Origin of the sequence: Nocardia sp. NPDC050697, from assembly GCF_040654395.1 — a bacterium.
Classification (GTDB): Bacteria; Actinomycetota; Actinomycetes; order Mycobacteriales; family Mycobacteriaceae; genus Nocardia.
Genome location: NZ_JBFAHY010000001.1, coordinates 670,372 through 724,117, shown reverse-complemented (window position 1 = coordinate 724,117; position 53,746 = coordinate 670,372). Strand labels below are relative to the sequence as shown.

Annotated in this window: 58 protein-coding genes (1 of these 58 cut by a window edge); 30 read left to right on the top strand and 28 right to left on the bottom strand. The window is 73.2% G+C overall.

The features are described from left to right. A protein-coding gene (locus AB0H71_RS03630; RefSeq protein WP_357014484.1) for a PfkB family carbohydrate kinase crosses the window boundary here: on the bottom strand, positions 1-1,499 show its 5' portion. The gene continues 1 nt to the left of window position 1, outside the view; only the first 1,499 of its 1,500 coding nucleotides appear in the window; it begins with the start codon at positions 1,497-1,499; its stop codon straddles the left edge of the window (only 2 of its three bases are visible, at positions 1-2). 282 nt (positions 1,500-1,781) lie between these two features. Between AB0H71_RS03630 and AB0H71_RS03625 the strand changes: the two genes are divergently transcribed. Further along, the gene (locus AB0H71_RS03625) at positions 1,782-2,234 is read left to right on the top strand and encodes a hypothetical protein (RefSeq protein WP_357014482.1); all 453 of its coding nucleotides are present in this window, start codon (positions 1,782-1,784) and stop codon (positions 2,232-2,234) included. Here the strand turns inward: AB0H71_RS03625 and AB0H71_RS03620 are convergent, their stop codons facing one another. The 3 genes from AB0H71_RS03620 to AB0H71_RS03610 are packed head-to-tail and all read right to left on the bottom strand — an operon-like array spanning position 2,235 to position 4,578. Further along, positions 2,235-3,314: a quinone-dependent dihydroorotate dehydrogenase gene (locus tag AB0H71_RS03620; RefSeq protein WP_357014481.1), complete on the bottom strand. Its 1,080-nt coding sequence runs from the start codon at positions 3,312-3,314 to the stop codon at positions 2,235-2,237. Then, positions 3,314-3,568: a DUF5703 family protein gene (locus AB0H71_RS03615; RefSeq protein ID WP_357014480.1), complete on the bottom strand. Its 255-nt coding sequence runs from the start codon at positions 3,566-3,568 to the stop codon at positions 3,314-3,316. The genes AB0H71_RS03620 and AB0H71_RS03615 overlap by 1 nt, the downstream gene beginning before the upstream one ends. Continuing rightward, positions 3,568-4,578 carry a hypothetical protein gene (locus AB0H71_RS03610; protein WP_357014478.1) on the bottom strand — a complete coding sequence of 337 codons (1,011 nt, stop codon included), beginning with the start codon at positions 4,576-4,578 and terminating at the stop codon, positions 3,568-3,570. Before AB0H71_RS03610 ends, AB0H71_RS03615 begins: the two co-directional genes overlap by 1 nt. A 218-nt stretch (positions 4,579-4,796) precedes the next feature. Between AB0H71_RS03610 and AB0H71_RS03605 the strand changes: the two genes are divergently transcribed. Genes AB0H71_RS03605 through AB0H71_RS03595 form a run of 3 tightly spaced genes read left to right on the top strand, consistent with a single transcriptional unit; the run spans position 4,797 to position 7,827 of the window. Further along, the gene (locus tag AB0H71_RS03605) at positions 4,797-5,153 is read left to right on the top strand and encodes a hypothetical protein (protein ID WP_357014476.1); all 357 of its coding nucleotides are present in this window, start codon (positions 4,797-4,799) and stop codon (positions 5,151-5,153) included. Positions 5,154-5,177: 24 nt separating this feature from the next. After that, a complete protein-coding gene (locus AB0H71_RS03600; RefSeq protein ID WP_357014475.1) occupies positions 5,178-5,723 on the top strand; it encodes a hypothetical protein in 546 nt (181 codons plus the stop codon). Between the two features lie 7 nt (positions 5,724-5,730). Further along, positions 5,731-7,827, top strand: coding sequence for an MMPL family transporter (locus tag AB0H71_RS03595; RefSeq protein ID WP_357014474.1), 2,097 nt, complete (start codon positions 5,731-5,733; stop codon positions 7,825-7,827). On the opposite strand, the gene AB0H71_RS03590 is transcribed toward AB0H71_RS03595, so the two are convergent. From AB0H71_RS03590 to AB0H71_RS03575, 4 genes are all read right to left on the bottom strand, one after another. After that, positions 7,790-8,803 carry a heme ABC transporter ATP-binding protein gene (locus tag AB0H71_RS03590; RefSeq protein WP_357014472.1) on the bottom strand — a complete coding sequence of 338 codons (1,014 nt, stop codon included), beginning with the start codon at positions 8,801-8,803 and terminating at the stop codon, positions 7,790-7,792. The genes AB0H71_RS03595 and AB0H71_RS03590 overlap by 38 nt on opposite strands. Beyond that, on the bottom strand, positions 8,800-9,873 hold the full coding sequence (locus tag AB0H71_RS03585; protein ID WP_357016133.1) for an iron ABC transporter permease: 1,074 nt from the start codon (positions 9,871-9,873) through the stop codon (positions 8,800-8,802). Before AB0H71_RS03585 ends, AB0H71_RS03590 begins: the two co-directional genes overlap by 4 nt. A 32-nt stretch (positions 9,874-9,905) precedes the next feature. Next, positions 9,906-10,937, bottom strand: coding sequence for an ABC transporter substrate-binding protein (locus tag AB0H71_RS03580; protein ID WP_357014470.1), 1,032 nt, complete (start codon positions 10,935-10,937; stop codon positions 9,906-9,908). A 202-nt stretch (positions 10,938-11,139) separates the two neighbouring features. Then, positions 11,140-12,117 (bottom strand): aldo/keto reductase, encoded by a 978-nt coding sequence (locus AB0H71_RS03575; protein WP_357014469.1) that lies wholly within the window; start codon positions 12,115-12,117, stop codon positions 11,140-11,142. Between the two features lie 269 nt (positions 12,118-12,386). On the opposite strand from AB0H71_RS03575, the gene AB0H71_RS03570 reads away from it, so the two are divergent. The 5 genes from AB0H71_RS03570 to AB0H71_RS03550 all read left to right on the top strand — a co-directional run bounded on the left by AB0H71_RS03570 (position 12,387) and on the right by AB0H71_RS03550 (position 16,767). Beyond that, positions 12,387-13,136, top strand: coding sequence for a histidine phosphatase family protein (locus AB0H71_RS03570; protein WP_357014468.1), 750 nt, complete (start codon positions 12,387-12,389; stop codon positions 13,134-13,136). 92 nt (positions 13,137-13,228) lie between these two features. Beyond that, on the top strand, positions 13,229-13,816 hold the full coding sequence (locus AB0H71_RS03565) for a DUF3090 domain-containing protein (RefSeq protein WP_357014467.1): 588 nt from the start codon (positions 13,229-13,231) through the stop codon (positions 13,814-13,816). Between the two features lie 3 nt (positions 13,817-13,819). Continuing rightward, the gene (locus AB0H71_RS03560; protein WP_357014466.1) at positions 13,820-14,617 is read left to right on the top strand and encodes an SCO1664 family protein; all 798 of its coding nucleotides are present in this window, start codon (positions 13,820-13,822) and stop codon (positions 14,615-14,617) included. Positions 14,618-14,792: 175 nt separating this feature from the next. Next, complete coding sequence (gene mshC, locus AB0H71_RS03555; protein WP_357014465.1) at positions 14,793-16,043, top strand: cysteine--1-D-myo-inosityl 2-amino-2-deoxy-alpha-D-glucopyranoside ligase; 1,251 nt, start codon at positions 14,793-14,795, stop codon at positions 16,041-16,043. 169 nt (positions 16,044-16,212) lie between these two features. Continuing rightward, on the top strand, positions 16,213-16,767 hold the full coding sequence (locus AB0H71_RS03550; RefSeq protein ID WP_357014464.1) for a TetR/AcrR family transcriptional regulator: 555 nt from the start codon (positions 16,213-16,215) through the stop codon (positions 16,765-16,767). On the opposite strand, the gene AB0H71_RS03545 is transcribed toward AB0H71_RS03550, so the two are convergent. The 3 genes from AB0H71_RS03545 to AB0H71_RS03535 form a co-directional block, all read right to left on the bottom strand. Then, positions 16,756-18,609, bottom strand: coding sequence for a Na+/H+ antiporter (locus tag AB0H71_RS03545; protein ID WP_357014462.1), 1,854 nt, complete (start codon positions 18,607-18,609; stop codon positions 16,756-16,758). The genes AB0H71_RS03550 and AB0H71_RS03545 overlap by 12 nt on opposite strands. A 235-nt stretch (positions 18,610-18,844) precedes the next feature. Further along, positions 18,845-21,055, bottom strand: coding sequence for a molybdopterin oxidoreductase family protein (locus tag AB0H71_RS03540; RefSeq protein WP_357014461.1), 2,211 nt, complete (start codon positions 21,053-21,055; stop codon positions 18,845-18,847). Positions 21,056-21,132: 77 nt separating this feature from the next. Then, positions 21,133-22,764 carry a serine hydrolase gene (locus AB0H71_RS03535; protein ID WP_357014460.1) on the bottom strand — a complete coding sequence of 544 codons (1,632 nt, stop codon included), beginning with the start codon at positions 22,762-22,764 and terminating at the stop codon, positions 21,133-21,135. A 359-nt stretch (positions 22,765-23,123) separates the two neighbouring features. Between AB0H71_RS03535 and AB0H71_RS03530 the strand changes: the two genes are divergently transcribed. Further along, a complete protein-coding gene (locus AB0H71_RS03530; protein WP_357014458.1) occupies positions 23,124-23,843 on the top strand; it encodes a metal-dependent hydrolase in 720 nt (239 codons plus the stop codon). Positions 23,844-23,970: 127 nt separating this feature from the next. Further along, entirely contained in the window at positions 23,971-25,194 is a 1,224-nt protein-coding gene (locus AB0H71_RS03525; protein ID WP_357014457.1) for an alpha/beta hydrolase, read from the top strand. A gap of 51 nt (positions 25,195-25,245) precedes the next feature. Here the strand turns inward: AB0H71_RS03525 and AB0H71_RS03520 are convergent, their stop codons facing one another. The 4 genes from AB0H71_RS03520 to AB0H71_RS03505 all read right to left on the bottom strand — a co-directional run bounded on the left by AB0H71_RS03520 (position 25,246) and on the right by AB0H71_RS03505 (position 27,056). Next, entirely contained in the window at positions 25,246-25,725 is a 480-nt protein-coding gene (locus AB0H71_RS03520; protein WP_357014456.1) for a DNA starvation/stationary phase protection protein, read from the bottom strand. 94 nt (positions 25,726-25,819) lie between these two features. After that, positions 25,820-26,080: a DUF4235 domain-containing protein gene (locus AB0H71_RS03515; RefSeq protein ID WP_357014455.1), complete on the bottom strand. Its 261-nt coding sequence runs from the start codon at positions 26,078-26,080 to the stop codon at positions 25,820-25,822. Further along, the gene (locus AB0H71_RS03510) at positions 26,077-26,634 is read right to left on the bottom strand and encodes a DUF3618 domain-containing protein (RefSeq protein WP_357014454.1); all 558 of its coding nucleotides are present in this window, start codon (positions 26,632-26,634) and stop codon (positions 26,077-26,079) included. The genes AB0H71_RS03515 and AB0H71_RS03510 overlap by 4 nt, the downstream gene beginning before the upstream one ends. Then, positions 26,631-27,056, bottom strand: coding sequence for a phage holin family protein (locus AB0H71_RS03505; RefSeq protein ID WP_357014452.1), 426 nt, complete (start codon positions 27,054-27,056; stop codon positions 26,631-26,633). Before AB0H71_RS03505 ends, AB0H71_RS03510 begins: the two co-directional genes overlap by 4 nt. Positions 27,057-27,214: 158 nt before the next feature. Here AB0H71_RS03505 and AB0H71_RS03500 point away from each other — a divergent pair, with 158 nt between their 5' ends. From AB0H71_RS03500 to AB0H71_RS03490, 3 genes are all read left to right on the top strand, one after another. Next, positions 27,215-28,786, top strand: coding sequence for an FAD-binding protein (locus tag AB0H71_RS03500; RefSeq protein ID WP_357014450.1), 1,572 nt, complete (start codon positions 27,215-27,217; stop codon positions 28,784-28,786). After that, complete coding sequence (locus tag AB0H71_RS03495) at positions 28,783-29,118, top strand: 4Fe-4S dicluster domain-containing protein (protein ID WP_357016130.1); 336 nt, start codon at positions 28,783-28,785, stop codon at positions 29,116-29,118. Before AB0H71_RS03500 ends, AB0H71_RS03495 begins: the two co-directional genes overlap by 4 nt. Before the next feature lie 86 nt (positions 29,119-29,204). Beyond that, positions 29,205-29,546 carry an Lsr2 family protein gene (locus AB0H71_RS03490; protein WP_357014449.1) on the top strand — a complete coding sequence of 114 codons (342 nt, stop codon included), beginning with the start codon at positions 29,205-29,207 and terminating at the stop codon, positions 29,544-29,546. Positions 29,547-29,552: 6 nt separating this feature from the next. Here the strand turns inward: AB0H71_RS03490 and AB0H71_RS03485 are convergent, their stop codons facing one another. From AB0H71_RS03485 to AB0H71_RS03475, 3 genes are all read right to left on the bottom strand, one after another. Then, positions 29,553-30,239: a PAS and ANTAR domain-containing protein gene (locus AB0H71_RS03485; RefSeq protein WP_357014448.1), complete on the bottom strand. Its 687-nt coding sequence runs from the start codon at positions 30,237-30,239 to the stop codon at positions 29,553-29,555. A gap of 39 nt (positions 30,240-30,278) precedes the next feature. Beyond that, positions 30,279-30,725 (bottom strand): response regulator, encoded by a 447-nt coding sequence (locus AB0H71_RS03480; RefSeq protein ID WP_357014447.1) that lies wholly within the window; start codon positions 30,723-30,725, stop codon positions 30,279-30,281. 184 nt (positions 30,726-30,909) lie between these two features. Continuing rightward, the gene (locus tag AB0H71_RS03475) at positions 30,910-31,722 is read right to left on the bottom strand and encodes an alpha/beta hydrolase (RefSeq protein WP_357014446.1); all 813 of its coding nucleotides are present in this window, start codon (positions 31,720-31,722) and stop codon (positions 30,910-30,912) included. A gap of 144 nt (positions 31,723-31,866) precedes the next feature. On the opposite strand from AB0H71_RS03475, the gene AB0H71_RS03470 reads away from it, so the two are divergent. Both AB0H71_RS03470 and AB0H71_RS03465 read left to right on the top strand, forming a co-directional pair. Beyond that, entirely contained in the window at positions 31,867-32,088 is a 222-nt protein-coding gene (locus AB0H71_RS03470; RefSeq protein ID WP_357014444.1) for a DUF2945 domain-containing protein, read from the top strand. After that, positions 32,081-32,410, top strand: coding sequence for a DUF3140 domain-containing protein (locus AB0H71_RS03465; RefSeq protein ID WP_357014441.1), 330 nt, complete (start codon positions 32,081-32,083; stop codon positions 32,408-32,410). Before AB0H71_RS03470 ends, AB0H71_RS03465 begins: the two co-directional genes overlap by 8 nt. On the opposite strand, the gene AB0H71_RS03460 is transcribed toward AB0H71_RS03465, so the two are convergent. After that, positions 32,407-32,823 (bottom strand): pyridoxamine 5'-phosphate oxidase family protein, encoded by a 417-nt coding sequence (locus AB0H71_RS03460; RefSeq protein WP_357014440.1) that lies wholly within the window; start codon positions 32,821-32,823, stop codon positions 32,407-32,409. The genes AB0H71_RS03465 and AB0H71_RS03460 overlap by 4 nt on opposite strands. A gap of 84 nt (positions 32,824-32,907) precedes the next feature. Between AB0H71_RS03460 and AB0H71_RS03455 the strand changes: the two genes are divergently transcribed. Continuing rightward, positions 32,908-33,843 carry an AraC family transcriptional regulator gene (locus AB0H71_RS03455; protein ID WP_357014438.1) on the top strand — a complete coding sequence of 312 codons (936 nt, stop codon included), beginning with the start codon at positions 32,908-32,910 and terminating at the stop codon, positions 33,841-33,843. Here the strand turns inward: AB0H71_RS03455 and AB0H71_RS03450 are convergent, their stop codons facing one another. After that, positions 33,844-34,584: an SDR family oxidoreductase gene (locus tag AB0H71_RS03450; RefSeq protein WP_357014436.1), complete on the bottom strand. Its 741-nt coding sequence runs from the start codon at positions 34,582-34,584 to the stop codon at positions 33,844-33,846. A gap of 23 nt (positions 34,585-34,607) precedes the next feature. Continuing rightward, positions 34,608-35,966, bottom strand: a complete 1,359-nt coding sequence (locus AB0H71_RS03445; RefSeq protein ID WP_357014435.1) for a serine/threonine-protein kinase — start codon at positions 35,964-35,966, stop codon at positions 34,608-34,610. 322 nt (positions 35,967-36,288) lie between these two features. Between AB0H71_RS03445 and AB0H71_RS03440 the strand changes: the two genes are divergently transcribed. The 6 genes from AB0H71_RS03440 to AB0H71_RS03415 all read left to right on the top strand — a co-directional run bounded on the left by AB0H71_RS03440 (position 36,289) and on the right by AB0H71_RS03415 (position 43,150). Then, on the top strand, positions 36,289-37,155 hold the full coding sequence (locus AB0H71_RS03440) for a glycosyl hydrolase (protein ID WP_357014433.1): 867 nt from the start codon (positions 36,289-36,291) through the stop codon (positions 37,153-37,155). Beyond that, positions 37,152-38,381 (top strand): GAF domain-containing SpoIIE family protein phosphatase, encoded by a 1,230-nt coding sequence (locus tag AB0H71_RS03435; RefSeq protein ID WP_357014431.1) that lies wholly within the window; start codon positions 37,152-37,154, stop codon positions 38,379-38,381. The genes AB0H71_RS03440 and AB0H71_RS03435 overlap by 4 nt, the downstream gene beginning before the upstream one ends. Further along, a complete protein-coding gene (locus AB0H71_RS03430) occupies positions 38,378-40,354 on the top strand; it encodes a glycosyltransferase (protein ID WP_357014429.1) in 1,977 nt (658 codons plus the stop codon). Before AB0H71_RS03435 ends, AB0H71_RS03430 begins: the two co-directional genes overlap by 4 nt. Before the next feature lie 2 nt (positions 40,355-40,356). After that, positions 40,357-40,698, top strand: coding sequence for an STAS domain-containing protein (locus tag AB0H71_RS03425; protein ID WP_357014428.1), 342 nt, complete (start codon positions 40,357-40,359; stop codon positions 40,696-40,698). A gap of 1 nt (position 40,699) precedes the next feature. Continuing rightward, positions 40,700-41,098, top strand: coding sequence for an ATP-binding protein (locus AB0H71_RS03420; protein WP_357014427.1), 399 nt, complete (start codon positions 40,700-40,702; stop codon positions 41,096-41,098). 153 nt (positions 41,099-41,251) lie between these two features. Then, a complete protein-coding gene (locus AB0H71_RS03415) occupies positions 41,252-43,150 on the top strand; it encodes a copper-translocating P-type ATPase (protein ID WP_357016127.1) in 1,899 nt (632 codons plus the stop codon). Here the strand turns inward: AB0H71_RS03415 and AB0H71_RS03410 are convergent. Next, positions 43,140-44,084, bottom strand: coding sequence for a zinc-binding dehydrogenase (locus AB0H71_RS03410; protein ID WP_357014426.1), 945 nt, complete (start codon positions 44,082-44,084; stop codon positions 43,140-43,142). The two genes, AB0H71_RS03415 and AB0H71_RS03410, sit on opposite strands and share 11 nt — an antisense overlap. Before the next feature lie 75 nt (positions 44,085-44,159). Here AB0H71_RS03410 and AB0H71_RS03405 point away from each other — a divergent pair, with 75 nt between their 5' ends. The 4 genes from AB0H71_RS03405 to AB0H71_RS03390 all read left to right on the top strand — a co-directional run bounded on the left by AB0H71_RS03405 (position 44,160) and on the right by AB0H71_RS03390 (position 46,290). After that, the gene (locus tag AB0H71_RS03405) at positions 44,160-44,711 is read left to right on the top strand and encodes a helix-turn-helix domain-containing protein (protein WP_357014425.1); all 552 of its coding nucleotides are present in this window, start codon (positions 44,160-44,162) and stop codon (positions 44,709-44,711) included. A 53-nt stretch (positions 44,712-44,764) separates the two neighbouring features. Further along, positions 44,765-45,082 (top strand): hypothetical protein, encoded by a 318-nt coding sequence (locus AB0H71_RS03400; RefSeq protein ID WP_357014424.1) that lies wholly within the window; start codon positions 44,765-44,767, stop codon positions 45,080-45,082. A gap of 27 nt (positions 45,083-45,109) precedes the next feature. Continuing rightward, positions 45,110-45,508, top strand: coding sequence for a hypothetical protein (locus tag AB0H71_RS03395; protein ID WP_357014423.1), 399 nt, complete (start codon positions 45,110-45,112; stop codon positions 45,506-45,508). 80 nt (positions 45,509-45,588) lie between these two features. Further along, complete coding sequence (locus tag AB0H71_RS03390) at positions 45,589-46,290, top strand: DUF2993 domain-containing protein (protein ID WP_357014421.1); 702 nt, start codon at positions 45,589-45,591, stop codon at positions 46,288-46,290. Positions 46,291-46,302: 12 nt separating this feature from the next. On the opposite strand, the gene AB0H71_RS03385 is transcribed toward AB0H71_RS03390, so the two are convergent. Continuing rightward, positions 46,303-46,743 carry a hypothetical protein gene (locus AB0H71_RS03385; RefSeq protein ID WP_357014418.1) on the bottom strand — a complete coding sequence of 147 codons (441 nt, stop codon included), beginning with the start codon at positions 46,741-46,743 and terminating at the stop codon, positions 46,303-46,305. A gap of 139 nt (positions 46,744-46,882) precedes the next feature. Continuing rightward, positions 46,883-47,626 carry a helix-turn-helix domain-containing protein gene (locus tag AB0H71_RS03380; protein WP_357014416.1) on the bottom strand — a complete coding sequence of 248 codons (744 nt, stop codon included), beginning with the start codon at positions 47,624-47,626 and terminating at the stop codon, positions 46,883-46,885. Between the two features lie 64 nt (positions 47,627-47,690). Between AB0H71_RS03380 and AB0H71_RS03375 the strand changes: the two genes are divergently transcribed. Continuing rightward, positions 47,691-48,236 carry a TIGR03086 family metal-binding protein gene (locus tag AB0H71_RS03375; protein ID WP_357014414.1) on the top strand — a complete coding sequence of 182 codons (546 nt, stop codon included), beginning with the start codon at positions 47,691-47,693 and terminating at the stop codon, positions 48,234-48,236. Between the two features lie 108 nt (positions 48,237-48,344). Next, positions 48,345-50,945: a rifamycin-inactivating phosphotransferase gene (gene rph, locus AB0H71_RS03370; RefSeq protein WP_357014412.1), complete on the top strand. Its 2,601-nt coding sequence runs from the start codon at positions 48,345-48,347 to the stop codon at positions 50,943-50,945. Here rph and AB0H71_RS03365 read toward each other — a convergent pair. Then, positions 50,918-51,334, bottom strand: a complete 417-nt coding sequence (locus AB0H71_RS03365; RefSeq protein ID WP_357014410.1) for a helix-turn-helix domain-containing protein — start codon at positions 51,332-51,334, stop codon at positions 50,918-50,920. The two genes, rph and AB0H71_RS03365, sit on opposite strands and share 28 nt — an antisense overlap. Positions 51,335-51,431: 97 nt before the next feature. Here AB0H71_RS03365 and AB0H71_RS03360 point away from each other — a divergent pair, with 97 nt between their 5' ends. Next, the gene (locus AB0H71_RS03360) at positions 51,432-52,298 is read left to right on the top strand and encodes an alpha/beta hydrolase (RefSeq protein ID WP_357014408.1); all 867 of its coding nucleotides are present in this window, start codon (positions 51,432-51,434) and stop codon (positions 52,296-52,298) included. A 35-nt stretch (positions 52,299-52,333) separates the two neighbouring features. On the opposite strand, the gene AB0H71_RS03355 is transcribed toward AB0H71_RS03360, so the two are convergent. From AB0H71_RS03355 to AB0H71_RS03345, 3 genes are read right to left on the bottom strand one after another with little or no spacing between them, the layout of a single operon-like run. Then, complete coding sequence (locus tag AB0H71_RS03355; protein WP_357014407.1) at positions 52,334-52,819, bottom strand: dethiobiotin synthetase; 486 nt, start codon at positions 52,817-52,819, stop codon at positions 52,334-52,336. After that, positions 52,816-53,265: a nuclear transport factor 2 family protein gene (locus tag AB0H71_RS03350; protein ID WP_357014405.1), complete on the bottom strand. Its 450-nt coding sequence runs from the start codon at positions 53,263-53,265 to the stop codon at positions 52,816-52,818. The genes AB0H71_RS03355 and AB0H71_RS03350 overlap by 4 nt, the downstream gene beginning before the upstream one ends. A 21-nt stretch (positions 53,266-53,286) precedes the next feature. Further along, positions 53,287-53,715 carry an ATP-binding protein gene (locus tag AB0H71_RS03345; protein WP_357014403.1) on the bottom strand — a complete coding sequence of 143 codons (429 nt, stop codon included), beginning with the start codon at positions 53,713-53,715 and terminating at the stop codon, positions 53,287-53,289. Between the last annotated feature and the right edge of the window lie 31 nt (positions 53,716-53,746).

Genomic DNA, 53,746 nt, shown 5'->3' with positions numbered 1-53,746 from the left:
CACGCGGGGCCGGGATCGGCGATCCGGTCGATGGCCTCCCGGGTCGGCATGGCGTCGGGGACGTCGCCGGCGAAGGACTGGGTGGCGGCCATCGCCGCGCAGATCCAGTGGAAGTCGGGCTCGCCGCCGGTGCGCACCCACTGGTGTGCGAGCGCGCCACAGAAGGCGGCGTGCGCGCCGGGCGCGTCCTCCATCACGGCGAGCCGGGGCGGGGGGATGTCGGCCGGGCCGTGGCTGCCGCGCAGCCGGCAGCTGAACCCCTCGATCGCGCAGACGGTGCCGACGCCGAGGGCGAGCAGCCGGGGCGCGGTCTCGTCGTCGAAGACGCGCAGCGCCTGCTCGGGGGTGTACCGGGTGGCGGAGACGAGCCGGCTGAGCTGCCAGGTGCTCCCGACGACGTACTCGATTCCGTCGAGGAACTGGTAGAGCGGGGCGGGCTGCTCGTGCGGCGGGGCGGCCTGCAGTATCCGCGCGGGGGGCCGGGGCGCCTCCCGCAGGATCGACAGCGCCCGCTCCACGACGGGCAGCGGCGATTCGAGGGTCATGATCACCACGTCGGAGCTGACGAGTGTCGCGGCCACCTCGGGGTCGAGCAGGTCCCGCGCGGTGAACTGGATCCGGTCGCCCTTTGGGCTGATCACGCTGGTGCCGCCGCCGGGGGTGACGATCAGCGCGGCCACGTCGGTGTCGGCGTCGCCGACGATCTTCATCATCGAGGTGTCGACGCCCTCGCGTTCGAGCAGCGCCAGCAGGCGGCTCCCGGCGTCGTCGCCGCCGACGGCGGCGAGCAGCCGGGTGCTCATGCCGAGCCTGGCCGCGGCGACCGCCCGGTTGAGCCCCTTGCCGCCGAGGCGTCGTTCGAAGCGCCCGCTCGCCGTGCCGCCGGCGACCGGGAGCCCGTCGACGCGGTAGAGGTGGTCGACGACGGCGTTGCCGAGGACCGTGACCGTGCCGGTGGCGCCGGATCGGCCGGCGATCTCGTCGGCCTGCCGCGACACCCACGCCGGCGAGTAGCCGCGGCCGTCGCGTGCCGGGTCGCCGACCAGGGCGGCGGCGAGGGCGGTGAAGGCCCGCCGTTCCGGGGCGGAGCGCAGGGTGCGCGCGCTCGGGGCCGGTGGCGGCGGCGCGGCGCCGAGCACGGTGTGCAGCACGGCCCAGGCCTGCGAGAGGTATTCGCGCCGCTCGCCGAGGTCGCCGGCGTAGAGCCGGCCGGTGTCGGCCTCCGCGGCGGTGATCAGCCCGAGCGCGAGCGCGGCGTCGACGACGAGGCGGTCGGTGGGCGCCAGGTGCCGCGCTACGTCGCGGACGACCGGCAGCACCGCTTCGGCGGGCTCGACTCCGGTGCGGCGCGCGTGGGCGCGGATGGCGGGCAGCTCCAGCAGCGGCGAGACGTCGATCTCCGTGGTGCGCACCCGCTCCGCGCTGAGCCCCGATCGTTTCCCGAGCCGGGTGAGAATCTGCCGGACAGCGATGACCTGCCCGTCCAGCGGCCCGCTCACCGGCCTCACCTCCCCGCTACCGCTTCCAAACTACCGCGCCATTTGCCATAATGCGTCCGCCTGCTGACATGTGCAGGTCGCGAATCGGCACACTCGCCGGATTCTGCTCCCGCACAGCGGGATTGCTGCCCGTCCACCCGCCCTGACATCAGGTTTACCGCAATGTTCACATGTCAATTCCCATGACTCGTGGGCGATTGACCGCTTTCCGCGGCAACTGTCACACTGGGATCGGCTCCTCCCGTCGGGGAAGAGGCCCGGAGGGGCCGGTGAGGAGGGATCATGCCAATCCGCGTCACCGATTCGCACATGACGAGCGAGGTCTCCCCGGAATTCGCGTTCCGGGTGATGTCCGGGGGAAAAAGGCCGTGGCGGCTGAGCTGGTGCCGGGACCGGGCGCTCACCGCGGAGCAGGCGCGGGCGGGTATGGAATTGGACGAACTGGTGTCGGACCCGGCGCTGGTCGACGATCCGATGGCGTTCGCGCTCATGCAGGAGCGCGCGCACCGGCTGGGCATGGTGCTCGCCCAGGCGGTGGTGCTGCTGGCCAAGGCGATGGCGGCGCGGGCAGGGCACGGCGTGGTGCAGGTCGCGGCGCGCGAGCCGGCGCCGGGCGCGCGAGCCGGCGATATCGGGATCCCGCGGCGCGCGCGGGGACACGGCCCGACCGGCGGGCTGGAGTACTTCACCGACCGGTACCGGCCGCACACCGAGCCGCCGGTGGTGTTCCCGTGATCACGCCCGGCCGGCGTGCTCCGCCCCGACGGCCTCGGACAGCTCCCGGTACCCGGCCGCGCGCAGCCGGGCGGCGATCCCGCGGTGGATGCGCCGGGCCCAGAACGGCCCCCCGTAGATGAACCCGGTGTAGCCCTGCAGCAGGCTCGCCCCGGCGAGGATCCGCTCCCACGCCTGGTCGACGGTTTCGATCCCGCCGACCGAGACCAGCGCGAGCCGCCCGCCGACCCGGCGGTGCAGCCGGCGCAGCACCTCGAGCGACCGGTCGGCGACCGGCGGCCCGGAGAGCCCGCCGGCCCCGCAGCTCTCGACGTCGGCGGCCGGGGTGCGCAGCCCGTCGCGCTTGATGGTGGTGTTGGTGGCGACGATCCCGGCCAGTCCGAGCTCGAGGGCGAGGTCGGCGACGGCGTCGATGTCGTCGTCGGAGAGGTCGGGTGCGATCTTGACCAGGACCGGGACGGTGACCTCGTCCAGCACGGCGCGCAGCAGCGGGCGCAGCGCCTCGACGGCCTGCAGGTCGCGCAGCCCGGGGGTGTTGGGGGAGCTGACGTTGACGACGACGAAGTCGGCGTGCGGGCCGAGCAGGGCGGCGCTGGTGGCGTAGTCGGCGGCGGCGTCGGCGGCGGGGGTGGCCTTGGTCTTGCCGATATTGGCGCCGATGGGGACGCCGCCGGGGCGGCGGGTGCGCAGCCGGTCCGCGGCCGCGGCGGCGCCGGCGTTGTTGAAGCCCATGCGGTTGATCAGGGCGCGGTCGGCGGGCAGCCGGAACAGCCGGGGGGCGGGGTTGCCGGGCTGGGCGTGCGCGGTGACGGTGCCGATCTCGGCGAAGCCGAAGCCGAGCGGGGCCCAGACGCCGACGCCGTCGGCGTTCTTGTCGAAGCCGGCGGCGAGCCCGAGCGGGGCCGGGAAGTCCACGCCGAAGACGGTGGAGCGCAGGGTCGGGCCGGGCCCGGCGAGCACCTTCGCCAGCGCCGAGCGCAGCGGCGGGATCCAGGTCGCCCAGCGCATGACGGCGAAGGCGGTGTGGTGGGCCCGCTCCGGCGGAAGCAGGAACATCAGGCGCAGCAGCAGGCCGTACATCAGATCCCCGGTTCGGATTCGGGTAGCGCGGCGTTGCGGCGCCTGCGCAGCAGCACGCGGCGGCTGCCGTCGGTGTAGGCGCGGACCCGGGACAGCTCCCAGCCGCCGTACTCGGCCTGGATGGCGAGGCGCATGGAGGCGGTCACCCGGGTGACCTCGGGTGGCAGCCGCAGTGGCACGTACTCGTAGTCGTCGCCGCTGGTCTCCCAGCCCGCGGGGAGCGCGGTTCGCGAACTCCGGTGTGTCGGCGCCATCACTGACCTCTCTTCCGATCCGTCGCGGCGATCCGCTGGACGCCGTCGCCGGCGGCCGAGGCCACGAACAGGTCGCCGGTGCGCGCGTCGACGGCGAGCGCGTCCGGCTGCCGGACCGTCGGACGACGGTCCACTTCCACCGGTATCCCGGTGCCGAGGTCGAACCCGACGACCTCGTTGCTCTGCGTGCACGACACCCAGACGGTGTCCGACATGGCGTCGTAGGCGAGTGCGTAGGGCGAGGAGCCTACCGGGAACCGCTGCCGCAGCACGAGCGGCGCGGTGGTGTAGACCAGCAGTTCCCCGTGGTCGGTGTCGGTGACGAGGACTCGGCCGAGCGGGTCGGCGATCAGGGTGGTGGCACCGTCGCCGGCGCGCAGCCCGAGCCCGAGCCGGTCGCCGCCGGTGTCCAGTTCGGCGGTCATGCTCTGGCGGCGGTCGAGCACGGTGACCTGCCCGCCGACGACGGCGAGCGCGTCGGCCGAGACCAGCCCGCCGGCGGTGGCGCGGGCGGCGCCGTCGGGGCCGATGGTGCGGACCGCGCCGTCGCCGGTGCCGACGACGAGGGTGTCGTCCGGGCCGGGCGCGACGCTGCGCACGTCGCCATCGACCCGGACCTCGGTGGCGGTCCCGGTGCCGAGCGCGACCCGCACGACGGCGCCGGGCACGGCGGCGAGCACCTCGCCGGGGCGGCCGGGCACGAGCGCGGCGGCGGCGCCGGGCAGGGTGACGGTGCGGGCGAGCGCGATCGGCTCGGCGCCGGGGTCGAGCACGTCGAGCCTGGTGCCGGTGGCGGCGGCGAGCAGCCCGCTGCCGGGGTCGGCGGCGAGCAGCCGGTAGGAGGCGCCGGGGAGCGCGGTGCGCCCGGCGGGCGGGACGGTGGGGGCGGGCGCGGCGGCGGGGGTGGCGGGTTCCCTGGTGGGGACGTCGGGGCCGGAGCCCTCCCCGGAGCAGCCGGTGAGCAAGGCCAGCGCCACCAGCCCCGCCGCCAGTGAACCAACCGGACGCATCCGCCGCACTCCCTTTCCACCGCTCACCCGCGACACCGCCCCGGCCCGATCACGGACAGGGGCGAAACGCCTGCCCCGCCGGGGCCGACATACGAGCAGACCGCATCGACCCATGATGACGCAACATCGCTGCGCGGCGTGCCCGGCCGCGACGGTGTTTCCGCCGTTCGCCCCGGGGTTACCGTGAAGGTGACCACCACCGACCCAGGGAGACCCGGTTGCAGCCCGACCGATCATCCGGCTTCGCCGTCGACGACCTCACCGTCGGCCCGTACGCCCACGGCTTCGGAACCACCGCCGACGGGCACCCCTTCGCGTTCCGGACCGTCCGGTCCACTCTCTTCGTGGAAATATACCGGCACGACCCCGACCTGGACGTTCCCGGCCCGGAGGACGTCGTCGCGCGCGCCGACACCCCGGTCACCGACATCGACCTCGACGACCCGCGCAGCGTCACCGCGCTGGTGCGCGACCTGCTGCCCACCGCGGCACCGGCACCGGGCACGACGGCGGGCGAGCCGACGATCGTGCGCGCCCTTCTGGGACGGCTGGGGGCCGTCATCGACGGCCGCTGACCGCATACGGTATCCCTGTAGGTGATGCTTCCCACACCGCACGCCCCCATCCGCCGCGCGCTCGGCACCGCGCTGGCCGCCGCCGCCGTGTTCACCCTCACCGCCTGCGGGGACGGGGTGGACGAGAACGCCGTGGCCGCCGCCCGCTCCTCGGCCAACGCCGCGGTCACCGCCTCCATCGCGGCCACCTCGTCGGCGGTGGCGAACCGGCACATCCCGACCGCGCCCGAGCTCGACGCCAGGATCAAGAGCGCCCTCGACCCCGCGCTGCCCGACGCCGAGCGCACGAACCTGATCGAGGACGGCGACGCCTTCCGCGACGCCATCCCGGACATGTACAAGGCGCTGCAGGACAACCCGCGCGCCGTCTACGGCGTCACCGACCCGGTCTTCGACAACCGCGACGGCACCCTCACCGCCACCCTGCGCCTGGACAAGGACGGCACCGGCAGCAATATCCGCACCACCGTCGTGCACTTCGTGTACCTGGACGACCAGTGGAAGATCTCGCGCACCGACCTCTGCGGGATCCTGCGCTCGGCCGACTACCGCACCCCCGCCTGCGGCTGAGGCGCGCGTGCTGCACTCCGGCTCCCTGCGGTGGGGCAGGTTCGTCTACCGGCACCGCGTCGTCGTGCTCGCGCTCTGCGTGTTCGCCGTCCTCGTCACCGGCTGGTACGGCCGCGACCTCGGCGACCACCTGACCCAGGAGGGCTGGTTCGACGAGAGCAGCGAATCGGTGGCCGGGTCGAAGATCGCCGACGACACCTTCGGCCGCGACACCGACAGCGACCTGATCCTGCTCTTCACCGCCCCCGCGGGCAGCACCGTCGACGACCCCGCGGTGCGCGGCCCGGTCACCGCCGCGCTCACCGCACTCCGCGAACAGCACGCCGACCGGGTCGCCAAGATCGACAGCTACTGGGACAGCCCGTTCGCCGCCTCCGCCACCGACGAATCACACACCGTCGCCTTCGCCGTGGTCGGGCTGCGCGAACAGGGCACCGAGGCGATCGAGAACTTCCTCGCGCTCAAACCCGCGCTCGGCGCGGACGGCGACGGCACCGGCCCCGGCGGCACCACCGTGCAGCTGGCCGGGCTGCAACCGGTGGTCGAGGGCATCAACACCGGCATGCAGGACGACATCCGCCGCGCCGAGGTGATCGCGCTGCCGCTGGTGGCGATCCTGCTGTACTTCGTCTTCGGCGGCATCGTCGGCGCACTGCTCCCGGTGCTGATCGGCGGCATGACCATCCTGGCCGGGCAGGGCGTCATGCGCGGGCTCACCGGCTACATCGACGTCAACGTCTTCGCCGGCGCCGTCGTCACCCTGGTCAGCCTCGGTCTCGCCATCGACTACGGGCTCTTCGCGGTCACCCGGTTCCGGGAGGAGCTCGCCGCGGGCCGCGACGTCGAGGACGCGGTGGCCCGCACCGTCGCCACCGCGGGGCGCACCGTGCTGTTCTCCGCGCTGATCGTCGCCATCAGCCTGGGCGCGCTGTTCATCTACCCGAACGGGGTGCTGCGCTCGGTGCCCTACGGCGGCATCTCCTCGGTGCTGATCGCGGCCGCGCTCTCGGTCACCGCGCTGCCCGCGCTGCTCGGCATCGTCGGGCACCGCATCGACCTGTGGGGCTGGAAACGATTCTCCCGCGGCAAGACCGAGGCCGAGATCGACGCCGGGTTCTTCTCCCGGCTGGCCCGCTTCGCCATGCGCCGCCCGTGGCTGGTGATCGTGCCGGTGCTGCTCGGCATCACGCTGCTCAGCGCCCCGTTCCGGCACATCGAGTTCGGCGGGCTCAGCGAACGCTACCTCGACCGCGAACACCCGGCCCGGGTCGCGCAGGAACGCTTCGACGAACTCTTCCCCGGGCTCCGGCTGGAACCGGTCAAGCTCGTCGTGGTCGGCGCCGACCCGCAGCAGCTCGCCGACATCCGCTGGGCCGCCAACCAGGTCCCCGGCCTCACCGGCCGCTTCGAACCCGCCGCCGCCACCCGCGACGGGGTCAACGTGCTCAGCGCCGGGCTGCGCGAGGACCACGACGCCGACCGCGTGGTGCGCGCCCTGCGCGAAATCCCGCAACCCGACGGCGTCCGGCTGTACGTGGCCGGGGTGCCCGCCCTGGAACGCGACAGCATCAACGGCCTGCTCGCCGGGCTGCCCTGGCTGCTGCTGATCCTCATCAGCGCATCGCTGGCGCTCATGTACTTGGCGTTCCGGTCACTGGTGCTCGCGGTCAAAGCGGTGGCGATGAGCGCGCTCAGCCTCGCCTCCACCCTCGGGCTGCTCACCTGGATGTTCGTCCAGGGGCACGGGTCGGAGCTGCTGCGCTTCACCCCGGGGCCGCTCATGTTCGCGGCGCTGGTGCTGATCGTCTGCGTGATCTTCGGGCTCTCCACCGACTACGAAGTGTTCCTGCAGTCCCGGATGGCGGAGGCGCGCGCGGCAGGCGCCGACCCGCCCGAGGCCATCCGCTACGGCATCGCCCACACCGGCGGGGTGATCACCTCGGCGGCCGCGATCCTGATCGTGGTGACCGGGGCGTTCGGCTTCTCCGATCTGGTGCTCATGAAGTACATCGCCTACGGCATGATCGCCGCGCTGGTCCTGGACGCGACCGTCATCCGGATGCTGCTCACCCCGGCGGTGCTGAAGCTGGTGTGGCGGCGCTGACCGCGCGCACCGGCAGCACCAGCTGCGCGCCGGTGCGCGGATGGTCGATCACCTCGACCGGGTGCCGGTAGACGGCGCTGAGCAGCGCGGTGGTGAGCACCGCGCGCGGGGCGCCGTCGGCGGCGACCCGGCCCCGGTCGAGCACCGCGACCCGGTCGGCGTAGGCGGCGGCGATACCGAGGTCGTGCACCACGATCACCACCGCGGCGCCGGCCGCGGCGCGGGCGCGGGCCAGGCCGAGCACCGCCTCCTGGTGGCCGAGGTCGAGGGCGGCGGTCGGCTCGTCCAGCAGCAGCGTCGCGGTGTCCTGGGCGAGGACGCGGGCCAGGGCGACCCGGGCCCGTTCGCCGCCGGAGAGGGTCGGGAAGGCGCGTCCGGCGAGGTGGGTGACGTCGGCGGCGGTCAGGGCGGCGTCGATGGCGGTGTCGTCGTCGAGGTCGCGGCCGGTGCCGGTCCAGGGGGCGCGGCCCATCGCGACCACCTCGCGGGCGGTGAACGGGAACCCGACGGTGTGGCTCTGGGGCAGGACCGCGCGCCTGCGCGCCATGTCCAGGGCCGACCAGGCGGTCACCGGGCGGCCGTCGAGCTCGACCGTGCCGGTGCTGACGGGCAGCTCGCCCGCCAGCGCGGCCAGCAGCGTCGACTTCCCGGCACCGTTCGGGCCGACCAGGGCGACGACCTCGCCCGCGGTGACCTCGAAGCCGACATCGCGCAGGACTTCCCGCGGGCCGCGGGTAACGGTCACGCCGCTCGCGCGCAGGGTGACCGCGCCCCGGTCCGGGCGGTCGGGCAGGGGGGAACCGCGCCCGAATATCCGGCGCCGCCGCCCGGCACCGACGGGCGCGCCGCCGCGCTTCGCGGCGATATCCGCCGCCCCCGCGCCCTCCGTGCGGACATCGTCGGCGCTGGACCCACTTGCGTCGGCGCGCACCGCGAGATCGTCTCGGCGCGGCTCCGGCGCCTGCCCGCCGCTCATGCCCACCCGCCCGAGCGGGCGCGGGTGCGGCGCAGCAGCCAGAAGAAGAAGGGGCCGCCGACGAGGGAGGTGAGCATGCCGAGCGGGAGGTCGGCATTGGTGACCAGGGTGCGGGCGCCGACGTCGGCGGCGAGCAGCACCACCGCCCCGAAGACGGCGCTGAGCGGGATCAGCACGCGGTGCGCCGGCCCGGCCAGCATCCGCACCACGTGCGGCACCACCAGCCCGATGAACATGATGATGCCGGTGAACGCCACCCCGGCGGTGGCGAGCAGCGCGACGACCGCGATGACGATCGCCCGCAGCCGCTCCACATCGACCCCGAGGTGCCTGGCCACCGATTCCCCGAGCGCGAGCAGATCCAGTTTCCGCGCGACCAGCACCGCCGCCCCGACGCCGAGCGTGGTGAGCCCGGCGACGATGCCGACCGCGTCCCAGGTGGCGCCGTTGAGGCTGCCCAGCTGCCAGAACACGATCTGATCGCGGGCGGCGGGCTGCGCCACGAACAGCAGGAACGCGAGCAGCCCCCCGGCGAAGGCATTGATCGCGACGCCGGTGAGGACCAGCGTCACCACCTCGGTGCGCCCACCCGAGCGGGCCAGCAGATACACCAGCATGGTGGTCGCCAGCCCCGCCGCGAACGCGGCCGCCGCCACCGACCAGGCCGCCACGAACGCCCCACCCGCCACGATCACCGTGCCCGCGCCCACCGCGGCACCGGCGGAGACCCCGATCACGCCGGGTTCGGCGAGCGGGTTGGCGAACACACCCTGCAGCAGCGCGCCCGCGGTGGCGAGCGCGGCGCCGACGAACGCGGCGAGCAGGACCCGCGGGAACCGGACCTCCCACAGCGTGACCTCACCGGCGGGATGGGCCGGGAGCGGGCCCAGCTCGAGGCCGAGGCGGTGCAGGACGCTGCCCGCCACCTCGGCCGGGGTGGTCGGCACCTGGCCGAGGGTGGCCGAGAGCAGGGCGAGCGCGATCAGCGCGGCGACCGCCACGATCGAGACGATCGCGATACGGGAGACGCCGCGGCTGCGCGGGGCGACCGGGGCGGGGGAGTGCGGCATGAGCGTCGCCGGATCGGCGCCGGAGGTCCGGCTCATGCGCCGTAGACGGCGTCGCTGAGCGCCGCGACGACCCGCCCGGTGTTCGGCCCGAAGGACAGCAGCACGGCATCGGACATGTCGACCACCCGCCGGTCCCGCCCGGCCGGGGTCTGCGCGATGCCGGGCACCTTGGCGAGCCCGTCCAGCCCGCCGACCGACTGCAACCCGTCGGTCATGACCAGGATGACATCGGGCGCGGCATTGATCATGCCCTCGCTGGTGATGGCGGTGAACGGCTCGCTCACCCCGGCCGCGGTCCCGGCATCGGCCCCGCCGATCGCGGCGATCAGCGCGTCGGCGCCGGAGCCGGGCCCGGCGATCATGGTGATCGCGGTGGAGCGCAGGTACAGGAAGGCGATGCGCAGCGGCGGCTGCCGCGCGGGCACGGCGGCGGTGGCGGCGGCGATCTCGTCGCGGGTGCGCTGGGCCAGCTGCGCGCCCCGCTCCGGGACGCCGAGCGCGGCGGCGACCGCCTCGATCTGCGGCACCACGCCGTCCATGGTGCGCTGCGGGTCGAAGTAGACGACGGCGAGCCCGGCCGCGCGCAGCTGCTCGCGCACGGCGGGGGCGGCGCTGGTGGTGTCGGTGAGGAACACCGTGGGGCGCAGCGCGAGAATGGATTCCACATTCAGCGAGCCGCTGCCGCCGGTCACGTTCGGCACGTCCCGCACCGCGGGAAAGGACGCCGCGGTGCTGCGCCCGACCAGGTTGGCGCCGAGCCCGAGCGCCCACACCGTCTGTGCCAGCGTGCCGTAGCGGTCGGCGGCCACGATCCGGTCCGCGGAGCCGACGGTGACCTCGGTGCCGTCGAAGGAGCGCACCGTCACCGGCAGCGCGGGGGCGGGCGCCGGGGTGAGCGGCACCGGATCCAGGTCGGCGAGCGTGGCCGTCGCGGGGCCGCGCTCCCCGCCGGTCGCCCCGGAGCCGGAGTCCCCGCAGGCGGTGAGCCCGGCCGCCAGGATCACCGCGAGCACCGCGAGCACGGCACGGAATCTCCCGGAACGAACACGACCGCCACACCTCATGCCGCCCAGGCTAGCGGGGCGCCCGCGCGCTGCGGGCCGCACGGTCCGTGGTGCGCGACACCCGTCCTCGCCGGGCAGCGGGCACGATCAGGTCCGGGCGACGGGCGCGGCCGGTCGGCCCCACCGGTCCCCCGGCCTCGGCGCGCCGACCCCGGCCCGCAGCCGGCGAGGCGGCCGGTGCGGTACCCGGCTCGCGGGCCGGCTACTCGTGCCCGGTCTCCGGGCGCGCGCTCACATCGTCGAGCGCGGCAGCGATGGCCCGCGGCAGCTCCAGCGTCTCGGCGGCGAGCACCCCGGTGAGCTGCCCGATATCGCGCGCCCCCACGATCATGCTCGCCACCCCCGGCCGATCCCGGATCCAGGCCAGCGCCACCGCCAGCGGTGAGGTGCCGAGCCCGTCCGCGGCGGTGACCAGCGCGTCCACCACCCGGTTGGCGCGCTCGTCGAGCCGGTGCCTGATCTCCTCGGCGGTCGCCTCGTCCGCGCCGCGCGAATCCGCGGGGACCCCGTCCCGGTACTTCCCGGTGAGGATGCCGCCCGCGAGCGGGGTCGCCGCGATCAACCCGGTGCCGTGGTGCCGTGCCGCGGGCAGCAGATCCTCCTCCGCGCCGCGCGCGAGCAGCGAGTACGGGTGCTGCGCGGCCACCACCGGGGTCAGCGCCGCCAGCGAGGCCAGCTGCCAGGCGCTGAACCCGCGCACCCCCACATACCGGGCCTTCCCGGCCCGCACCGCGTGCTCGAGCGTGCCCGCGACCTCGTCCAGCGGCGTGTAGGGGTCCCACTCGCCGACGCTCCACAGATCCAGGTGGTCGGTGCCGAGCTCGCGCAGTGTCCGGTCCAGCTGCGCCAGCAGCCCCCGCCGCGAGGCGTCCACGGCCGGGCGCACCGGCTCCGGCAGCGCGGGCCCGGCCTCGCCGGTGCTCACCGGCACCACCCCGGAACAGCCGCTGAGCACCAGGTCGTCGCGGTTGACGAGATCGCCGAGCAGCTCGGCCAGCACCCGCTGCGCGCCACCGGCCGCGTAGCCGGGGGAGGTGTCGACCAGGGTGCCGCCCACGTCCAGGAACGCCGTCATCTGCACCGCCGCCTCGTCGGCGCCGGTACGGTCGCCCCAGGTGTGGGTGGCCAGGCCCATCCGGGACACCCGCAGCCCGCTGCGGCCGACCGTCCGCTGTTCCATTACCGCGTCCACGCTCTCGTCACGGCGCCAAGCCTAAGGCGTCACCACGCCGGGGGCGCCGACCCGACACCGCGCCGTCCCACACAGTCCGCACCCACCCGCGCACCGGGCCCCGCACGCGGCCTGTACTGTCGCTGCGTGATCACGGCGGGCCGGCGAGCCCAATTGTCGGTTCGGAACCGATATTTCGGACAGCGGCGGCGGCCGGTCGCGGCCGGTGCCCGCCGCGCGCGGGGCGGCGCGAACACCCCGCGCACTAGGCTGATCCCATGACGGTCATCCTGCTGCGCCACGGCGTCTCCACCTCGAACACCGCGCGCACGCTCGCCGGACGCAGCACCGGCGTCGAACTCACCGAGCGCGGCGCCGAGCAGGCCGCCGCGGTCGCCGACCGGCTCGGCGGGCTCCCCATCCGGCACATCGCGCACTCCCCGCTGCTGCGCTGCCAGCGCACCGTCGGCCCGCTCGCCGAACGGCTCGGGCTCGAACCCGAGTACGACGACCGGCTGCTCGAGGTCGACTACGGCGACTGGACCGGCCGCCCGATCAGCGAACTGCTCGAGGAGCCGCTCTGGTCGGTGGTGCAGCGCCACGCCTCCGGCGCGGTCTTCCCCAACGGCGAGGGGCTGGCCGACGTGCAGCGCCGCGCGGTCAGCGCGATCCGCGACATCGACCGCCGCCTCGCCGACGCCGACGACGGCGCCGACGTGCTCTGGGTCGCCTGCACGCACGGCGACGTCATCAAGTCGGTGCTGGCCGACGCGCTCGGCATCCACCTCGACGGCTTCCAGCGCATCGTCGTGGAACCGGCCTCGATCAGCGTCATCCGCTACTCCCCGCACGCCCCCTACGTCTGGCGGCTCAACGACACCGGCGCCGACCTCTCCGCGCTCGCCGCCGCCCCGCCGTCCGGGCCCGCCAAGGCCGGGGCGCCCGCGCCCGGCCCGGTCCCCGGCGGTGAGGTGACGCCGGACCCGGTCGCGGATAATGGGAATGCGGAGCGCCGCGATCCGTTGTAGAGACGTCACACGGGGCCCCCGGCTCGCCCCGGCGTCTGGAAAACGCCACGCCGGGGTAAGTCGATGAGGGTCAGGGTTCGAGGAGGGTGCAGATGGCACGAGCAATCCACGTATTTCGCACCCCCGATCGCTTCGTCGCCGGGACCGTCGGTGAACCGGGTGATCGCGCGTTCTATCTCCAGGCCGTGCAGGATCCGCGGGTCGTCAGCGTGCTGCTGGAGAAGCAGCAGGTCAAGGTGCTGGCCGATCGGATGGGGCTGCTGCTGGACGAGGTCGCGCGCCGCTTCGGCGCCGAGGTGCCGCCGCAGGCCGAAGCCGTCGGGGACACCGATCCGCTGGTCACCCCGGTCGACGCGGAGTTCCGGGTCGGCACCATGGGGCTCGGCTGGGACGCCGACGCCGGCGCGGTGGTGGTCGAGCTGCTCGCCATCACCGAGACCGAGGTCGACGAATCGGTCGTGCTCGACGACACCGAGGAGGGCCCCGACGCGGTGCGGGTCTTCCTCACCCCGATCCAGGCCCGCGAATTCGCGCTGCGCTCCACCAAGGTGATCGCCGCCGGCCGCCCGCCCTGCCCGCTCTGCGGGGAGCCGCTCTCCCCGGGCGGGCACATGTGCGTGCGCACCAACGGCTACAAGCGCGGCGACATCTTCGGCGCGGCCGACCTGGAAGAGGAGTGACCCGTGCCCGGCGGTGACGACCCGCTGTTCCAGGAGGGCGAGCTGGCGGTGCTCGGCCGGATCAGCACCGCCAGCAACCTCACCCTGGTCTGCGACATCGCCACCGCCGACCCGGACGCCCCGCTGCGCGTGGTCTACAAACCGATCCGCGGCGAACGCCCGCTCTGGGACTTCCCCGACGGCACCCTCGCCGGCCGCGAGGTCGCCACCTACCGGGTCGCCGAGGCGCTCGGCTGGCACACCGTCCCGGAGACCATCCTGCGCGACGGCCCCTTCGGCCCCGGCATGGTGCAGCGCTGGATCGACACCACCGACCACGCCGACACCCTCGACCTCGTCGACCTCACCCCCGCCGGCGTGGTCCCCGGCGGCTTCCGCGAAGTCCTGCGCGCCGTCGACCCCACCGGCGCCGAGGTCTCGCTGGTGCACTCCGAGGACGCCCGGCTGCGCCGCCTCGCCGTGCTCGACGTCATCGTCAACAACGCCGACCGCAAGGGCGGCCACGCCCTCGACGGCGCCGACGGCACCGTCTACGGCGTCGACCACGGCATCTGCCTGCACGCCGAGAACAAGCTCCGCACCGTCCTGTGGGGGTGGGCGGGGGAGCCGATCCCCGAGGAGTTGCTGCCCGACATCACCGGGCTCGTCAAGGAGATCGGCGGCGACCTCGCCGACGAACTCGCCGAGCACCTCACCGACACCGAGATCACCGCGCTCGCCGACCGCGCCCGCCGGTTGCTCGACGACCCCGTCATGCCGCTCCCGGACTCCGCGCGCCCCATACCCTGGCCCGCCTTCTGACCCCGCCCCGCCCACCGGCCCCGCCCGGGTGACCGGCGAATCTCCCGGACGCCAACGGTTGACTTCACCCGCGCGCCGCCCCGCCGCAGGTCGGCCCGGCCGACCCGGGTGCGGCGCGGATGCCGGGACCCGGGGCGCGGCACCGCCACCCCACCCGCACCTCTACCCTCGAACCATGCAGTCCTGGTCCGATACCCCCATCCCCACCCTCGCCGGAACAGGGCCGCCGCTGCGGCTGTTCGACACCGCCGACCGCGCCGTGCGCCCGGTGACCCCCGGCCGCACCGCCACCCTCTACGTCTGCGGCATCACCCCCTACGACGCCACCCACCTCGGCCACGCCGCCACCTACCTGACCTTCGACCTGGTCAACCGGCTCTGGCGGGACGCCGGCCACGACGTGCACTACGTGCAGAACATCACCGACGTCGACGACCCGCTCTTCGAACGCGCCGCCCGCGACGGCATCGACTGGCGCGACCTCGGCGCCCGCGAGATCGAGCTCTTCCGCGAAGACATGGCCGCGCTGCGCGTACTGCCCCCGCGCGACTACATCGGCGCCGTCGAATCCGTCGACGAAGTGATCGAACTGGTCGGCAAACTGCTCGCCGCCGGCGCCGCCTACACCGTCGAGGACGCCGAATACCCCGACATCTACTTCCGCGCCGACGCCACCGAACAGTTCGGCTACGAATCCGGCTACGACCGCGCCACCATGGAACGGCTCTTCGCCGAACGCGGCGGCGACCCCGAGCGCCCCGGCAAACACGACCCCATCGACCCGCTGCTGTGGCGCGCCGCCCGCGACGGCGAACCCTCCTGGGCCGCCCCCTTCGGCCCTGGACGGCCCGGCTGGCACATCGAGTGTACGGCGATCGCCCTGAACCGGCTCGGCCCCGAGTTCGACGTCCAGGGCGGCGGCTCCGACCTGATCTACCCGCACCACGAATACTCCGTCGCCCACGGCGAGGCCCTCGGCGCCGGCCGCCGCTTCGCCCGCCACTACGTGCACACCGGCCTCATCGGCCTCGACGGCGAGAAGATGTCGAAATCCCGCGGCAACCTCGTCTTCGTCTCCACCCTGCGCCGCGCGGGCACCGACCCCGCCGCCCTGCGCCTCGGCCTCTTCTCCGGCCACTACCGGCAGGACCGCATGTGGACCGACGAGGTCCTGCGCACCGCCGAGCAGCGCCTCGCCCGCTGGCGCGAAGCCACCGCCCTGGCCGCGGGCCCGGCCGCCGACGACACCGTCGCCCGCCTGCGCCAGCACCTCGCCGACGACCTCGACACCCCCAAGGCGCTCGCCGCCGTCGACGAATGGGCCCGCCAGGCACTCGCCTACGGCGGCGCCGACCGCACCGCCCCCGCCGCCATCCGCACCGCCGTCGACGCCCTGCTCGGCATCGCACTGCACCCCGCCCGATAGCCACCGGGCTCCGCCCGCACCGGGCTGACCCGAACCGACACGAAATCGGACAACCGCCCAGGATGTCCACGCGATTCGCCGATTCCACCCCGCTCACCTGCCGGGAAGAGCCGAGCCGATGCGGTACTGTTCGGCCTCACTCCCGTCCCTGCGAGCAGATCGGCGACCCATGTCCCGCGTGGTCACCAAGGATCAGTACTTCGACATCGCCCTCGAGGTGCTGGCCGAACTCGGCTTCAAGGGCCTCAATATCGGCGTGCTCTGCCGCCGCCTCGGCGTCACCTCCGGCTCCTTCTACCACCACTTCGGCAGCTGGCAGGGCTTCGTCGACCTGCTCCTCGAAACCTGGGAACACCGCCAGGTCCTCGTCCTGCGCGCCCGCAACTTCGGCCGCAGCACCCCCGACGACGACGTCCGCGCCCTCTCCGACCTCGCCTGCGGCCTCAACCACCGCGCCGAGGCCGCCATCCGCGCCTGGGGCGCCAACGACGAATCCGTCGCCGTCGCGCTCAAACGCGTCGACGAATCCCGCCGCCGCACCGTGCACAAGGCCATCGACGGCATTGTGCACGACCCCGACACCGCCGCCGTCCTCACCGCGCTCGGCATGGCCACCCTCATCGGCTACCAGCAGATCGCCCCCGGCGCCGAGGAACCCAGCCTCGACCGGCTGCTCACCGAATACGCCCGGCTCATCTACTCACACCGCCGCTCACCCCAGTAACTCGTCCACGAAACACCACCGCCACGCCTCACCCGGCTCCACACTCCGCATCACCGGATGCCCCTCGCCGGCATAGTGCTTCGACGCGTGATTGCCCACCGACGAATCACAGCACCCCACATTCCCGCAGGCCAGACACATCCGCAGGTGCACCCAGGTCAGCCCCTCCGCGATACACGCCGCACACCCCGCCACCGAATCCGGCACCCGCACCAGCGGCGCCGCCCGCAGATGCGCACAGCTCTCCGCCCGCTCCGGCGCCGTCAACGGCTCCGGCTCCGCCACCTCCGCCTCGTCGAACCGATCGATGATCGACTCCTCCAGATCCAGCCGCGCCATCACCGCCTGCAGGATCTCGTAATCCAGCGCGCCGTCGTCCCGCGCCCGCAACACCGTCTCCCGCTCCGCCCCCAGCATCGCCAGCCGCAACCGCCGATACTCCGCCGTCGGCGTCGCCAGCTCCGACTCCGCCCGCCCCAGCCGCTCCCACGCCGCGTTCGTCCGGAACGTCAACCGCTCCCGCAACGCCCGCACCACCTCCTCCGGCGTCTCCGGCGTCACCCGCCGATCCAGCTCCGCCGAGCCCGCCGCCGCCGCCTGCTGCAGCAGATTCGCCTTCTGCAGCGCGTCCTCCGCCCGGCTCGGCCCGCGCAACTTCAACGCCCGCACCACCCGCGCCAGCGTCGACCCCTGCACCAGCAGCGTCCCCGCCACCACCAGCAGCGCCAGCAGCTTCAACACCGCCAGCTGCGGCGTCTCCTCCGGCAGCAACAGCACCGCCGCCACCGTGACCACCCCGCGCATCCCCGCCCACGACACCACCAGCCCGTCCCGCAGCGACTCCTCACCCCGCCCGCGCACCCGATTCAGCCACGCCCACGGCAACACGAACAGCGGCCGCGCCAGCATCGCCGCCACCGGCACCGCCACCACCGCCACCAGCAACGTCCCGTCATCCAGCCCCGAGGCCAGCGCGTCCTCCACGATGTGCCGCACCTGCAACCCGATCACCAGGAACACCGAGCTCTCCAGGATGAACTGCACCGTGCGCCAATTCGTCCGCTCCGCGATCCGCGACGCCGCGCTCTGCCAGCGCGGCGCACCGTGACCGAGGATCATCCCGCACACCACCACCGCGATCACCCCCGACGCGTGCACCCCCTCCGCGGGCAGGTACGCCGCGAACGGCGCCAGGAACGACAGCGTCGTATCCAGCACCGGATCGGTGATCCGGCGCCGCAGCGTCGCCAGCACCGCCGCCACCAGCACCCCGACCAGCACCCCGCCACCCGCCGCCAGCACGAAATCCCCGCCCGCCTGCCACACCGACACCGAACCCGCCGACGCCGCGATCGCCGTCCGCAGCGCCACCAGCGCCGTCGCGTCGTTGAACAGCGACTCGTCCTCCAGGATCGTCACGATCCGCCGCGGCATCCCGATCCGCCGCGCCACCGCCGTCGCCGCCACCGCATCCGGGGGAGCCACCACCGCGCCCAGCGCCACCGCCACCGCGAACGGCACCGGAAGCAGCAGCCACACCACCGCGGCCACCGCGAACGTGGAGAACAGCACCAGCACCACCGACAGCAGCGCGATCGTCGCCGCGTTCTTCCGGAAATCCAGCAGGGAGGTGCGGATCGCCGCCGTGTACAGCAGCGGGGGGAGGACGCCGAGCAGGACGATCTCGGGGTCCAGCTCCACCTGCGGGACGAACGGCAGGTACGAGGCCGCTACTCCCGCCACCGTCAGGACAAGGGGCTCCGACAGCCCCGCCCGGCGCGCCAGCGCCGCCAGGGCGACCGCCGCTGCCACCAGGACCACCAAGCCGACCGCCACATGCATCGTGGCATTGTGTCACCCCCCGGCGAAAGGGGGATGTTCGCCGGGGCTCCGCCCCGGAACCCCGCCCTCCGGGGGAGGAGCAAACACCCCGCGCGGGGGAGGGGCGCGCTCCCACATCGGGTGTGGAGTGCCCTTCCGCAACGGGGGAGTGCCATCCCGCGACGGAGGGACTGACGTCTTCGCGCCCAGGTTGTGAGGGGGCGTCGCCATGCGCCGACCCCTCATAGCCAGGGCGTCAGCCCGGGATGGCGGCTTCCTCGGGGTGCTCGGCGACCTCGGGGGCGCCGGGGGCGGGCGCTACGGTGACCCAGGTTCCATTGACGGCGGCATTGCCGGTGAAGGGATCCGTCGCCTTGGGGTCGTGCAGCAGGTTGACGTTCGCGCCGGGGAGACCCGCCGCCACCGTCCAGCCGACACCGGGCTCCCGGTGCCCCCACCCGTGCGGGATCGCCACCGTCCCGCGCCGGATCTCGTCCGACACCTCCACCGGCACCACGATCGCCCCGATCCGCGACGACACCAGCGCCGGATCACCGTCGGCCAGCCCCCGCTCCACCGCGTCCTCCGGATGCACGAGCACCGTGCACCGCGGCTTCCCCTTCACCATCGACGGCAGATTGTGCAACCACGAGTTGTTGCTCCGCAGATGCCGCCGCCCGATCAACCGCAGATCGAACCCATCGGCCGGCGCCGTCACCGCCGCACCGCGCCCCGCCTCCGCGATCAACTCCCGCACCCCCGCCACCAGCAGCTCCGGCGCCAGATGCACCTTCCGATCCCGCGTCGCGATCAACTGCGGCAACCGCGGCCGCAGCGGCCCCAGATCGATCCCGCCCGCCGTCTTCCGCAACTTCGAGACCGTCACCCCGCCCGGCCCCTTCCGCAACACCCCGTACGGCCCCACCGCGACCCCCGCCGCCGACAACCGCAGCGGGCTCAGCCGATCCAGCACCGCCGTCACCGCCCGCCCGGTCACCTTCCGCACCGGCAGCGGCAGAATCTCCGCCACCAGCCGCGCCAGGATCTGCCAATCCTCCAGCCCGTCCGCGGCCGGCTCGAACACCCGCGGATTGAACCGCAGATTGTTCCGCACACTGAACATCGTCAACAGGATGTCCATGTCCTCACGCTCCAGCGGCGAGATCGGCGGCAGGATCAGATCCGCATGCCGCGTCGTCTCCGTGACGTACATATCCACCGCGACGTAGAAATCCAGCCCGGCCAGCGCCTCGTCCAACCGCCCGCCCTGCGGCGTCGACAACACCGGATTCCCGGCATAGGTCACCATCGCCCGGATCTGCCCCGGCCCCTCGTCCAACATCTCGTCCGCCAGCACCGCCACCGGCAACTCCGCCCGGAACGACTTGAACCGCCCCGACCGATCCGTCCACTTCCCATACCCCGCCAGCGGAATCCGGCGCACCATCCGCGCCGCGTCCACCGCCGGCGTGGTGAACATCTGCCCACCCGGCCGATCCAGATTCCCCGTCACCGCGTTGATCACATTGATCAACCAGTGCGTCAGCGTGCCCGTCACCTGGTGACACACCCCGATTCGCCCGTACATCACCGCCGACGGCGCCGCCGCGTGCTCCCGCGCCAACCGCCGGATCACCTCCGCCTCCACCCCCGCCAGGGGAGCGGCCCACTCCGGCGTCGCCGTCGCCACCAGCGCCCGCAGCTCCTCGAACCCGGTCATCCGCGACCGCACCGCCGCACCGTCGACCAACCCCTCGGTCACCAGCACATGCAACATTCCCAGCAGCAGATACGCATCACCCCCCGGCGCCACCGCCACGTGCTCGTCCGCCAGCTTCACCGTCTCCGTCCGCCGCGGATCGATCACCACCACCGTGCCGCCGCGCTTGCGCACCGCCCTGATCCGATCCCGCGCGCCCGGCATCGTCGTCACCGACCCGTTCGACACCGCCGGATTCGCGCCCAGGATCACCAGCCGATGCGTCCGATCGATATCGGCCACCGGCATCAGCACATTCGACCCGAACATCTGCCACGCCGCGAACTCCTGCGGGAACTGATCGATCGACGACGCCGTGAAGAAATTGTTCGTCCCCAGCACCGTGCGCAGCATGCCGCCGTAGATCACCGACGAACTGTGCGCCGCCGGATTCCCCAGGTACATGCCGACCGCGTGCGCGCCGTGCTCGGCCCGCACCTGCCGCAGCCTGCGCCCCGCCTCCGCGAACGCCTCGTCCCAGCCGATCGGCACGAACTCCGTGCCGACCCGCTTCATCGGCGTCCGCAGCCGATCCGGATCGTGGTGCAGCCCGCCCATGGCCGTCGCCTTCGGGCAGATATAGCCCTTGGAGAGGACATCGTCGGGATTACCCTCGATCCGGGTCACCTGCAGGTCCTCGACGGTCACCAGGATTCCGCAATGGGCCTCGCACAGGGTGCACTGCCGGGCAACGGTGGTCGCGTTCATCAAGCTTCGTCACCTTCTGCCGAACTTTTCGACCAGGTTACCCGGGTCACACCCCAGCGCCATAGAGCGGATTACGGTCAGGGCTTCACGAACATGCCGAGCCCCTCCTGCTCGTAGTACGCCAGGATCAGCCGATTTCCCTCGAACCGGGCCGTCGACAGCGACCCCGGATTCGCCCCCTCACCCTGCGGCGCGAACACGAACTTGTCGCCGTCCCAGTGCCGCATCGGCATCCGCACCGCCGCCGGACCCATCGTCAACACCAGCGCGCCATTGTCCACCGACACCACCGCCGGCCCGAAATACGCATTGTCGTAGGTACCCGCGTAATCCTGCAGCGGCCCCGCCGGCTTCGCGTTCGACGGCCGCTCCTTGCCCGCCAGATCCCCGAACGGCGCGTTGATCTGCTCGAACACCCCCGCGAACAGCTCCCGCCAGTCCTCCCGCACCTCGCCGAACTGCACCAGATCCGCGAACTCCGCGTTCAGCGTCTCCGGCACCCCGATCGGCGCCGCGTTCGTCAGCGTCACGATCCCCACATCCGCCGACGGGATCAGCGTGAACGCCGTCCCCGCGCCCCGGTTGAACGCCCCCGAATGCCCCAGCGTCACCCGCCCGGCCGGCGAGGTCCCCACATTGAAACCGAATCCGTAGAACCCGGCCCTGGAATCCGGCGACGCCGGGGGAGCGGACATCGCCTGCGGCGACACCGCGGGCAGCAGCGCGCCCGGCGGCACGATCTCCTTGCCCTCGAACGTCCCGTCCGCCAGCATCATCGTCATCCAGCGCGCCATGTCGTCCACCGAGGAGCTCACCCCGCCCGCCGGCGACTGCGGATCCGGCTGCCGCGGCGGATCGGCCGGCTGGTACGCACCGTTCACCAGCACGTGCCCGACCGCCCGATCCGGCCGGCTCACGAACTCGCTGTACCGCGAACTGGTCGAGGTCATCCCGAGCGGCTCGTAGATCTCCCGCTGCGACAGCTCCTCCCACGAGGTGCCCGCCGCCTCGGCCACCGCCACCGCGGCCGCCGTCAGCCCGTAGTTGGTGTAGGCGTAGGAATCGCGGAACGTGTCCAGCGGCAGCTGCCGCAGCCGCTCCAGCACCTGCTCGCGGTTGTACCCCAGATCCTCCAGCAGGTCACCCGCGTGATCCGGCAGCCCCGACCGGTGCGAGTACAGATCTCCGATCGTCACGTTCTCCGTCACGTACGGATCGGCCAGCGCGAACCCGGGCGAGAGCCGGCGCACCGGCGTATCCCACGCCACCCGGCCCGCCGCCACCTCGCGCGCCACCGCCGTCGCGCCCAGCGGCTTCGACACCGACGCCAGCTGGAACACCGTGTCCGAGTCCACCGGCTGCCGCGTCGTCACATCGCGCACCCCGAACCCCTTGCTGTACACGACCTTGCCGCCGTGCACCACCGCGACCGCCATCCCCGGAATCTTCGACGAGCTCATGAGTTCGTCGGCGATCCGATCCAGCTGGCCCACCGCCCTGTCGATCTGCCCGTCCGGGATGGCCACCCCGGCGACCTGCCCCGGCGACTGCTGCGCCGTGCCGCTCGGCGGCGCGGGACTCGAGGAGGCCGTGCCGCCACCTGAGTCGTCCTGCGCGCAGGACCCGACGACGAGCACCGCCGCCACCGCCAGCCCGATCACCACTCGGCTCCGATCCCGCACGGCCACCACCTCCTTGGTGTGATGCACAGCACAATGCGACGAGCCTAGCGTCAGCAATCAACCGGCAACAGATTTTGCCGGGTTCCAGCGTGGCGCGGTCAATACGTCACTGTGACGCAATTGGGGCATCACTCGGCGTCACTGTGACGCATTGGAGGAGGGCGGTTGCCGTTGCGCGAGTCGGCCACAAAGCCCGCGCGGATCAACCCGGCCGAGCAGCGCGCGGCGTGCACGATGGGCATCGCAGCGCGCGGAGCAGATGTACAGCGAATGCCGAGCCGGTGCACAAACGCCAGGTCGTAAAAGTGCCGATAATCTACATTATGTCAACCTGTACCGCTCTCCCCGGTGAACCGCACGTGAACCAAGATCGATAACGTGGGTGCGTGCTCGGACATTCTCACGCGACCAGCGGCGCGCTCGGCTGGTCGGCGGCCGCCGCGGCCCTCCCGGTCTCGATCCTGACCTACCCGGTGCTCGACGTCGCCGGCGACCACCACCTCGGAACGGTCGATCTGCTGCTCGGCGTCTTCCTCACCGCGGGCGCCGCGCTGCTGCCCGACATGGACCACCCGGACGGCACCATCGCCAATACCCTCGGCCCGGTCTCCGAGCTCTTCTGCACGGTCGTCTCCTGGCTCGCCGGCGGCCACCGCAAGGCCACACACTCCCTCCTCTTCGTCGCCCTCGCCGGCGTCGGCACCTGGGCCGGGATGACCTACCTCGGCAGGCCCTTCACCCTCGGCCTGGTCTTCGTGCTGCTCGCGCTCGCGGTGCGCGCCCTGCACCTCTGCCCGCCCGGCAAGGGCATCCGCGCCTGGGGCACGGTGCTGGCACTGGCGCTCGGCGGCACGTTCGCCATGACGCACTGGATCTCCGACGCTCCCCCGTGGCTGCCGTTCTGCGTCGCGCTCGGCTGCCTGGTGCACATCCTCGGCGACTGCCTCACCGACCGCGGGTGTCCCCTGCTCTGGCCGTACAAGAAGCGGCTCGGGATCGAGATCATCAGCCGGACCGGGAACAAGGTCGAGACGTGGGTGCTCGCCCCGCTCTTCATGGCGGGAACGCTCGTCTTGCTCTGGTACACGATCACCCAGCTGCCGTAAGCGCCCGCCTCCCGGTCTTTGCTGGTTTCTTGTATTTGGATTGAGGGGCAGTAACTGATTTGATGCGCATAGTCGCATACATGCAATAATAAATAGTTTATGCAGTGCACACCTGTACACTGAACCCATGAACGAGGACCTGCGACGCGCGGAGATACGCGCCCTCGCCCGCCTCGCCGGCGACGAACTCGGCGGCGCCGTCGCGGGAATCGCCGCCGTCCACCGCGCCATCTCCACCCGGGTCTTCACGGCGGTGCGCTGGGGCGTGGGCCCTGCGGCGCTCCCCGTCCAGGTCGCGCACGACGTCATCGCCGATGGCGTCTACACGATCGTCGGTACTGCCGCCGAGACCGCGGGAAGGGTCGCCGAGCGCACCGCCGACCTGCCCGATGCCGAGCCGCCCTCCCGCACGGTCTTCGGTGCCGGGCTGCTCGGCGTGCTGACCGGGCTGATCGGTGACCGGCTCGCCGAGCAGAACCCCATCCTGGCGGCCCCCATGTCCTTCCGGGTCGACGGCAGGCCGGTGACCCCGGAGGAGATCGGCTCGCCGCACGACACCCTCGTGGTCTTCCTGCACGGCCTGGTCGAGACCGAGTACGCCTGGCGGCGCGGCGGCCGCCCCACCTATGCCGAGCGGCTGGCCGGGGAGCTGCGCTGCGCCACGGCCGAGGTGCGGTTCAACAGCGGCCTGCACGTCTCCGAGAACGCCCGCGAACTCGCCGAGCTGCTCGACCGCACGCAGCGCGCGTGGCCGGTGCCGCTGCGCCGGATCGCGCTGGTCGGGCACTCCATGGGCGGGCTGGTGGCCCGCTCGGCCTGCCATCTCGCCGCCGCGGAGGGCGCCGAGTGGGTGACGCTGGTGCGGCAGATCGTCTGCCTCGGCTCCCCGCACCTCGGCGCGCCGCTGGAGCAGTTCGTGCACGTCGTCTCGGCTGGGCTGGTGAAGCTGCCGGAGACCAGGCCGTTCGGGCGGCTCCTGCGCCGGCGCAGCGCCGGTATCCGCGATCTGCGGCAGGGGTCGCTGGTGGACGAGGACTGGGCGGATCTCGATATCGACGCCCTCAGCCAGCGCGTCCAGCAGGAGGTGCCGCTGCTCCCCGGCGTCGAGCACTACTTCGTGACGGCCTCGATCCTGCGCAATCCGAAGAACCCGCTCGGCCGCATCGTCGGCGACGGCCTGGTCCTCACCCCGAGCGGCTCCGGCCGCGGCCGGGCCAGGCGCATCGCCTTCGAGCCGGAGAACGGCCTGCACCTGCCGGGCGCCAACCACTTCACCCTGCTCAACGACGAGGCGATCCACGAGGCGCTGCTGCGCTGGCTCGCCGGCGCCACTCCCCTCCCTCGGCCCTGAAATGCCGAACCGCCCGGGAGCCGGGGCTCGCGGGCGGTTCGACAGGCCGGGTCAGGCCTCGGCGACCTGCGCCTGCCACATCCAGTGCAGCTGCTCCAGCCGACCGGCGATCTCGATGATGAGATCCTGGGTGACCGGGTCGGCCTTCTCGGTGGCGTCGATGCGCTCCCGGAGCCCGCGGATGACCGAGGACAGGTTGGTGACGACGCCGTTGATGACGTCGGTGTCCTGCTGCCAGCCGTCCGGGAAGCCGTCGGCGGCGCTGTCGCGGGCGACGGTGGCGGCGCGCCCGTCCGGGCTGACACCGATGGCGGTGGCGCGCTCGGCGGCGGCGTCGGTGAACTCGCGGGCGGCGGTCACCAGCTCGTCGAGGGCGAGGTGCACCGAGCGGAAGTTGCGGCCGACGACGTTCCAGTGCGCCTGCTTGGCGATCAGGGACAGGTCGATGAGGTCGACGACGGTGGCGCGCAGGGCCTCACCGGCGATGCGCTGCTGCTCGGCCTCGAGGGTGCTGGTGATGGGTTGCGACATTGCTGTACCTCTCTCTCGTCGTCGGTCCCGATGTCCATTCGGTGGGCTACCCGGGATCGCCGGGCTCACGCAGCGGAGCCGCGTGAACGCCGTCTCACTCGTCCGGCCAGGTACCGGTGACCTTCTGGAAGCCCTCGGCGCCCGCGCGGTCGATGGCGGTCTTGACCAGGCCGAAGACGGCGCCCTGGACGGCGGCGGCGAGCAGCACCTCACGCCAGCCGTAATCCTCCGAGGTGGCGTGCGGTGCTTCGTCCTCGCCGCTGATGGCCTGCCAGATCTTGCCGAAGATCAGGTTGGCGAGGAGGCCGCCGAGCACGCTGACGGCGAGCCCGAGCGGTTTGTACGCGAGCTTCATCGCCTGCCCCGCTTCCGCAGCACCTGCCAGAGCACGACGCCGCTGACGACGCCGATGGCGACCGGCACCGGGTTGGCGCGGAGGAAGTCGGCGGCCTGGCGCCCGCCGCGGGCGACCGGCTCCGGAGTGGTCTCCCCGACCTTGGCGGCGGCGGCCTGCGTGCGCTCCTTGGCTACCGCGGCGGTCTCGGCCGCCTTCTGCTTGGCGACGGTCGCGGTCTCCGCGGCCTTCTCCTTCGCGACAGCGGCGGTCGCGGCGGCCTTGTCCTTGGCGGCGGTCGCGGAGTCCGCGGCGCGGTCCTTGGCGACGGCGGCGGTCTCGGCGACCCGCTCCCCCGCCTGCTGCGCGCTGCCGGTGACCTTGTCCTTGGCCCCGGCCGCGGCGGCCTTGGTGTTCTCCTTGACCTCCTGCGCCTTCTCCGAGGCGCGGGCGGGGACGTCGAGTTTGTGGGTCAGCTCCTCGACGGCCTGGCCGAGCTCCTCGCGGGCGCGGTCGCGGTCGGCGGCGACCAGTTCCTTCTCGGTCTCCGGGTCGATATCGGGGTCCGGGCTCACTGCCTGCGGCTCCTCTCCTTGATGGTGGCCACGTCCTGTTGCACGCCGTGCACGGCGTCCTCGGGAAGTGGCGGGGTGGCGCTCTGGACGTTCTTCTTGCCCGCGAGGGCGAGGATGCCGGCGACGACGAGCAGCACGACGCCGACGATGAGCGCGGCGGCCCAGGCGGGCAGCGGCTCGGCGAGGCCGATGATGGCGGCGGCGACGAGCGCGCCGACGCCGTAGAGCGCGAGCACGGTGCCCGCGCCGGCCAGCCCGGCGCCCTTGCCGATCCGTTTGCCCTTCTGCTGCATCTCCAGGGTGGCGAGCCGGATCTCGTCGCGGACGAGCCGGCTGAGCTGTTCGCTGGCGTCGCCGACGAGTTCGGAGACGGAGCGGGCGTCGGCGGGCCCGGTCCGGTCGGTGTGTGCGGCGTGCGTCATGTGTTCGCTTCCCTCCTCCGGTCGGGGTGCGGTTACCCCGGGCTCAGCGGGGCAAACGCCGGGTTCGGGGGGCCGGAATCGGGGTGAGCGCAACGGTGTTCGTGGGGGGTGGCGAGCCCTTACCGTCGGCCTATCGTGAGACCGGCGGGAGCGTTCCGATGAGTGATGTCTGGCAGACCGAGGCGGATGTGCTGGTGCTCGGCGGCGGGCCGGCCGCCGCGTGGGCGGCGTTGCACGCGCGGGCGGCGGGGGCCGAGGTGGTCCTGGTGGACAAGGGGTACTGCGGCACCAGCGGGGCGACGGCGCCGTCCGGGACGGGGGTCTGGTACGTGGCACCGGAGGCCGAGGCGCGGGCGAAGGCGAAGGCGAGCCGGGAGGCGCTGGGCGGGCATCTGGCGGATCACCGGTGGATGGATCGGGTGCTGGAGCAGACGTACGCGAATATGGAGCGGCTGGCGGTGGAGGGCCGCTACCCGTTCCCGGTGGATCCGGTGACGGGGGCGCAGCTGCGGACCGGGGTGCAGGGCCCGGAGTACATGCGGCGGATGCGGGCCTGGATCCGGCGGGCCGGGGTACGGATTCTGGATCACTCCCCCGCGCTGGAATTGCTGGTGGACGCGGACGGGGTGGTGCGCGGTGCGGCGGGATTTCAGCGGCAGCTGGGGCGGGAATATCGAATTGCGGCGGGGGCGGTGGTGCTGGCGACGGGCGGGTGCGCGTTCCTCTCCGGTGCGCTCGGCACGAATGTGAACACCGGGGACGGCGCGTTGATGGCGGCGGAGGTGGGTGCGCGGTTCTCCGGGATGGAATTCTCGAATGCGTACGCGATCGTGGCGAAGGGGTCGACGATCACGAAGACGGCCTATTACGGGTATGCCACGTTTTTCCGCCAGGACGGTTCGGTGCTCGAGGGTGCGGGGTCGCAGCGGGGGCGGTCGGTGATCGCGCGGGCGCTGCTCTCGGAGCGGGTTTTCGCGCAGCTGGATCGGGCGGACGCGGCGGTGCGGGAGCGGATGCGGCTGGGGCAGCCGAATTTCTTCCTGCAGTTCGATCGGCGCGGGATTGATCCGTTCCGGGAGCGGTTCGAGGTGGACATGCTGGCGGAGGGGACGGTGCGCGGCACCGGCGGGATCGATGTGCTGGACGACGACTGCTCGACGTCGGTGCCGGGGTTGTTCGCGGCGGGTGACGCGGCGACGCGGGAGCGGATCTGCGGGGGTTTCACCGGTGGCGGCAGCCATAATTCGGCGTGGGCGATGAGTTCTGGGTCGTGGGCGGGGGCTGGTGCGGCGCGGTTCGCGCTGCGCGGGCGCCCGGAGGCGGCGGGGTTGCGCGGGACCGGGCGGGCCGGGTTGCGGCCGTCGGGCGGGGCGGCGGTGGACGCGGAGTCGGTGCTGGAAGCGGCGCGGGCGGAGCTGATTCCGTTCGAGAAGAACTTTCTGCGGCACGGTGATCGGGTGCGGCCTGCGCTGGCGGCGCTGGACGGGGTGTGGGGTTCGGCGGTGGCCGGGCTCGATGGCGCGGCGGCGGGTGACGGCGGGGTGCGGGCGCGGCAGGCGGCGGCGATCACGGCGGTGGGGCGGTTGATGTACACCTCGACGTTGGCGCGCACCGAGACTCGCGGGATGAGCAAGCGGGCGGATCATCCGGAGCTGGATCCGGCGCAGCGGCACCATGTGCTCTGCGGCGGGGTGGATGCGGTGTGGACCGGGACGGCGGTGGCGTCGTGATCGAGCTGGTGCTGGCCGAGGCGTGCATCGGCTGTGACAAGTGTGTGGACGTGTGCCCGACGAATGTGTTCGATCGGACGGCGTCCGGTATTCCGGTGATCGCGCGGCAGCGGGATTGCCAGACCTGTTTCATGTGTGAGGCGTACTGCCCGGCGGATGCGCTGTTCGTGCACCCGGATTCGGCGCCGCGCCCGGTGGGGGCGGCGGTTCCGGCGGAAGAGATCGGGCGGTATCGGGAGCGGCTGGGCTGGGGGCGGGGACGGACGCCGGGCAGCCGGGTCGCGGTGGGGCCGGAGTTGCCGCGCGGGGCGCCGCCGCCGCGGCTGCCGTGAGTTGTTCGCCGCATTCTCGGGCGTGATCTCCTGGCGCTACAGTATTCCTGTCGCGTTTGTCGTCGCATTCGAAGAGGGAGAGCTTCATGGCACGCAAAGTCGTGGTCACGGTGGTGGACGATTACGACGGCATCTCGGCCGCGGATGAAATGGTCGCTTTCGGGGTGGACGGTGTGTCCTACGAGATCGATCTCTGCGCGGAGAATGCGCGTTCGCTGCGGAAATTCCTGGAGCAGTGGACGCCGTATGCGCGGAAGACCGGGCGGGCGGCGCGGAGCAGGAATGCCGGTGGGGGTCGTTCGTCGGCGAGCCGGGAGGATGTGGCGGCGATTCGGTCGTGGGCGAAGGAGAACGGCCACGAGATCTCCAGCCGGGGTCGTATTCCCTCGGAGATCGTCGCGGCGTATCGGGAGGCGCGGCCGGCCTGAACCGGTTCAGCCCTGGCCGGGCGGGATGCGCTCGTGGCCGGTGAGGAGCAGGTGGTCGAAGACGGTGAGGGTGTCCGGCCGGGGTGGCGGCACCTGCGGCAGGTCGGCGACGAGCTGGGCGGCGAGGGCGCGGAGTTTGGTGTTGGTCTCCTGGGAGCGCCAGGAGAGCACCTTGAAGGCCTGGTCGGCGCTGATGCCGTACATGCGCATGAGGATGCCCTTGGCCTGTTCGATGACGGCCCTGGATTCGACGATCTCCGGGACGACCTCGCTGACGGCGGCCTGGCCCGCGGCGTCGATGGTGTCGGTGAGGTCGATGTAGCAGCCGCTGGTGCCGATGGGTTCGCCGTCGGCGTCGAGGATGCGGTTGGCGACGACGAGGACGGTGTGCTCGCAGTCCCGGGTGTCGATGACGCGGTGTCGTCCGGCGAAGGGTTCGCGGTCGGTGCGGGCGCGGTCGATGAGCGCGGCGACCAGGTCGCGGTCGTCGGGGTGGTTGTGCGCGAGCACCAGCTCGGTGCTGGGTTCGACGGCGCCGGGTTCGTAGCCGTGCAGCCGGTAGACCTCGGGTGACCACTCCCAGCGGCCGTCGGCGAACCACAGCGTGAAGCCGCCCGTCACCTGGGGATCGACCGACTCGGGGAGGTCGGCGAGCGGGTCTTCCCGGCACTCGGGCACTGCGGACTCGGACACCCTGGAACAATAGCGCGACCTGCGCGGACGACACACCGGTCACGGGTGTGGCCGGGGCAACTTCACCACCCGGACGAAGAAGCCGTCGATCTGCTGGATGGCGGCCATGAAGGCGTCCAGGTCGACGGGTTTGGTGACGAAGGCGTTGGCGCGGGCGCGGTAGCTGCTCTCCACGTCCTCGGTGGCCGAGGAGGTGGTGAGCACGACGACCGGGATGGCGGCCAACTCGGGGTCGGCCTTGATCCGCTCCAGGACCTGGCGGCCGTCGTATTTGGGCAGGTTGAGGTCGAGCAGGATGAGGTCGGGGCGCACGGCGCCGGTGTGGGCGCCGCGGCGGTAGAGGAAGTCGAGCGCCTCCTGGCCGTCGCGGACGACGTGCAGGGTGTTGCCGAGGGTGTGGCTGTCGAAGGCCTCGCGGGTGATGAGTTCGTCGCCGGGGTCGTCCTCGACCAGCAGGACGTCGATCGGGTGCTCGGAGTCGGGCACGGCGGCCTCCCAGGTGTCCACCGCGCGCGGCGGAGTGCGGATGCCCCGGCCCTGATGGCGGTCGAGGTGCGGTCAGTCAACCAGATCCGGTGCGGCGCTGCGCCTCAGGGGCCGGGGAGGACCCGGGCGGGGTGGACGCCTCCGCGCGGGTTCCTGCTTCCGGTCCGCTCGCCTGCGGCGGGCTCTACTGCGCGGGGCCGACATTCCTGGTGGTGAGCCATTCCAGGACGCTCTCGGCGACCTCGGTCCAGCCGCTGTCCAGGGTGAGTGAGTGGCCGCGGTCGGGGAACTGCCTGAGGTCGGTAACGGCGGGTGAGCCGTGGTAGAGCTTGTGCGCGGCGCGGGTGACGACGTCGGGGACGGTGTGGTCCTTGCCGCCGGAGACGATGAGCAGGGGGCCGCGGGTGGGGTTGGCGGTGTCGACGGCGGCCGGGGAGTTCTTGCTGAAGTTGGCGAAGGCGGCTTCGAAGAGCGGGCGGCCGGGTGAGGGGATGGTCCAGGTGTCGAAGAGCCGGTCGGATTCGTCGGCGGGGATGGCGTTGCCGAAGCCGTAGCGGAACTGGCTCCGCGTGAGCGCGACCGAGCGGTTGCGGTTGGCGGGGTTGCCGAGGACCGGGAAGCCGGAGCGCAGCTGCGCGAAGGGCAGCGGCTTGACGCCCTTGATCTGGGCGGGGTCGATGGCGACGCCGGCCCGGCCGAGCCCGGCGGCGAGCAGCTTCTGCGCGAAGAGGCCGCCGAAGGAGTGGCCGATGAGCACCGGCGGGGTGTCGAGGGCGCGGATGATCCCGGTGTAGTGCGCGGTGACGTCGTCGATGCCGATTCCGGCGACCGCGTCCGGCTGTGCCCGCGCGGCCTCGACGGTGCCGGGTTCGCCGGGCCAGCCGGGGGTGTGCGGTTCGTAGCCGCGGGCGGCGAAGAGCTCCGCCCACGGCTGCCAGGAGGTGGCGTGCAGCCACAGGCCGTGGATGAAGACGACGGGGGTACGGGTGGCTGCCATGCGGGGTCTCCTCGGGACGCGGAACGCTCGGAAACTGTAGACCGATCCGGGCCGGTTCGCGCGCCGAGCTGCGCGTTTCCGCCTCGGTGGCCCGGGTAGCTCGGGGAATGATCGCTGATTTCCCGAACCGAGAGGAACCGCGCAATGAGCAAGGACCGATCGTTCAGCAAGGGCGACAAGGTGGAGTGGAAGAGCCACGGCAGCACCGCCGAGGGCAAGGTGGAGGAGAAGATCACCTCCGATACCGAGGCGGCCGGGCGCACCGTCCGCGCGTCGAAGGACGACCCGCAGTACCGGGTGCGCAGCGAGAAGAGCGGGCGCGATGCCGTGCACAAGCCGTCGGCGCTGAAGCCCGCCGATGACTGACGACGCGCAGACCAGGGCCGAGTTCGACGAGGCGGTCAATATGACCGGCGCCGAGCTGCGGCGCTGGCTGGATACCGAGGAGTCGAAGTCGGTGGGGCAGAAGCCCGACGGCGGCGGGGAGTCCACCGGCCACCACAGCGGCCGCCGGATCCTGGACATCCTCGCCGCCGGCGAGCTCACCGATGCCGACTACGCGCACATGCGCAAGGTGGTCGGCTACGTGCACCGGCATGCGAAGCAGCGCCCGTCCGGTGATGTCGAGGACACGAAGTGGCGCTACTCGCTGATGAACTGGGGGCACGATCCCCTGAAGCAGGGCTAGTAGCCCACCCGGGCCACCCGCTCGGGGTGCAGGACGATCCGGACGAACTCGCCCGCGCGCATGGTGGCGAGGGCGGCGGCGCGGGCCGGGTCGCCGAGGTCCCAGTAGCGGGCGGCGAGCCGGTCGCAGAGGTCGCGGGCGCCGTCGGGTTCGACGGTGACCGGGCCCGCGACGGAGACCCAGCGCTCGGGCTCCCCCACCGGGGCGGCGACCACGAGCGAGGCGCGCGGGTCGGTGCGCAGCCTGCGCAGCTTGGCGGCGCCGGGTTCGGTGAAGATCTGGACGGTGTGGTCGGCGGCGAGTTCGAACCAGACCGGGCGCGGCTGCGGTGGCACCGGTCCCGCGGCGACGGTGAGGAAGCCGTGCAGGGGGCGGCGCAGGAAGGCGATGTCGCCGGGGGTGAGGGTGCTCATGGTTCTCGATTCAACCGGTGCCGGACCGGACAGAGCCATAGGTGAGACACCGGATTGCCTGCCCATTCGTCTAATCTGGCGGGGGTGGATGTCTTCGGTGACCTGATTCGCGGGGTGCGGGCGCAGGGTTCCCTGTTCGGCAGCTCGACGCTCACCCCGCCGTGGTCGCTGCACTTCGTGGACGGCGCGCCGTTGACGCTGTGCACGGTGCTGTCGGGTGCGGGCTGGATTGTGCCGGAGCAAGGGCCGCCGGAGCGGGTGCGCGCCTATGAGACGGCGGTGGTGCGCGGCCCCGCGACCTTCACCTTCGTCGACGAGCCGGGCACCGCGGCCGAGCCGGTGGCCTGCGGGGCGTTCTGCTCGGGGCCGGAGCAGGGCGGGACCAGGCACCGGCTGGGGTGGGCGGACTGCGGTGAACCGGCGCCGGGCGCGACCACGCTGATCGTGGGCGCCTACCCGGTGCACGGGGAGCTCGGCGGCCGGTTGCTCGACGCGCTGCCCGCGGTGCTGCGGGTGGGGTCGGGCGGGACCGGGGACGCGGTGCTCGACCACCTGGCGGCCGAGGTCGCCGCCGACGTGCCCGGCCAGCAGGTGGTGCTGGACCGGCTGCTGGACTGGATGCTGGTGTGCACCCTGCGCGCGTGGTTCGACCGGCCCGGTGGCGAGCCGCCCGCCTGGTGGGCGGCGCAGCGCGACCCGGTGGCCGGTGCCGCGCTGCGGCTGCTGCACGCCGAGCCGGCCGCGCCGTGGACGGTGGCGGCGCTGGCCGGCCGCACCGGGGTGTCGCGCTCCACGCTGGCCAAGCGCTTCGCCGAGCTGGTCGGTGAGCCGCCGCTCACCTACCTGACCCGCTGGCGGATGACGCTGGCGGCGGAGCTGCTGGCCGAGCGGGAGACCAGCATCGCCGAGGTCGCGCGGACCGTCGGGTACGCGGACCCGTTCGGGTTCAGCGCGGCCTTCAAACGGGTGCGCGGGGTGGCGCCGAGCGAGTTCCGGCTGCGGCGGCGCGAACCCGCCTGATCAGCCCGCGGTCTTGCCGTTGTCGGCGGTGTAGATCGCGCCGTGGATGGCGGCGGCGTCGTCGCCGGCCAGGAAGGCGACGAGTTTCGCGACGGCCGCCGGTTCGCTGAGCCCGCGCGGCGAGGCCACCCGCATGACGAGGTTCGGGTCGGCGCCGTCGGGCAGGGTGAAGCCGGTGACCTGCGGGGTGAGCATGCCGCCCGGGCAGACGGCGTTGACCCGCAGCTGGGTGGCGGTGAATTCGACGGCGAGCGCGCGGGTGAGCCCGACCAGGCCGTGCTTGGCCGCGCAGTACCCGGCGGAGTACGCCTGGCCCTCGATGCCGGCGATCGAGGCGACATTGACGATGCTGCCGCCGGTCTCCAGCAGGTGCGGGAGGGCGGCGCGGGAGAGGTGGAAGGGGCCGTTGAGGTTGACCGCGAGGTCGCGTTCCCACTCCTCGTCGGTGACGTCGGCGGTGTGGCGCATGGCGTGCTGTCCGGCGACGTTGATCAGGGTGTCGAGCCGGCCGAGTTCGGTGACGCAGCGGGTGACGGCCGCGCGGCACTCGGCGGGGCCGGCGATGTCGGCGAGCGCGTAGCGGCCGCCGGGGATGTGCTCGAAGACGGCGGCGAGGCGGTGCTCGTCGCGGGCGACGCCGAAGACGGTGGCGCCGCGCTCGCCGAGCAGCTGGGCGACGGCGGCGCCGAGCCCCGATGACGCGCCGGTGACGAGCGCGACCTTTCCCGACATGTCAGTCATGGGGGTCACGATAGAACGGGGCGTTACTTGTCCGGCTTGGGTGGCTTGATTTTCCCGTTGCCGTTGTTGCTGCCGGGGCCGTTCCCGTTCCCGGAGTTGCCGTTTCCATTGCCGTTGTTGCCGGGGCGCGGTTCGGGGGCGGCGCTCTCGATGATGATCGGCTCGGGTTCGGGTGCCGGGGGCGGTGGTTCGGCTGTGTCGTTCTCGCAGTCCGGGCAGGGGGCGGGGGTGGCCGCGATGGGGGCGGCGCTGCGCGGGGGCAGGGGCAGGGTCGTGGCGGTGGCGGCGGGCGGGGTGGTCGGGGCGCCGTCGGTGATACCGGTGGCGGCGGGGCGGTTGAGGTAGAGGGCGCCGCCGACCACGGCGGCGAGCCCGGCCAGTGCGGCCGCCGCGAGCCGGTGCCGGTTGCCGCCGGTCGGCGCGGTGCCGGGGCCGTTGTCGCCGGCCGGCGCGGTGCCGGGGCGGATGCCGACAGGCGCGGTGCCAGGGCGGGTGATCGGGGCGGGCGCGGGGAAGCGGTAGGTGGCGGCGGGCACGGTGGCGGGCGCGATGTCGGCGGTCGCGATATCGCCACCCCCGACGGCCGCGCGGGCGGCGGCGACGAACTGCTCCACATCGGCGTAGCGCTCCCCCGGCTCCTTCGCCATGCCGCGGACGATCACCGCGTCCAGCTCGCGCGGCACCGCGGGGTTGAGCATGCTCGCGGCGGGCGGGGCGGTCATGAGGTGGGCGAGCACCTGCTGCGGTGAGTCGCCGTCGCCGAAGGGCCTGCGGCCGGTGAGCAGCTCGAAGAGCACGCAGGCCAGCGAGTACTGGTCGGAGCGGGCGTCGGCGGCGCCGGAGAAGCGCTCCGGGGCCACGTAGCCGAGGGTGCCGACCAGGTTGCCGGTGGCGGTGATGGCGGGCTGCCCGTCGCGGGTGGCGGTGCCGAAGTCGATGAGGTAGACGAACTCCCGCGGCGTCACCATGAGGTTCGACGGTTTGACGTCGCGGTGTACCAGCCCGATCCGGTGCGCCGCCGCCAGCGCGGTGCCGGCCTGGGCGACGATGCCGGTCGCGCGGCCGGGCGCGAGCCGCACCTCGCGGCGCAGCAGGGCGGCGGCGTCGATGCCGTCGATGAGCTCCATGTCCAGGTAGAGCAGCCCGTCGAGCTCGCCGAAGGCGTGGATGGTGACGGTGTGCGGGCCGCGCAGCTGGGCGGCGAGCCTGGCCTCCCTGGTGAACCGCCGCCGGAAGCCGGGGTCGGCGGCCAGGTCGGCGGCGAGCACCTTGAGCGCCACGTCCCGGTCGGTGGTGCTGTCGTGGGCCAGCCAGACCCGGCCCGAGCCGCCGCTGCCGAGCAGCCGATCGAGGCGGTAGTGGCCGAACCACGTCTCGCCCATGTGCAGAACCTCCCGTACGCGCTCCCCTCGTCGCGGTATGACCGCTGCACCGCGACGGAAACCGCGACGGCGAACCGCCGCGGCCGATCCGATCCTCGCGCGGCCTCCGGCACCCGGTGCGGGATTCGGCCGGACGCGCGGCGGGGATCGATTCGCCCCACGGTAACGAGCCGCCGCCGATGGGCCGTCGCCCGGCCCGCTCGAGACCGCGCCGTTTCGCGGAAAGAGCGACCCGCGCTCCCCCGAATCACTGATTAGCGGAGAGGTAGCCGGGTAGGGTTTTCCGGACGGCTCCAGCACCGCTACCGGGAGGAGTAGTGAGATGCGCACCGATCCGGACACGGTGCTCGATCGTCGACCGGCCACCGGAGGGCTCCGGTTCGGCATCAGCACGCCCGGCGGGGCGGCGGCCGCGGCCGAACGCGCCGCGACCGCGGCCGCGGTGGGCGCGATCCCCGAACTCGTGCTCTGGTTCACCGATTTCGCCGCGGCGGCGCCGGACGCGGAGCTCACCGCGGTGACCGGCGCGACCCCGATCATCACCTGGGAGCCGTGGCTGGCACTCGGCGCCGGGCGCTACGACCGCTCGGCGTTCCCGCTCACCGCCATCGCCGCCGGGGCCGAGGACGACCACGTGCGCGCCTGGGCCCGCGCGCTCGCCCCGCACCGGGCCGGGCTCCGCTTCGCCCACGAGTTCAACGGCGACTGGTACCCGTGGTCGGGCGATCCGGAGTGCTACGTGCGCGCGTGGCGCCGCCTGCACGGCCTGATCGCCGCCGAGGCGCCGGGGGTGCGCTGGATCTGGTCCCCGAACGCACCGTTCGCGCAGGTCCCGGCGGCGTGGTACCCCGGCGACGAGTACGTCGACGTGGTCGGGCTCGACGGCTACAACTGGGGCACCGCCCGGCCGGGCGGCCGCTGGGTGCGGCCGGCCGAGCTGTTCGGCCCCGCGCTGGCGGCGCTGCGCGAGCTGGGTAAGCCGGTGCTGGTGACCGAGGTGGGCTGCGCGGAGGCGGGCGGCTCGAAACCGGCCTGGATCACCGAACTGGTCGCGCTGCTCACCGCCGACCCGGCCGTGGCCGGGTTCGTGTGGTTCGACCACGACAAGGAGACCGACTGGCGGCTGTGCAGCAGCCCCGCCGCGGCGCGGGCGATGGCGGCCGCGCTCGACCAGGAGGCGCGACCATGACCGATACCGCCCTGTTCACGCTGCCGCCCGAGGTGGAGGCCGCGCGGGTGCGCTCGCTGGAGCAGCTGCACATGGCGGGCACCCCGCCGGAGGAACGGTTCGCCCGGATCACCCGGATGGCGCGGGTGGTGTTCGGGGTGCCGGCCTCCTCGGTGAACCTCATCGACGGCGAACGCCAGTGGTTCAAGCAGCTCGACGGCCTCGACCTGGGCGCGCACAATCCGCGGGAGGAGGCGGTGTGCCAGGCGACGATCGTGCGCGCCTACACCGCACCGGCCGAGCCCGCGCTGGTGCTCGAGGACGCGGCCGCGATCCCGGAGTTCGCCGCGCTGCCCAGCATCGGCGGCGCCGACGGGATCCGCTTCTACGCCGGCTACCCGCTCTACGGCCCCGGCGGGCACGCGGTCGGCACCTTCTGCCTCTACGACTCGGTGCCCCGATCGCTGGACGACGCCCAGCTGGCTGCCTTCCGCGAGCTGGCCGGGTGGGCGCAGCGCGAGCTGGAGAGCTCCGACGATCTCGAGCGCGCCGCCATCGTGCAGCGCAGGCTGCTGCCACCGCCGCTCGGCGATCTGCCCGGCTACCGCGTCTGCGCGACCTGCCTGCCCGCCTACGCGGTCGGCGGCGACTTCTACGACCACTACCGCGACGACGGCGGGCTGATCTTCACCCTGGCCGACGTCATGGGCAAGGGGCTGGGCGCGGCCATCCTCACCGCGGGCGTGCGCTCGGCGCTGCGCGGTGCGTCGCGGGCGGTGCGCGGGGTGGGCGCGGGCCCGGACCTGGCCTCGGTGGTCGACGCGGTCGATGCCCAGCTCACCGACGACCTCACCAGCACCGACACCTTCGTCACGCTCTTCCACGCCCGGCTCGAGCTCGACACCGGCGCCGTGCGCTACGTCGACGCCGGGCACGGCCTCTCGGTGCTGACCAGGGCCGGTGGCGAGACGACGCCGCTGCCCGGCCGCGGGCTGCCGCTCGGCGTCGTGCCCGGCGAGCACTGGAGCGCGGGCGCGCTTCGCCTCGAACCCGGCGACACCCTCACCATCGCCTCCGACGGCCTGCTGGAGCTGCTCGACCCGGCCGGTGACGCCGGGACCGTGGCGGAGTTCGTGCGCGCGCACCCCGAACCGGGGGCGCTCTGCGCCGCGGTGCGGGAGCTCGCCGCGAGCTGCCCGCCGCTGGACGACGCGACGGTGCTGGCGATCCGCCGGGAGCCGGAGTGAGCGCGCACGCCGTCGCCACCACCTCGACCGCGCGCTCGACGCCGTCGCCGTGGCTGCGGCTGCTCATCGTGCTCACCGCCGCGCTCGGGGTGAACTACGTGGTGTGGCGCTGGCTGGTGGCCACCAACTGGTCGGCGTGGTGGATCGCGGTGCCGCTGGTGATCTCGGAGACCTACAGCCTGATCGACTCGCTGCTGTTCGGGCTGACCATGTGGCAGTGGCACCGCCGCCGCACGCCACCGCCGCCGCCGGCCGGGGCGACCGTCGACGTCTTCGTCACCACTTACAACGAGCCGGTCGAGCTGGTGCTCACCACCGCCGAGGCGGCGCAGCGGATCCACTACCCGCACCGCACCTGGATCCTGGACGACGGCGCCCGCGGCGAGCTGGCCGCGGCCGCCGCGGAGCGCGGCATCGACTACCTGACCCGCAGCGCGCACTGGGACGACAAGCCGCGCCACGCCAAGGCGGGCAACCTGAACAACGCGCTGATGGAGACCGACGCCGAGTACATCCTGATCCTGGACGCCGACCAGATCCCGGAGCCGGAGATCCTGGACCGCACCCTCGGCTACTTCCACGACCCGGACATGGCGATGGTGCAGACCCCGCAGTACTTCGTCAACGTCCCCCGCGCCGACCCGCTCGGCAGCCAGGCGCCGCTCTTCTACGGCCCGATCCAGCAGGGCAAGGACGGCTGGAACGCCGCCTACTTCTGCGGCTCCAACGCGATACTGCGGCGCGAGGCGCTCATGCGGCTCGGCATCGCCGGCTACGTCGAGGCCGTCGAGGAGGGGGTGCGGCGCACCCTCTACGCCGCCCGCAAGATCCTGCGCTCGGCGCGGCGCCGGGCGGACACCGCGCAGGTCCGCGCCGCGCTGGACGCCGTCGCCGGCGCGGTCCGCGACGCCCGCCGCGAGCTGCGCGCCAAGGAGCCGCTGGCCGAGCTCACCTACACCTTCCAGCAGCGCGTGGACACCGCGACCAAGAGCCTGGTCGACGCCGACCTCACCGCCATGCGCGCCGACCTCGACGCCATCGAGGAGCTGCGCGCGCAGTCCGGCGGCGACGGCGGACCGGCGCCGGTGCTCTTCGACGACGAGGTGCTCGCCGCGCTGGCCGGGCGGGAGTGGTCGCCGCTGGGCGCGCTGGAGTCCATCGGGGCGCTCATTCGCGCGGTGGACGTCGGGCGCGACGACGAGGCCCAGCCGATCCTGCCGATGGCCACCATCTCGGTCACCGAGGACATGGCCACCTGCATGCGCATGCACGCCCAGGGCTGGCACACCGCCTACCATCACGAGGCGCTGGCCTGGGGGCTCGCCCCCGACGACGTGGGCACCATGCTCACCCAGCGGCTGCGCTGGGCGCAGGGCACCGTGCAGGTGATGCTGAAGGAGAACCCGCTGGTGCAGCGGGGGCTCTCCTGGGGGCAGCGGCTCATGTACTTCGCGACCATGTGGAGCTACCTGGCCGGGTTCGCCGCGCTGGCCTACATCGCCGCGCCGATCATCTTCCTGATCTTCGGGATCATGCCGGTGACCGCGTACAGCTGGGACTTCTTCGGCAGGCTGATCCCGTTCCTGCTGCTCAACCAGTTGCTGTTCCTGGTGGTGAGCCGCGGCACCTCGACCTGGCGCGGCCAGCAGTACAGCCTGGCGCTGTTCCCGGTGTGGATCCGGGCCTGCGTCACCGCCTTCCGCAATGTCTACTTCGACCGCCCGCTGGGTTTCGCCGTGACGCCGAAGACCAAGCAGCACCGCGACGCGCTGCCGTGGCACCTGGTGAAGTGGCAGCTGCTGGCGATGGCGCTGCTCTCGGTCGCGGTCGTCGTCGGCGTGGTGCGGCTGTACTTCGGCGCCATCTCCCCGCTCGGCGTCGGGGTGAACCTGGTGTGGGTCGTCTTCGACCTGCTGATCCTGAGCGTGGTGTTCCAGGCAGTGCGCTATCACGGCTACGAACCGGAGGCATGACGATGAGCCGATTTCCCACCCGCACCGCCGAATCCGGCGCCGTCGTGGTGCGCCCGGAGGGCCGCCTGGACATGATCGCGGCGCCGGAGCTGCGCAAGGAGCTGCACGCGCTGGCCGGCGGCGCCGGCGCCCGGGTGGTGGTCGACCTGGGCGGCACCGAGTTCATCGACTCCTCCGGGCTCGGCGCGCTCATCTCCGGGCTCAAGGCGGCCCGCCAGGCCGGCGGCGACCTGCGGATCGCCGCGCCGACCGCGCAGGTGGAGACGGTGCTCGCGCTGACCAACCTGAACCGGGTGCTGCGCACCTACCCCTCCGCCGACACCGCCTTCGGCGCCGAGGGCTGACGTGCCCGGCCCCGCCGCGCACGTGCTGCGGACCAGCACCGGCCCGGACACCCTCGCGGCCGTCCACGACGCGCTCGAACAGGTCTGGGCCGCGCACCCGGTGCCGGAGGCGGTCCGGCTGCACCTCGATCTGGCCACCGGCGAGATCGCGGCGAACATCGTCGAGCACGGCGGCTCGGCGACGCTGCGCTTCGAGGTCGCGGTGCGCCCCGACCGGGTCGAGGCCAGCTTCACCGACGACGGCCCGCCCGCCGAGGTCGACCTGGCCGCGGTCGCCATGCCGGACCCGCTCGCCGACCGCGGCCGCGGCCTCGCCCTGGCCCGCCAGGTCCTCGACGAGCTCACCTACCGCCGCGAGGGACCGCACAACCACTGGACCCTCACCCACCTGCTGGGCTGAGACCACCTTTACAGGTACCCCCCAGGGGTATATGGTCCGGGTATGTCCACCGAGCACGTCATGCGGCACGATCACCACGCACACCACGAGCAGGCCGGCCACGCCGAGCACTCCGGCCACGACCCGGCGGTGTTCCGGCGGCTGTTCCTGGTGATGGCGGTGCTGGCGGTCCCGGTCGTGGCGACCTCGATGATGTTCGCCGACCTGGTCGGCTACACCGTGCCCGAGGCACTGTCCTGGGTCTCCCCGCTCGGCGGCACGGTCATGTACCTGTGGGGCGGCCGCCCCTTCCTCACCGGCGCCGCGGCCGAGCTCCGCGCGCGGCAGCCCGGCATGATGCTGCTGATCGCGCTGGCGATCACCGTCGCCTTCACCGCCTCCTGGGGCGCGACCCTCGGAATCCTCGCGCACGACCTGGACTTCTGGTGGGAGCTGGCGCTGCTGATCGTGATCATGCTGCTCGGGCACTGGATCGAGATGCGTTCGCTCGGCCGCGCCTCCAGCGCCCTGGAGTCACTGGCCGCGCTGCTGCCCGACGACGCCGAGCGCCTCGACGACACCGGCGCCGCCGTCACCGTGCCCCTCGGCGAGCTGCGCGCCGGGGATCTGGTGGTGGTCCGGCCCGGCGCCAGGGTGCCGGCCGACGGCACCGTGGAGTCCGGCGCCGCCGATGTCGACGAGTCCATGATCACCGGTGAGTCCGCGCCGGTGCGGCGGGTGCCGGGCGACCCCGTCGTGGCCGGGACGGTGACCACCGATTCGGCGCTGCGGGTGCGGGTCACCGCGGTCGGCGCCGACACCGCGCTGGCCGGGATCCAGCGGCTGGTGGCCGAGGCGCAGAACTCCACCTCCCGCGCGCAGGTGCTGGCCGACCGGGCCGCGGCGCTGCTGTTCTGGTTCGCCGCGGGCACCGCCGTGCTGACCGCCGCGGCGTGGCTGCTCCTCGGCGAGCCGCAGTCCGCGATCACCCGCACCATCACCGTGCTGGTCATCGCCTGCCCGCACGCGCTCGGCCTGGCCATCCCGCTGGTGGTCGCCATCGCCACCGAGCGGGCCGCCGCGGCCGGGGTGCTGGTCACCGACCGCCGCGCGCTGGAGGCCATGCGCAGGGTCGACACGGTGCTGTTCGACAAGACCGGCACCCTCACCCGCGGCGAACCGGCGCTGCACGCCGCCACCGGCGACGAGGCCGTCGCGCTGGCCGCCGCCGTCGAGGCCGACAGCGAGCACCCCCTTGGCCGGGCCATCGTGGCCGCCGCCGCCGATCGCGGGCTCACCGTCGCGCCCGCGACCGGGTTCACCGCGCGCAACGGCATCGGCGTCACCGCGACCGTCGACGGCGCGACCGTGTCGGTCGGCGGCCCCGGGATGCTCGCCGAGCACGGCCTCGACCCGCTGCCGGAGACCGCGGCGTGGACCGGCTCCACCGTGCTGCACGTGCTGCGCGACGGGGCGGTGGCCGGGGCGCTCGCGCTCGCCGACGAGATCCGGCCGGAATCCGCGCGCGCGGTCCAGGCGCTGCACGCGCGCGGTATCCGGGTCGCCATGATCACCGGGGACGCCGAACCGGTGGCCCGCGCGGTCGCCGAGCGGCTCGGGATCGACCACGTGGTGGCCGGGGTCCTGCCGCGCGACAAGGGCGCCGAGGTCGCGGCGCTGCAGGCGGCAGGGCACCGGGTCGCGGTGGTCGGCGACGGCGTCAACGACGCGCCCGCGCTGGCCCGCGCCGACGTCGGGATCGCCATCGGCGCGGGGACCGATGTCGCCATCGCCTCCGCCGGGGTGGTACTGGCCGGTGACGACCCGCGCGCGGTGCTCTCGGTCATCGCCCTCTCCAGGGCCACCTACCGCAAGATGGTGCAGAACCTGACCTGGGCCGCCGGGTACAACATCGTCGCCGTCCCGCTGGCCGCCGGGGTGCTCGCGCACTGGAACATCACCCTGCCCATGGAGATCGGCGCCCTGCTCATGTCCGCCTCGACCGTCGTGGTCGCGGTGAACGCCCAGCTGCTGCGCCGCCTCGACCTGCGCCCGGACACGGTCACGGGGTGAGTACGACGCGCCCGAACACCTCCCCGGCATCCATCCGGTGATGCGCGAGCGCCGCCTGCTCCAGCGGCAGCACCTCGTGCACCACCGCCGCCAGCTCCCCGCGCGCCGCCGCCGCGAACTGGCCGGCCCGGACCGCTCGGCGCGCGGCCGGGTCGACGGTGCCGGCGCTGAAGGTGGCGAAGGAGAGCGAGCGCTGGAACCCGCGCAGCAGGGTCGTGCCGAAGTCGGCGGGCGGGTACCCGGCGACCACCCCGACCGCCACCAGGCGGCCGTTGGGCGCGAGCTTGTCCAGGAACTCCGGCAGGGCGGGTCCGGCGACGACATCGATGATCACGTCGAAATCCGCACCCCCGGTCCCGGCCCGATCCAGCACCCGGGTGGCACCCAGCGCGCGCAGCCGCTGCCCGCGCTCCGGCGAGGAGGTGGTGACCGCGATCTCCGAGGCACCGGCCGCGGCGGCGAGCTGCACGGTCAGCAACCCGATACTGCCCGCGGCCCCGCGCACCAGCACCGACTCCCCGGCCGCGAACCGGGCGTGCGCCAGCCCGAAGTGCGCCACCACCCCGGAGCCGCCCAGCGCCACCGCCGCCCGCGCGGTCAGCCCCTCGGGCAGCGGCAGCACCTCCGCCGCCACCGCCTGCTCGACATAGCCCCCGCCGGTTCCGGTGAACCCCCACACCCGGCGCCCGAGCCAGGCATCGTCCACCCCCGCACCGACTCCGGTCACCACCCCGGCGACCTCGCTGCCGGGGATATGCCCCGCCCGGAAGCCGTACCCACCGAGGGTGCCGCGCCGGATCACCGCATCCACCCCGCCCACGCCGATGGCCTCGACCGCGATACCGACCTCCCCAGGGCCGGGTTCCGGGGCGGGCAGCTCGGTGACGGCCAGCCCCTCGGGGCCGCCGAAGGCACGGATCTCGATGGCGCGCATTGATTCTCCTCGTCGTCGCTGGTCCGGGCACCGACGCTAACGGACGCCCCCGTCCGTTTCGCTAAGGTGAGAGCGATGCCCGACCTTTTGCCTCGCCCCCCGCGCGCGGACGCCGCCGAGAACCGGGGCCGCATCCTGGACGCCGCCCGCGCGCTCTTCGCCACCGAGGGCATCACCGTGCCCATGCGCGAGATCGCCCGCCGCGCCGGTGTGGGCCCGGCCACCCTCTACCGCCACTTCCCCACCAAGGAGATCCTCGCCACCGCCGCCTTCGCCGAGCAGCTGCGGGCCTGCCGTGCCATCGTCGAGCAAGCCGGGGCCGACCCGGACCCGTGGCGCGGTTTCCGCACCCTGATCGAGGAGATCTGCGCGCTGCACGCCCGGAGCCGCGGCTTCACCGAGGCGTTCACCGCGACCTTTCCGGACGCCGCCGACCTGGGCGCGGACCGGGCCGCCGCGCTGCGCGCCGTCGCCGGGCTCGCGGTCCGCGCCCAGCGCAGCGGGCGGCTGCGCGCGGACTTCACCGTCGACGACCTCATGCTCGTGCTCTCCGCGCACCGCGGGATCGGCGCCGCCGGCTCCGCCCGCTTCGCCTCGCTCATGATCCAGGCGTTCCGGGCACCCTGAGCCGCAGCCGTTTCCGGCGCGACGGCGCGCGGCGCGGCTGCCAGAATCAGCACATGCGGACCGAATCGGTGGCGGTGACCGAGGTCGGTCCCGGGGATGTGGTGGCCGATCCCGCGGGGACCGGGCTGTGGCGGCGGGTGCGGGAGCTGCGCCACGGCCGCGCCCCGCGCCGGGACGGCAGCGGGCGCGAGTGGACCTACTACGCCTTCGTCGGCCCGCTGGTCGACCCCGCCGCCGCGGCCGAGGTGATCGGCAACCAGCCCCGCATCGACCGGTTCGTCTTCCGTGAGGACGAGTACGTCACCCGCACCGTGCCCGAGACCGACGTGGCGGGATCGGGATTTCGCGGGGACACTCGGGGGACGGAGTGAATCGTCTCGTCCCCAGGAGCACATGCGATGGCAACCAACGGCCCCTTCGGCCTCGACCCGGAAGACGTCGAGCGCGCGCTGCGCGAGGCGGGAATCGAGCTGCGCGACCTGATCGGCAAGGCGGGCGGGTACCTGGAGCGGGTCGACGGCGCGAGCATCGGCTCACTCGCGGCGCTGCTCGGCCAGTTCGCGCCGCACCCGGAGAAGCCGCGCACCCCGCCGCAGCCCGAGGGCGAGACCACCGGCGCGACCGGGAGCGGCGTCTGGGTGATCTACACCGTGGACGAGGACGGCACCGCCCGGGTCGACCAGGTCTTCCCCAGCGAGCTGGAGGCGCTGCGCGCGCACCGCGACAACACCGACGACCGCCGCCGGGTGCGGTTCCTGCCCTACGGCGTGCCCGCCGGCGTGCTGGACGCGCCCTGATCCGCACCCGATAGCGGGCAATGGTTCGCCTCGCCCGCCCGCAGCCGCGATGATGGTGCGATGGCCGAGCAGGTGAGCGCATGCGCGCGCTGGTGATACTGATCGTGGTCGCGGCGATCGCGCTGATCGCGGGCGACCGGATCGCGGTGGTGGTGGCGCAGAACGAGATCGGGCGCCGGATCGCGGCCGAGTACGCGCTCGATCGGGATCCCGCCGTCGATATCGGGGGCTTCCCGTTCCTCACCCAGGCCGCCGGCGGCCGCTACGAGACCATCGACATCCGGGCCGGCGAGTGGAGCGATCAGGACGTCACCGTGCGCGACCTGCGGCTCACCCTCACCGACGTCACCGCCCCGCTCGCCGACCTGATCGCGGGCAATACCTCCACCCTGGTCGCGGCCGGGGCCACCGCCGAGGCGGTGCTCCCCTACGACACCGTCCGCCGCTACGCCGACGACGGCGTCCGCGAGCTCTCCGACAGCCCGGAGGGGCTCCGCGTCACCGGCACCTTCCCGGTGGAGGGGCTCCCCTTCCCGGTGCCCGCCACCATCGTCTTCGCCATGGCGCCCACCGACGAGGGCATCGAGCTCACCCCGGTCTCGGTGCAGGCCGCGGTCGGCGGCCCCGCGGTGCCGCTCTCGGTGCTCAGCCGCAGCCTGGCCTTCACCATTCCGCTGCAGGACCTGCCGCTCGGCGCCCGGATCACCGCCATCCGCCCCGCCGCCGACGGGCTGCACGTGACCGCGGCGGCGGCGGGCGTCCGCTTCTCCGACCTGTCCTGACATCCCAGGGTGCTACGGGACGTAGAGGTACCACTCGGCGAACGGGCCCTGGATCGGCCAGCTGCTCGACATGATCTTGGCCGGGCCCATCCCCACCCACAGGTCGACGGTCACGGGCTTGCCGCGCCCCGCCCCGGTGCGCACGTACACATCCTGGTGCCGGAAGCCCGCCGACCCGACCCAGCCGATCATCACCCGATTGCCGCACGGCCCGCTCAGGTACCCCTGCGGCGTCACCCGCGCCCGCACGAACCCGGGCTTCTTCGGCGCCGCCTCCAGATCCACGGAAATCGCTCCGGCACAGAAGTTCGCGTCACCGAAGGTGTAGAGCGTGGTGCCGATCGGCGCCCACTGCGGAAGCGGATCCGCCTGCGCCGGAACGGCGGTCGCCCCGCCGAGCACCCCGATCCCCAGCGATGCCGCGATTCCCGCGCCCAGTCGTCGAATGTTCATGATTCGAGCCCTCCCCCGTCGAGCATTCGGATTTCCCGCTCGCCGCGCGACCCGTCGGCATCGACGGCCCGCGGCGGAAGTCGTTCGCCCACCGAGCATATCGGGTAAAACGGGCCACCGGGGAACGTTCCGGACGGTCTCAATAGCGCGCGGCGAAGCGGGTCGGGGGCTCGCCGAGCATGCGGGTGCAGTCGCGGACGAAGTGCGCCTGGTCGGCGTAGCCGAGGTCGGCGGCGAGCAGCGCCCAGTCGATCTCGCCGCCCTGTTCCAGCCGCCGGGCGACCTCGTGCACCCGGTACCGGCGCAGCACCCACTTGGGGCTCGCCCCGACGTGCTCGGCGAAGAGCCGCTGCAGCGCGCGCATCGGGGAGCCGAGTTCGCCGGCGAGCCGGTCGACCCGGGTGAGGCCGGGGCGGGCGGCGATCAGCGCGACCGCCTCGATCGCCGCCCGGCTCGCCGCGTCCGGTTCGGGCAGCCGGGGGCGCAGGAACTCCTCGATCGACGCCACCTCCGGACACTCCGGCGGCTCGACGCCGAAGATCGCGGCGGCGGTCGTGACGCGGTCGGTGAGCCCGGAGACCGGCGCGCCGAGCACCGGGCGGAACGCGCCGGGCCGGAAGGCCACGCCGAACACCCGGCCGGTCCCGGTCAGCGTCTGGTGCCGGTGCCCGCGGGTCACCCCGCGCACCGTCGCCCCGGCCTGGCTGCTGATGGTGAGGTGCACCCGCGGCAGCGCCGTGATGAGCTGCCGGTAGGGCTCGGCGTAGTCCCAGTACACGGTCCAGTAGTGCTCGATGTACCCGGCCAGGTCGGGCGATGGCGCGGCGGTCTCGTGCCGCTGGAACCGCCGCCAGGCCCCGCCCAGCTCACGGGCATCCCTCATGGCGCGAGTGTAGGTGTCGCGTTCGTTCAAGACAGCGGCTCCCCGGCCTGGTTGGCTGGCCGCCATGAGCACTTCGGAGACGATGGAAGCGGCGGCGGCGCCGCTGCGGCGGATCGCCGCCGCGATCACCCCCGCGGACCTGACCCGGCCCACCCCGTGCACCGAGTTCGACGTGGCCGCGCTGGTGGAGCACCTGCTGCACTGGGCGCCGGGGCTCGCCGCCGCGGGCCGTAAGCAGCCGCCGGCCGGAACCCCCCGATCCTTGCGCGCGGGCATCGACGACATCGTGGCCGCGTGGAGCGAGCCGCGAGCCTGGGAGGGGACGGCCGAGTTCGCCGGGGCCACCCTGCCCGCACCGCTGCTCGGCGGCATGGTGGTCGGTGAACTGGTCGTGCACGGCTGGGATCTGGGCCGCGCGCTCGGCATCGACGTCGGCTGGGACGACGACCTGCTCGGCTTCCTGCTCGACCAGGTGACCGCGACCGCCGAACAGGGCAGGGAGATGGGCGCCTACGGGCCCGCCGTACCGATCCCGGACTCCGCGCCGGCGCTGGACCGCATTCTGGCCACGACCGGGCGCACTCCGCACTGGCAGCCGATCACCGTCTGATTCCCCCTCCCCCTTTCACTGTATACCCGATTCCGGCCCCTCATGAGCCGCCGATTTGTGGTCCATACTCGCTCCCGTCGTACGAAAACCCCAGGTGAGGAGTGGCGGATGGGCTATGTGCTCGGCTTCGCGGAGATCGACCGGACCCAGGTCGCGGTCGTCGGCGGCAAGGGCGCGAACCTCGGTGAGCTGTCGCGCGTCGACGGCGTGCGGGTGCCGGACGGGTTCTGCGTGACGACGGCGGCCTACGCCGAGGCGGTGGCAAGCGCGCCGGAGCGGGAGGGGCTGTTCGAGGAGCTGTCCCGGCTCGAACCCGGAGACCGGGAAGCCACCCGGGTGCTCAGCGCGCGGGTGCGACAGGCCGTCGAGGAGGTGGAGATCCCCGGCGCGGTGGCGGCGGAGATCGTCGCCGCGCACGCCCGGCTCGGCGCGGACGGCGCCTACGCGGTGCGCTCCAGCGCCACGGCGGAGGATCTGCCGACGGCCTCCTTCGCCGGGCAGCAGGACAGCTACCTGAACATCTCCGGCGCGCCGGAGATCCTGGCGCACGTGCGCCGCTGCTGGGGGTCGCTGTTCACCGAGCGGGCCGTCGCCTACCGGCAGCGCAACGGGTTCGGGCACAGCGGGATCCGGATGGCGGTGGTGGTGCAGGCCATGGTCTTCCCGCGCGCCGCCGGGGTGCTGGTCACCGCCGATCCGGTGAGCTCGGATCGCACGGTGACCTCGATCGACGCCGCCTTCGGGCTCGGCGAGGCGCTGGTCTCCGGGCTGGTGAACGCCGACAATGTCCGGGTGCGCGGCGGCGCCGTCGTCGAGCGGGCCATCGCCACCAAGAAAGTCGCGATGGAGGCGGACCCCGCCGGGGGAACCCGGGTGCGCGAGATCGCGCCCGAGCACCGCGACGACCCCGTACTGACCGACGCCGAGGTGCTCGAGCTCGCACGGCTCGGCCGTCGGATCGAAGCGCACTTCGGCAGCCCGCAGGACATCGAGTGGTGCCTCGGCGACGACGGCCCCCTGATCGTGCAGAGCAGGCCGATCACCACGCTCTTCCCCATCCCCGAGGCGCCGGACGGCGGCACCCGCGTCTACGTCTCGGTGGGCCACCAGCAGATGATGACCGACGCCATGAAACCGCTCGGGATCTCGCTCTGGCAGCTCACCAGCGGCGCGCCCATGCGGGACGCGGGCGGGCGGCTCTTCGTCGACGTCACCCCGGTGCTCGCCGCCCCCGGCTCCCGCGCCGCGCTGGTGACCGCGCTCGGCACCTCCGACCCGCTGCTCGGCGACGCCCTGCGCACCCTGGTCGAGCGCGGCGGCTTCGGCACCGACGCGCCCGAACCCGACCGTCCGATACCCGGCACCGTGCCCGCACCCGCCGAACTCGACCCCGCGACCGTCGGCGAGCTCATCGCAGGGAGCGAGGCCTCCCTGGCGGTGCTGAAGCGCGAGATCGAGAACCACACCGGCGCCGCGCTGCTCGACTTCATCCGCGCCGATATCCAGGAGCTGCGCCGGGTCCTGTTCGACCCGCGCGGCCTCGAGCTCATCACCGCCGCCATGCAGGCCTCCGAGTGGCTCAACAACCGGCTCCTGGACTGGCTGGGCGAGAAGAACGCCGCCGACGCGCTCACCCGCTCGGTCCCCGGCAACATCACCTCGGAGATGGGGCTCGCGCTGCTCGACGTCGCCGACGCCATCCGCCCGCACCCGCAGGTCGTCGCCTACCTGCGGCGAATCGAGCACACCGCGCCCGCGGACTTCCTCGACCGGCTCGCCGGCTACCCCGGCGGCGAGCAGGCGCGCGCCGCCATCCAGGACTTCCTGGACCGCTACGGCATGCGCTGCGCGGGCGAGATCGACATCACCCGGCCGCGCTGGAGCGAGTGCCCCGCGACCCTGCTGCCCGTCGTCCTCGGCAATGTCGCCGGGTTCGAGGCCGGGGCGGGCCCGCGGCAGTTCGCCGAGGGGCTGCGCGATGCCGAAGAGGCGAAGGAGCGGATCCTGCGGGAGGTGCGGGCGCTCCCGGACGGCGCCGCGAAGGCCGCCGAGACCGAGCGGATGATCGACCGGGTCCGCACCTTCTCCGGCTACCGCGAGTACCCGAAGTACGGCATGGTGTGCCGCTACTTCGTCTACAAGCGGGCGCTGCTGCGCGAGGCGGACCGCCTGGTGGCCGCCGGGGTACTGCGAGCCCCGGACGACATCGACTACCTGCGCTTCGACGAACTCCACGAGGTCGCCGCCACCCACCGCGCCGACGCGGAGCTGATCACCGCGCGCCGGACCGCCTTCCGCGCGCACGAGGCGCTCACCCCGCCGCGGGTCCTCACCTCCGACGGCGAGGTGCTCACCGGCGCTTACCGCCGCACCGACCTGCCCGCGGGCGCGCTACCCGGCACCCCGGTCTCCGCCGGGACCGTCGAGGGCCGCGCCCGCGTCGTCACCGATATCGCGCACGCCGACCTCGAGCCCGGCGACATCCTGGTCACCGCCTACACCGATCCGAGCTGGACCCCGCTCTTCGTCGCCATCGCCGGACTGGTGACCGAGGCGGGCGGGGTCATGACGCACGGCGCCGTCATCGCCCGCGAGTACGGGCTGCCCGCCGTGGTCGGCGTCGAGCACGCCACCGCGCTCGTCCGGGACGGGCAGCGCATCCGGGTGCACGGCACCGACGGCTACGTCGAGCTGCTGCCCGATCGGTGATCGAGCCGGGCCCGCGCCGCGCTGTCGCCGCCGCGGGCCCGGTGGTCGTCGATCTCCGCGGCGTGCGCCTCGGCCCACTCGCGCAGGATCGCCAGCGGCTCGGCCAGGGAGCGGCCGAGCGGGGTGAGCCGGTAGGAGACCTGCGGCGGCACCGTGCCTGCCACGGACCGGCCGACCAGGCCGTCGGCCGCCAGCTCCCGGAGCGTGGCGGAGAGCATCTTCGCCGAGACGCCGGGCATGCGGCGGCGCAGCTCGGCGAAGCGCACCGGCTCCGGCTCGGCCGCGGTGAGGACCGTGATGGCCATGGAGGTCCACTTGGTGCCGAGCCGGTCCAGGATCTGCCTGGTCGGGCAGCGCGGGTCGAAGAGGTCGCCGCGGTGGGTGGTCACCTCGAGGTCACCTGCTTTCCGGAAAGTGCCTTCTTGTGCCGGTGTCCCCGGCGGGGGACAGTAACCAAAGGTTACCTGGTTACTGGAGGTGTGCAGGATGGTTTCGATTCGCACAGTCCGCTCGCGCGGCGCCGAGCTGCGGGTTCAGGTGTCGGGGGCGGGGGCGCCGGTGCTGCTGCTGCACGGGTGGCCGCACACCCGGCGGCTGTGGGATCACGTGGTGCCCGAGCTCGCGAAGCACCACACGGTGCTCGCTCCGGATCTGCCCGGGCTCGGTGAAAGCACCGCCCCCTACGGCGGTTACGGCGCGGACGCCATCGCGGCGGATCTCGGCGCGATCCTCGACGCCGCGCGGGCGGAGCCGGCCGCCGTGGTGGCGATCGACCTGGCGGTTCCGCCCGCGTTCGTCTTCGCGCTCACCGCGCCGGAGCGGGTGGCGGCGCTGGTGCTCATGGAGTCGCTGCTGGTGCCGCTGCCCGGGGCGGAGGAGTTCCTGGCCGAACCGCCGTGGTGGTTCGGGTTCCACGGTGTCCCCGGGCTGGCCGAGGCCGTGCTGCCCGGCGGCGAGGATGCCTACCTCTCCTACTTCCTCACCGAGCACACCTTCGAGCGGCGCGGGATCGATCCGGAGATCCACGCCGACTTCGTCCGCGCGTACACCGGGCGGGAGGCGCTGGCGCGCGGGTTCGGCTACTACCGGGCCGCACACGGGAACGCGGAGCTGATCGCGCGGGCGACCGCGAGCACCCGGCTCACCGTGCCGACGCTCGCGCTCGGCGGGAATGTCGTCGGCCCGGCTCTGGGCCGTCAGCTCGCCGGCGTCGCCGACGATCTCGAAGCGCACATCGTGCCCGAGTGCGGCCACCTGATCCCCTTGGAGCAACCGGCCGCGCTGCTCGACCTGCTCGTCCCCTTCCTCAGCCGAAGCCTTCGCAGCGTATCTGTCCAACGAGCGCAAACATGATAGATGCGCACATCGCAATGTCACAATGCTTGCAGTCAGAGTTGCAACGCGGCGGCGACCGCCTCCTCCGGCGTAGCCGCCGTGATCGCGGGAACGAGGGAATTGCCATCGGCATCGCGGACATCCCACCCCCTGATGCTGACCACGGGGATATCCCCGCGATGGTTCGCGAGCGCGACCTCGGACAGCGTCCCCCACGACCCGCCGACGACGATGACGGCGTCGGCGGAGCGCACCAGGACGGCATTCCGCGCCTCACCCAGCCCGGTGTAGAGCACAGCCGACAGTCCGGCGCAGCTACCGGCGGGATCGGTATCGGGCCGCACCCCGATCACCAGACCGCCGGCGCCGGAGGCGCCCGCGGCGACAGCGGCCATGACCCCTCCCCCGCCACCGCACAGCACGGTCACCCCGGCGGCGGCGAGCAGCTCGCCGATCCGCCGGGCATTGTCCGCCTCGACATCGGTGCATTCGCGCGGCCCGCAGACGGCGACCTGGATCGGCGGCACGCCCGCGGTCACCGGTCGAGCGCGGACCGACCGGCCCCGCGGAGGTGGCGGCTCAGGTCGCCCGTGAAGCGGATGTCGACGCGGCGTTCCGCGAACCGCCAGGCGCCGTCGTGGCGCTCGAATCGGTCGCGGTAGCGCCCCGCCGCGACCGGCTGCAGCGCGAAATCGGGCAGTGCCTGGAACACCGTGATGGCGGAGCGGGCGGTCGCGGTGTTCGCCTGCTCGTCGAACTCCACGACGACATCGGTCGTCACGTGGTGGGTGCGTGGCGTCCCGTCGTCGTAGCGAATGACGGTGCGCCGCAGCATCTCTTCGACGCCCTCGCTCCCCCGGATCGAGTGTCCACCGCTGATGAACGCACCGTGGGCGAACAGCGCGCCGACGCCGGCGAAGTCGCCCGCGTCGATCAGCTCCCCGTAGCGCGCGATCAGGCTCGTGATGGCAGTGGCCGTACTCATGGCGCGGACGATACGCGCCGATCAGCTCGCGGCGCCGGAATCCAGCGGCATGCTCAGGGTGACCGTGGTCCCCGAGTCCAGTACGGTGACGCGGCTCTCGTCCACCAGCGCCCTGATCATGTGCAGGCCGCGACCGCGCAGCGATTCGACGCGGCCCCGCTCGGAGTCCGGCGCCGCCGGGCGGGTGACCCAGTGGCCGTGATCGGAGATGCCGATCGAGATCACCCCGCGGGCCACGATCGCCTCGAGCCGGATGGGTTGCCGATCACCGGCATGGCCGTGCTCGATCGCATTGGCGCAGGCCTCTCCGGCGGCGAGCAGCAGGTCGTAGGCGCGCTGCGGATCAGGCATCATCCCGTCCAGCCACCGGCGCAGCCGCCGGCGCACTCCGGGGAGCTGGTCGGGGCTGGCGGGGAACTCGATACGAAGCGGTTCGACCGCGCCGCCCATGTCATCTCCTTCGGCAGGGTGCCTCGCTCGG

Excerpts from the sequence above, each read along its gene's own strand:
- AB0H71_RS03625 (WP_357014482.1), top strand. The coding sequence starts at position 1,782 with ATGCCAATCCGCGTCACCGATTCGCACATGACGAGCGAGGTCTCCCCG.
- AB0H71_RS03620 (WP_357014481.1), bottom strand. The coding sequence starts at position 3,314 with ATGTACGGCCTGCTGCTGCGCCTGATGTTCCTGCTTCCGCCGGAGCGG.
- AB0H71_RS03615 (WP_357014480.1), bottom strand. The coding sequence starts at position 3,568 with ATGGCGCCGACACACCGGAGTTCGCGAACCGCGCTCCCCGCGGGCTGG.
- AB0H71_RS03610 (WP_357014478.1), bottom strand. The coding sequence starts at position 4,578 with ATGCGTCCGGTTGGTTCACTGGCGGCGGGGCTGGTGGCGCTGGCCTTG.
- AB0H71_RS03600 (WP_357014475.1), top strand. The coding sequence starts at position 5,178 with ATGCTTCCCACACCGCACGCCCCCATCCGCCGCGCGCTCGGCACCGCG.
- AB0H71_RS03590 (WP_357014472.1), bottom strand. The coding sequence starts at position 8,803 with ATGAGCGGCGGGCAGGCGCCGGAGCCGCGCCGAGACGATCTCGCGGTG.
- AB0H71_RS03585 (WP_357016133.1), bottom strand. The coding sequence starts at position 9,873 with ATGCCGCACTCCCCCGCCCCGGTCGCCCCGCGCAGCCGCGGCGTCTCC.
- AB0H71_RS03580 (WP_357014470.1), bottom strand. The coding sequence starts at position 10,937 with ATGAGGTGTGGCGGTCGTGTTCGTTCCGGGAGATTCCGTGCCGTGCTC.
- AB0H71_RS03575 (WP_357014469.1), bottom strand. The coding sequence starts at position 12,117 with ATGGAACAGCGGACGGTCGGCCGCAGCGGGCTGCGGGTGTCCCGGATG.
- AB0H71_RS03570 (WP_357014468.1), top strand. The coding sequence starts at position 12,387 with ATGACGGTCATCCTGCTGCGCCACGGCGTCTCCACCTCGAACACCGCG.
- AB0H71_RS03565 (WP_357014467.1), top strand. The coding sequence starts at position 13,229 with ATGGCACGAGCAATCCACGTATTTCGCACCCCCGATCGCTTCGTCGCC.
- mshC (WP_357014465.1), top strand. The coding sequence starts at position 14,793 with ATGCAGTCCTGGTCCGATACCCCCATCCCCACCCTCGCCGGAACAGGG.
- AB0H71_RS03550 (WP_357014464.1), top strand. The coding sequence starts at position 16,213 with ATGTCCCGCGTGGTCACCAAGGATCAGTACTTCGACATCGCCCTCGAG.
- AB0H71_RS03545 (WP_357014462.1), bottom strand. The coding sequence starts at position 18,609 with ATGCATGTGGCGGTCGGCTTGGTGGTCCTGGTGGCAGCGGCGGTCGCC.
- AB0H71_RS03540 (WP_357014461.1), bottom strand. The coding sequence starts at position 21,055 with ATGAACGCGACCACCGTTGCCCGGCAGTGCACCCTGTGCGAGGCCCAT.
- AB0H71_RS03525 (WP_357014457.1), top strand. The coding sequence starts at position 23,971 with ATGAACGAGGACCTGCGACGCGCGGAGATACGCGCCCTCGCCCGCCTC.
- AB0H71_RS03520 (WP_357014456.1), bottom strand. The coding sequence starts at position 25,725 with ATGTCGCAACCCATCACCAGCACCCTCGAGGCCGAGCAGCAGCGCATC.
- AB0H71_RS03515 (WP_357014455.1), bottom strand. The coding sequence starts at position 26,080 with ATGAAGCTCGCGTACAAACCGCTCGGGCTCGCCGTCAGCGTGCTCGGC.
- AB0H71_RS03505 (WP_357014452.1), bottom strand. The coding sequence starts at position 27,056 with ATGACGCACGCCGCACACACCGACCGGACCGGGCCCGCCGACGCCCGC.
- AB0H71_RS03500 (WP_357014450.1), top strand. The coding sequence starts at position 27,215 with ATGAGTGATGTCTGGCAGACCGAGGCGGATGTGCTGGTGCTCGGCGGC.
- AB0H71_RS03490 (WP_357014449.1), top strand. The coding sequence starts at position 29,205 with ATGGCACGCAAAGTCGTGGTCACGGTGGTGGACGATTACGACGGCATC.
- AB0H71_RS03475 (WP_357014446.1), bottom strand. The coding sequence starts at position 31,722 with ATGGCAGCCACCCGTACCCCCGTCGTCTTCATCCACGGCCTGTGGCTG.
- AB0H71_RS03470 (WP_357014444.1), top strand. The coding sequence starts at position 31,867 with ATGAGCAAGGACCGATCGTTCAGCAAGGGCGACAAGGTGGAGTGGAAG.
- AB0H71_RS03465 (WP_357014441.1), top strand. The coding sequence starts at position 32,081 with ATGACTGACGACGCGCAGACCAGGGCCGAGTTCGACGAGGCGGTCAAT.
- AB0H71_RS03460 (WP_357014440.1), bottom strand. The coding sequence starts at position 32,823 with ATGAGCACCCTCACCCCCGGCGACATCGCCTTCCTGCGCCGCCCCCTG.
- AB0H71_RS03450 (WP_357014436.1), bottom strand. The coding sequence starts at position 34,584 with ATGACTGACATGTCGGGAAAGGTCGCGCTCGTCACCGGCGCGTCATCG.
- AB0H71_RS03445 (WP_357014435.1), bottom strand. The coding sequence starts at position 35,966 with ATGGGCGAGACGTGGTTCGGCCACTACCGCCTCGATCGGCTGCTCGGC.
- AB0H71_RS03440 (WP_357014433.1), top strand. The coding sequence starts at position 36,289 with ATGCGCACCGATCCGGACACGGTGCTCGATCGTCGACCGGCCACCGGA.
- AB0H71_RS03435 (WP_357014431.1), top strand. The coding sequence starts at position 37,152 with ATGACCGATACCGCCCTGTTCACGCTGCCGCCCGAGGTGGAGGCCGCG.
- AB0H71_RS03425 (WP_357014428.1), top strand. The coding sequence starts at position 40,357 with ATGAGCCGATTTCCCACCCGCACCGCCGAATCCGGCGCCGTCGTGGTG.
- AB0H71_RS03415 (WP_357016127.1), top strand. The coding sequence starts at position 41,252 with ATGGCGGTGCTGGCGGTCCCGGTCGTGGCGACCTCGATGATGTTCGCC.
- AB0H71_RS03410 (WP_357014426.1), bottom strand. The coding sequence starts at position 44,084 with ATGCGCGCCATCGAGATCCGTGCCTTCGGCGGCCCCGAGGGGCTGGCC.
- AB0H71_RS03405 (WP_357014425.1), top strand. The coding sequence starts at position 44,160 with ATGCCCGACCTTTTGCCTCGCCCCCCGCGCGCGGACGCCGCCGAGAAC.
- AB0H71_RS03400 (WP_357014424.1), top strand. The coding sequence starts at position 44,765 with ATGCGGACCGAATCGGTGGCGGTGACCGAGGTCGGTCCCGGGGATGTG.
- AB0H71_RS03395 (WP_357014423.1), top strand. The coding sequence starts at position 45,110 with ATGGCAACCAACGGCCCCTTCGGCCTCGACCCGGAAGACGTCGAGCGC.
- AB0H71_RS03390 (WP_357014421.1), top strand. The coding sequence starts at position 45,589 with ATGCGCGCGCTGGTGATACTGATCGTGGTCGCGGCGATCGCGCTGATC.
- AB0H71_RS03385 (WP_357014418.1), bottom strand. The coding sequence starts at position 46,743 with ATGAACATTCGACGACTGGGCGCGGGAATCGCGGCATCGCTGGGGATC.
- AB0H71_RS03380 (WP_357014416.1), bottom strand. The coding sequence starts at position 47,626 with ATGAGGGATGCCCGTGAGCTGGGCGGGGCCTGGCGGCGGTTCCAGCGG.
- AB0H71_RS03375 (WP_357014414.1), top strand. The coding sequence starts at position 47,691 with ATGAGCACTTCGGAGACGATGGAAGCGGCGGCGGCGCCGCTGCGGCGG.
- rph (WP_357014412.1), top strand. The coding sequence starts at position 48,345 with ATGGGCTATGTGCTCGGCTTCGCGGAGATCGACCGGACCCAGGTCGCG.
- AB0H71_RS03360 (WP_357014408.1), top strand. The coding sequence starts at position 51,432 with ATGGTTTCGATTCGCACAGTCCGCTCGCGCGGCGCCGAGCTGCGGGTT.
- AB0H71_RS03350 (WP_357014405.1), bottom strand. The coding sequence starts at position 53,265 with ATGAGTACGGCCACTGCCATCACGAGCCTGATCGCGCGCTACGGGGAG.
- AB0H71_RS03345 (WP_357014403.1), bottom strand. The coding sequence starts at position 53,715 with ATGGGCGGCGCGGTCGAACCGCTTCGTATCGAGTTCCCCGCCAGCCCC.